At 44.7% G+C, this 47573-nt stretch carries 41 protein-coding genes; 28 read left to right on the plus strand and 13 right to left on the minus strand.

All coding sequences use genetic code 11. From position 1 onward, the window contains the following. The first annotated feature begins 4 nt into the window (after positions 1–4). The 5 genes from betI to AYW76_RS06440 all read left to right on the plus strand — a co-directional run bounded on the left by betI (position 5) and on the right by AYW76_RS06440 (position 5655). On the plus strand, positions 5–589 hold the full coding sequence (betI, locus tag AYW76_RS06420) for a transcriptional regulator BetI (protein ID WP_067217313.1): 585 nt from the start codon (positions 5–7) through the stop codon (positions 587–589). 105 nt (positions 590–694) lie between these two features. Then, positions 695–1624 carry a choline ABC transporter substrate-binding protein gene (locus AYW76_RS06425; RefSeq protein ID WP_067217317.1) on the plus strand — a complete coding sequence of 310 codons (930 nt, stop codon included), beginning with the start codon at positions 695–697 and terminating at the stop codon, positions 1622–1624. An 87-nt stretch (positions 1625–1711) separates the two neighbouring features. Continuing rightward, positions 1712–2557: a choline ABC transporter permease subunit gene (gene choW, locus AYW76_RS06430; protein ID WP_067030967.1), complete on the plus strand. Its 846-nt coding sequence runs from the start codon at positions 1712–1714 to the stop codon at positions 2555–2557. A 3-nt stretch (positions 2558–2560) separates the two neighbouring features. Next, positions 2561–3742 carry a choline ABC transporter ATP-binding protein gene (choV, locus tag AYW76_RS06435; RefSeq protein WP_067030964.1) on the plus strand — a complete coding sequence of 394 codons (1182 nt, stop codon included), beginning with the start codon at positions 2561–2563 and terminating at the stop codon, positions 3740–3742. Positions 3743–4632: 890 nt separating this feature from the next. Further along, positions 4633–5655, plus strand: coding sequence for an ABC transporter substrate-binding protein (locus tag AYW76_RS06440; RefSeq protein WP_231872562.1), 1023 nt, complete (start codon positions 4633–4635; stop codon positions 5653–5655). Between the two features lie 79 nt (positions 5656–5734). Here AYW76_RS06440 and AYW76_RS06445 read toward each other — a convergent pair whose 3' ends face one another. Further along, positions 5735–6337, minus strand: a complete 603-nt coding sequence (locus AYW76_RS06445; RefSeq protein WP_067217321.1) for a LysE/ArgO family amino acid transporter — start codon at positions 6335–6337, stop codon at positions 5735–5737. A gap of 95 nt (positions 6338–6432) precedes the next feature. Here AYW76_RS06445 and AYW76_RS06450 point away from each other — a divergent pair, with 95 nt between their 5' ends. Together AYW76_RS06450 and galU are read left to right on the plus strand one after the other, a co-directional pair. After that, the gene (locus AYW76_RS06450; RefSeq protein ID WP_067217324.1) at positions 6433–7317 is read left to right on the plus strand and encodes an ArgP/LysG family DNA-binding transcriptional regulator; all 885 of its coding nucleotides are present in this window, start codon (positions 6433–6435) and stop codon (positions 7315–7317) included. A 60-nt stretch (positions 7318–7377) separates the two neighbouring features. Then, positions 7378–8208, plus strand: coding sequence for a UTP--glucose-1-phosphate uridylyltransferase GalU (gene galU, locus AYW76_RS06455; protein ID WP_067217326.1), 831 nt, complete (start codon positions 7378–7380; stop codon positions 8206–8208). Between the two features lie 70 nt (positions 8209–8278). Here galU and AYW76_RS06460 read toward each other — a convergent pair whose 3' ends face one another. Next, on the minus strand, positions 8279–9070 hold the full coding sequence (locus AYW76_RS06460) for an inositol monophosphatase family protein (protein ID WP_067030952.1): 792 nt from the start codon (positions 9068–9070) through the stop codon (positions 8279–8281). A gap of 250 nt (positions 9071–9320) precedes the next feature. Here AYW76_RS06460 and AYW76_RS06465 point away from each other — a divergent pair, with 250 nt between their 5' ends. After that, positions 9321–10049, plus strand: a complete 729-nt coding sequence (locus AYW76_RS06465) for an RNA methyltransferase (protein ID WP_067030950.1) — start codon at positions 9321–9323, stop codon at positions 10047–10049. Positions 10050–10147: 98 nt separating this feature from the next. Here AYW76_RS06465 and gndA read toward each other — a convergent pair whose 3' ends face one another. Continuing rightward, on the minus strand, positions 10148–11674 hold the full coding sequence (gndA, locus tag AYW76_RS06470) for an NADP-dependent phosphogluconate dehydrogenase (protein ID WP_067217329.1): 1527 nt from the start codon (positions 11672–11674) through the stop codon (positions 10148–10150). Between the two features lie 495 nt (positions 11675–12169). On the opposite strand from gndA, the gene AYW76_RS06475 reads away from it, so the two are divergent. The 4 genes from AYW76_RS06475 to AYW76_RS06490 all read left to right on the plus strand — a co-directional run bounded on the left by AYW76_RS06475 (position 12170) and on the right by AYW76_RS06490 (position 15941). After that, positions 12170–13723, plus strand: coding sequence for a phosphoenolpyruvate carboxykinase (locus AYW76_RS06475; RefSeq protein ID WP_067217333.1), 1554 nt, complete (start codon positions 12170–12172; stop codon positions 13721–13723). Positions 13724–13835: 112 nt separating this feature from the next. Beyond that, the gene (locus tag AYW76_RS06480) at positions 13836–14606 is read left to right on the plus strand and encodes a TatD family hydrolase (RefSeq protein ID WP_067217336.1); all 771 of its coding nucleotides are present in this window, start codon (positions 13836–13838) and stop codon (positions 14604–14606) included. Between the two features lie 4 nt (positions 14607–14610). Beyond that, positions 14611–15501 (plus strand): sugar nucleotide-binding protein, encoded by an 891-nt coding sequence (locus AYW76_RS06485; RefSeq protein ID WP_231872563.1) that lies wholly within the window; start codon positions 14611–14613, stop codon positions 15499–15501. Positions 15502–15536: 35 nt separating this feature from the next. Further along, positions 15537–15941 (plus strand): hypothetical protein, encoded by a 405-nt coding sequence (locus tag AYW76_RS06490; RefSeq protein ID WP_082866136.1) that lies wholly within the window; start codon positions 15537–15539, stop codon positions 15939–15941. A 29-nt stretch (positions 15942–15970) separates the two neighbouring features. Here the strand turns inward: AYW76_RS06490 and AYW76_RS06495 are convergent, their stop codons facing one another. Further along, positions 15971–16819, minus strand: coding sequence for a hypothetical protein (locus AYW76_RS06495; RefSeq protein WP_067217342.1), 849 nt, complete (start codon positions 16817–16819; stop codon positions 15971–15973). 12 nt (positions 16820–16831) lie between these two features. Beyond that, positions 16832–17374: a YceI family protein gene (locus tag AYW76_RS06500; protein ID WP_067030932.1), complete on the minus strand. Its 543-nt coding sequence runs from the start codon at positions 17372–17374 to the stop codon at positions 16832–16834. Between the two features lie 146 nt (positions 17375–17520). On the opposite strand from AYW76_RS06500, the gene AYW76_RS06505 reads away from it, so the two are divergent. Continuing rightward, on the plus strand, positions 17521–18411 hold the full coding sequence (locus AYW76_RS06505) for a LysR family transcriptional regulator (protein WP_067217346.1): 891 nt from the start codon (positions 17521–17523) through the stop codon (positions 18409–18411). Between the two features lie 20 nt (positions 18412–18431). On the opposite strand, the gene AYW76_RS06510 is transcribed toward AYW76_RS06505, so the two are convergent. From AYW76_RS06510 to AYW76_RS06520, 3 genes are all read right to left on the minus strand, one after another. Continuing rightward, positions 18432–20348, minus strand: a complete 1917-nt coding sequence (locus AYW76_RS06510; RefSeq protein WP_067217349.1) for a beta-ketoacyl synthase — start codon at positions 20346–20348, stop codon at positions 18432–18434. A gap of 152 nt (positions 20349–20500) precedes the next feature. After that, positions 20501–21406, minus strand: a complete 906-nt coding sequence (locus AYW76_RS06515) for a glucosaminidase domain-containing protein (protein WP_067217353.1) — start codon at positions 21404–21406, stop codon at positions 20501–20503. 172 nt (positions 21407–21578) lie between these two features. After that, positions 21579–22559 (minus strand): glutathione S-transferase family protein, encoded by a 981-nt coding sequence (locus AYW76_RS06520; protein WP_067217356.1) that lies wholly within the window; start codon positions 22557–22559, stop codon positions 21579–21581. A gap of 103 nt (positions 22560–22662) precedes the next feature. Here AYW76_RS06520 and AYW76_RS06525 point away from each other — a divergent pair, with 103 nt between their 5' ends. The 5 genes from AYW76_RS06525 to AYW76_RS06545 all read left to right on the plus strand — a co-directional run bounded on the left by AYW76_RS06525 (position 22663) and on the right by AYW76_RS06545 (position 29424). Further along, the gene (locus AYW76_RS06525) at positions 22663–23796 is read left to right on the plus strand and encodes a GGDEF domain-containing protein (RefSeq protein WP_067030917.1); all 1134 of its coding nucleotides are present in this window, start codon (positions 22663–22665) and stop codon (positions 23794–23796) included. Positions 23797–24081: 285 nt separating this feature from the next. Then, positions 24082–24735 carry a TetR/AcrR family transcriptional regulator gene (locus AYW76_RS06530; protein ID WP_067217359.1) on the plus strand — a complete coding sequence of 218 codons (654 nt, stop codon included), beginning with the start codon at positions 24082–24084 and terminating at the stop codon, positions 24733–24735. Next, on the plus strand, positions 24732–25352 hold the full coding sequence (locus AYW76_RS06535; protein WP_067217362.1) for a LysE family translocator: 621 nt from the start codon (positions 24732–24734) through the stop codon (positions 25350–25352). The genes AYW76_RS06530 and AYW76_RS06535 overlap by 4 nt, the downstream gene beginning before the upstream one ends. A 138-nt stretch (positions 25353–25490) precedes the next feature. Continuing rightward, complete coding sequence (gene lon / locus AYW76_RS06540; protein WP_067030908.1) at positions 25491–27923, plus strand: endopeptidase La; 2433 nt, start codon at positions 25491–25493, stop codon at positions 27921–27923. A gap of 118 nt (positions 27924–28041) precedes the next feature. Next, the gene (locus tag AYW76_RS06545) at positions 28042–29424 is read left to right on the plus strand and encodes an MATE family efflux transporter (RefSeq protein ID WP_067030905.1); all 1383 of its coding nucleotides are present in this window, start codon (positions 28042–28044) and stop codon (positions 29422–29424) included. 4 nt (positions 29425–29428) lie between these two features. Here AYW76_RS06545 and AYW76_RS06550 read toward each other — a convergent pair whose 3' ends face one another. After that, positions 29429–30187, minus strand: coding sequence for a TlyA family RNA methyltransferase (locus AYW76_RS06550; protein WP_067217365.1), 759 nt, complete (start codon positions 30185–30187; stop codon positions 29429–29431). 106 nt (positions 30188–30293) lie between these two features. On the opposite strand from AYW76_RS06550, the gene AYW76_RS06555 reads away from it, so the two are divergent. The 4 genes from AYW76_RS06555 (at position 30294) to AYW76_RS06570 (ending at position 34681) form a co-directional block, all read left to right on the plus strand. After that, the gene (locus tag AYW76_RS06555) at positions 30294–31139 is read left to right on the plus strand and encodes a sulfurtransferase (protein WP_067217369.1); all 846 of its coding nucleotides are present in this window, start codon (positions 30294–30296) and stop codon (positions 31137–31139) included. Positions 31140–31206: 67 nt separating this feature from the next. Continuing rightward, entirely contained in the window at positions 31207–32376 is a 1170-nt protein-coding gene (locus tag AYW76_RS06560; protein ID WP_067217372.1) for a nucleotide sugar dehydrogenase, read from the plus strand. 194 nt (positions 32377–32570) lie between these two features. Beyond that, positions 32571–33587 carry a glycosyltransferase family 9 protein gene (locus AYW76_RS06565; RefSeq protein ID WP_197467773.1) on the plus strand — a complete coding sequence of 339 codons (1017 nt, stop codon included), beginning with the start codon at positions 32571–32573 and terminating at the stop codon, positions 33585–33587. A 5-nt stretch (positions 33588–33592) separates the two neighbouring features. Beyond that, a complete protein-coding gene (locus tag AYW76_RS06570; RefSeq protein ID WP_156489040.1) occupies positions 33593–34681 on the plus strand; it encodes a glycosyltransferase family 4 protein in 1089 nt (362 codons plus the stop codon). On the opposite strand, the gene AYW76_RS06575 is transcribed toward AYW76_RS06570, so the two are convergent. The 4 genes from AYW76_RS06575 to AYW76_RS06590 are packed head-to-tail and all read right to left on the minus strand — an operon-like array spanning position 34678 to position 38608. After that, the gene (locus tag AYW76_RS06575) at positions 34678–35475 is read right to left on the minus strand and encodes a glycosyltransferase family 2 protein (RefSeq protein WP_067217379.1); all 798 of its coding nucleotides are present in this window, start codon (positions 35473–35475) and stop codon (positions 34678–34680) included. The genes AYW76_RS06570 and AYW76_RS06575 overlap by 4 nt on opposite strands. An 11-nt stretch (positions 35476–35486) precedes the next feature. Beyond that, positions 35487–36497: a lipopolysaccharide heptosyltransferase II gene (waaF, locus tag AYW76_RS06580; protein WP_067217383.1), complete on the minus strand. Its 1011-nt coding sequence runs from the start codon at positions 36495–36497 to the stop codon at positions 35487–35489. Continuing rightward, entirely contained in the window at positions 36490–37437 is a 948-nt protein-coding gene (rfaD, locus tag AYW76_RS06585) for an ADP-glyceromanno-heptose 6-epimerase (RefSeq protein ID WP_067217387.1), read from the minus strand. The genes waaF and rfaD overlap by 8 nt, the downstream gene beginning before the upstream one ends. 19 nt (positions 37438–37456) lie before the next feature. Beyond that, positions 37457–38608 carry an AGE family epimerase/isomerase gene (locus tag AYW76_RS06590; RefSeq protein WP_231872564.1) on the minus strand — a complete coding sequence of 384 codons (1152 nt, stop codon included), beginning with the start codon at positions 38606–38608 and terminating at the stop codon, positions 37457–37459. Positions 38609–38672: 64 nt separating this feature from the next. Here AYW76_RS06590 and hldE point away from each other — a divergent pair, with 64 nt between their 5' ends. The 6 genes from hldE to AYW76_RS19345 form a co-directional block, all read left to right on the plus strand. Beyond that, complete coding sequence (gene hldE, locus AYW76_RS06595) at positions 38673–40100, plus strand: bifunctional D-glycero-beta-D-manno-heptose-7-phosphate kinase/D-glycero-beta-D-manno-heptose 1-phosphate adenylyltransferase HldE (RefSeq protein ID WP_067217456.1); 1428 nt, start codon at positions 38673–38675, stop codon at positions 40098–40100. Then, the gene (msbA, locus tag AYW76_RS06600) at positions 40100–41866 is read left to right on the plus strand and encodes a lipid A export permease/ATP-binding protein MsbA (protein WP_067217390.1); all 1767 of its coding nucleotides are present in this window, start codon (positions 40100–40102) and stop codon (positions 41864–41866) included. Before hldE ends, msbA begins: the two co-directional genes overlap by 1 nt. 4 nt (positions 41867–41870) lie before the next feature. After that, entirely contained in the window at positions 41871–43100 is a 1230-nt protein-coding gene (locus AYW76_RS06605; RefSeq protein ID WP_067217394.1) for a 3-deoxy-D-manno-octulosonic acid transferase, read from the plus strand. A 474-nt stretch (positions 43101–43574) separates the two neighbouring features. Further along, a complete protein-coding gene (locus AYW76_RS06610) occupies positions 43575–44075 on the plus strand; it encodes a hypothetical protein (protein ID WP_067217397.1) in 501 nt (166 codons plus the stop codon). 14 nt (positions 44076–44089) lie between these two features. Then, complete coding sequence (locus AYW76_RS06615; protein ID WP_067217400.1) at positions 44090–44443, plus strand: hypothetical protein; 354 nt, start codon at positions 44090–44092, stop codon at positions 44441–44443. A 107-nt stretch (positions 44444–44550) separates the two neighbouring features. Continuing rightward, the coding region (locus tag AYW76_RS19345) for a calcium-binding protein (RefSeq protein WP_269448095.1) at positions 44551–47573 on the plus strand (3023 nt) is incomplete at its 3' end.

The raw sequence follows: 47573 nt of genomic DNA on the forward strand, positions 1-47573 counted from the left end.
CCAAATGCCAAAAGTTGGAATGCCAGAAATCAGAAAACCGCAACTTATTGAAGCAACCATATCAGCTATTGATGAACACGGTTTTCCTGGCGCGACGGTGAGCGTAATCAGCAAAAAGGCAGGTGTTTCACCCGCCATCATCAATCACTACTTCGGTGGTAAAGATGGTTTGCTCGAAGAAACGATGCGTAGCCTGATTAAAGAGTTTTTTGAAGTGTTACACAGCGAGTTATATCTAACTCGTGATGGTGATATTTTCGAAAAGGCGATGGCGATTGTAAGAGCCAGTATTAGCCAATCTCAGACACGACCACAAGTGGTTAAAACGTGGATGGGGTTTTGGGCATCGGCTATGCATAAGCCAGCGCTGTATAGATTACAAAATGTATATTCACGTCGCTTACTGAGCTGTTTGGTGGTTGTGTTTCGTGAACGCTTTGAGAAAGAGCGTGCACGAGAGATTGCCTTCACGGTCGCTGCGATGATTGATGGTATGTGGTTACGCGGCTCCCTAGCCGGTGGCATAGACAGTCAGCATGCAGCAAACATGATTAATGAATACATTTCATTCGTGTTGAAACAACCGTAACGAGCAAGCCCCCAAGGATGGGGAACTTGGTAGGGTGTGAATCGATTTTTTATATTTAGAGAGGCCTTTGTTGCGCTCTAACAATGTATCCATAGGAGATAGATTATGTTGAATTTGAAACACACTACACTTGCTGTATGCATCGCGGGTGCATCCACATTTGCTGCTGCAGATTGTTCTACCGTTCGTTTCTCTGATGTAGGTTGGACAGATATCACCGCCACGACTGCGATCACGTCGACGGTATTAGAAGGTTTAGGTTACTCAACTAAAACACAGCTTCTATCTGTTCCGGTTACGTACACATCTCTTGCCAATGATGATATCGACATCTTCCTAGGCAACTGGATGCCAACGATGGAAGCGGATATCGCACCGTACCTCAAAGCGGGTACGGTTGAAGACTTAGGGCCAAACTTAACCGGTGCGAAATACACGCTAGCAGTGAGCCAAGCCGCTTATGATGGTGGCGTTAAAAGCTTTGCTGATATCGCGAAACACGCACGTGAGTTCAGCGGCCGTATTTACGGTATTGAGCCAGGCAACGATGGTAACCGCCTAATCCAAGATATGATTGACCAAAATGCTTTCGGCATGGGCGACTTCCAGCTTGTCGAGTCAAGCGAGGCTGGCATGCTGTCTCAGGTGAGTCGTAATGCTCGCCGTGATAAATGGATTGTCTTCCTAGGTTGGGAACCACACCCAATGAACGCTAACTTCGACATGGCGTATCTAGAAGGTGGTGATGACTTCTTCGGTCCTAACTATGGTGGCGCTAACGTACATACCAACGTACGTAAAGGCTACCTTCAAGAATGTCCAAATGTAGGCAAGCTACTAACCAATCTAAATTTCTCCCTACAAATGGAGAATGAGGTGATGGGTGCGATTCTCGATGATGGTGATAAGCCAGAAATCGCTGCTCAGAAATGGCTAAAAGCCAATCCAGCGGTCTTGGATACCTGGTTAGACGGTGTGCAAACAACGTCTGGTGACAATGGCGTCGCAGCTGTAAAAAGCTCTCTGGGTCTATAACGAAGCAACCTTCGTTTTTAAATGATCAAGTAAGCGCCGTGTTAAGCGGCGCTTACTGCAAGATGAAAGTTGTTTGGAGACCCTCATATGAATTGGCTAACAGAGCACAAAATTCCACTCGGCGATACCATGGAGACCTTTGTAAATTGGTTGATTGATGTTGCTTCGTTCTTTTTCGATTTTATTTCCGTTACTTTAGAAACCCTGATTTTTAGCATGGTGGATGGCCTAGAATGGATGAATCCATTCGCCGTCGTGGCCTGTGTGTTAGCCCTAGTTTGGTGGTTACATCGTAGTCTTGGGATCATGATATTCGTTGCCGCGTCGTTCATGTTGATTATGAATCTAGGCTACTGGCAAGAAACCTTACAAACGCTAGTGTTGGTAATCACAGCCACGACTATTAGTGTCTTGGTCGGTGTACCGATTGGTATTGCTGCCGCACACCGTCCAATGTTGTACACCGTATTGCGTCCGGTTTTGGATTTGATGCAGACGATCCCGACGTTTGTTTATCTGATTCCAACCTTGATTCTATTTGGACTAGGTTATGTGCCGGGTCTGATTTCCACCATTATATTTGCCATCGCCGCGCCAATTCGTCTGACCTATCTTGGTATCAGCAAAGTACCTAACGAGCTACGCGAAGCCGGTCTAGCTTTTGGTTGTACGAAAGCAAAACTGTTGTACAAAGTAGAATTACCAGCGGCGATGCCGAGCATCATGGCCGGGGTCACTCAATGTATCATGCTGTCTTTATCTATGGTGGTCATCGCAGCATTAGTAGGCGCTGACGGTCTTGGTAAACCGGTTATACGTGCATTGAATACGGTAAACATTTCGCAAGGCTTTGAAGCGGGTGTGGCCATTGTATTGGTTGCCATCATGCTTGATCGTATCTGTAAAACACCATCTTCAAAAGCGGAGGGCTAAGTTATGCCAATGGTTCAAATTGAAAATTTAGACATCGTTTTTGGTAACCAGAAACTTGAATCATTACGACTGCTTGATAAAGGAATGAGCCGCTCTGAAATTTTAGCGCGAACGGGCGATGTCGTCGGGGTTCAAGATGCGACGATTTCAGTAGAAGAAGGTGAAATTTGTGTCCTGATGGGGCTGTCTGGGTCGGGCAAATCGACACTGCTGCGTGCTGTAAACGGCTTGAATAAAGTGGCGCGTGGTCGCTGCTTGGTGAAAGACGGTGAACGTATGGTTGATATGGCGAAATGTGATGAAAACACACTGCGTCATATGCGTACCAATCGAGTTTCAATGGTATTCCAAAGCTTCGCTTTAATGCCTTGGATGACCGTGCTTGAAAACGTGGCATTTGGTTTAGAAATGCAGGGCATGGGCAAGAAAGAGCGTGAAGAGCGTGCTAACAAACAGCTGAAGATGGTAGGTCTGTACGACTGGCGCGATAAGAAGCCAGATGAACTGTCCGGTGGTATGCGTCAGCGAGTTGGCTTGGCTCGAGCGTTCGTTATGGATTCTGACATCCTGCTAATGGATGAGCCATTCTCGGCACTGGACCCATTGATTCGCTCGCAATTGCAAGATGAATTGATTGAGCTACAAAAGCGCTTAAAGAAAACCATCATCTTCGTGAGTCATGATCTGGATGAAGCATTAAAAATCGGTTCTAAAATTGCCATCATGGAATCAGCTCGAATCATTCAAGAAGATGTGCCAGAACAGATTGTTCTGAACCCCGCTACGGAATACGTAGAAAAGTTTGTAGCACACACGAACCCGCTTAATGTCTTGCGTGGTACAGCATTGATGACGCCGCTGGATCAAGTGGCGCAGTTAGATGACTTGTATCGAGTGAGTGAGCATCTATCCCTTAATATCCAAGCAGGCGTCCTAAAAGAAGCCTTGTCTCATGGTCAGAATATTGCGCTGAGTAAATGGGATGACAGCATGGACATAGAGAATATGCCTGAAAATACAATCGTTGTTGCACCTGTCGATATTTCCATGCGCGATGCCGTTGAAATTCGCTACCAAACCAAGCAACCGATCGTTTTGCAAGATAATGGTCAGTGTGTCGGAGTGTTGGGTGATCATCAGTTCTATCATGCTCTATTAGGTAAGCACTTTAGTCGCGCTTCCTAATTATTGTATTCGTGAAATCAAAACGGTTTTGGTGAAATCAGGATAAAGAGTATCTAGTCGAATAAAGCAAACGTGACGCTTTATTCGACTGAATTCTGTAGGGGAAGGGGTATTTCTTTGTCTTGATGGATCCACTTATTCTTAACGAGCCCCAACGTTATTAAGCATCACACAAGTTGAAACAAACTGAAGCCCTTAGCACACATGTGCTAAGGGCTTTTTCTTGGAATCCAAGGTCGCATAGTATTTCGTATCTGAAGGGCTAAAGAAGTGCGCTATTATCGATCAATATTGATCGTTAAGGATGCCTCTATGTCTCACGGAATCAACAAAGCCAATCTCACCGAAACTGACATTATTACCAAGCTGATTTGACCCACATTGAAAACCGTGGGATAGGGCGGTTGTTGTAGCAGCGGCTGCATGATTTGTTGGTAATTTGGAATCATTTTGCTTGTCCTTAAACACTCAATGTTGCCTTTTAAATCTTAAGCTGAGCTAACTTGCACTGCTCATTATACAAGTAATAATCGTTTGTCGTACTGGAATGGTGGCTTGAGTTCTAGGACGTCTACACTATCAAAGTCCAAGCCTAGAATCCGAATCATGTTTAGCCGTTAGTTGGGGATTTTTTAGCAGACAGTTTTCGATAAATAGGAGTGTCATTTTTGTACTCATTGTTGCCTTTAGTGTAAATAAAATGGTTTTAATGTGTTTGGTTTAATATAATTCTTTTAGTAAGAGGTGAGTTAGATTTTTGTTCGAAACTTAAGAAATGAAGGCATTTTTTGAGGGGCTTTTAAGGTTAGTGACCACCGTTTGGCTGATTTTATTGCGCTTAACTAAGCGAGTCCGAAAAGTTGTTGTGAAAGTGCAGAAGGTATCCAAACGTGAGACAGGTTTTCTATATTGTAAGTGTGAGCATTAGTTTTATTTTTGCGATGGTTGGTAATGCGTCTGCTGAGGATCAGAAAACGGTTTATATGGCTGTGTGGCGAGGATGTGAGGAAGCATGTCTGGGCTTTAAAGACTATATGGAAAACAGGGGGACGCCGGTCAATATCATTGTGCGTGATGCCAACCGTGATAAGTCTAAATTGCCGGAATTTCTTGCAGAAGCTAAACGAATAGAGCCTGACTTGGTTGTTACGTGGGGAACTAGCGTCAGCAAAGCCATGATTGGAACTTATAAAGAGTATGGTAGCGCTACTAAATTGGGGAATATTCCCGTGCTGTTTATGCTCGTTGCTGATCCATTAGGTGCCGATATTATTGCGTCTAAAGAAGAAAGTGGACGACCTACGGTGACAGGGGTCCGCAACCGCATTAGTGAAAAGGTGCAGATCAATGCCATGCGAGAGTATTTTCCAGTTTATAGAGTAGGAGTACTGTATTCATCTGCCGAGCTTAACTCAGTATTGAACACAGAAAAACTGCGTGAACTGTCCTTAGAAATGGGGTTTTCTTTAGTTGAAGAAACCTATGAATTAGATGCTCAAGGTAAACCTATTCCGAATCAGTTCGATCGTAAAATGGCTGCTTTGGCCGCACAAGATATTGACGTTGTGTACGTTGGTTCCAGCTCTTACAACCTAGCGAATCAAGATGCCTTTACGGAAGCGGCTATACGTTATGGTTTGCCCGTGGCCAGTGCTTACAACTCGATGGTGACGAACTCTTCAGCGTTGATTTCCGTTTCCAATAAGTACTATAGAGTGGGGTTGTTAGCGGCCAATCAGGCCAATAAAATTCTGTTGGATAATGCGCAGCCAGGCAGTCTGCCTATTGCTGACCTGAGTGGTTACTCAATGGCTATTAATGTGTCTGTAGCCCGTAGAATGCAGCTTTACCCGCCGATCCAGCTATTACGCTTTGCCGATTATGTGAATGTTAAGATTAAGGGTATAAACTAATACAGTTTGGCAAAGAGTGTGGTCTTTAAGTAGCATTGATACACACTAATCAGTGCTTTAATGTAGTGAAAACAAATCTTTAGATTGTCGCAATTTGAAACGCGATGACAATCATAATGAGGGCGTTGAGGCGGTTGAACCAACGCCAAAACCTGATATTGCCTACCCAGCGAGTCATGCTACGACCGATCAATGTAAGCCCGAAGAACCAGACGATGGAAGCGCAGATCCCCCCGGCGATGAAATTCCACTGAAAATTTTGCCATGCGAGTGACAAGCTCCCCATTAGCACCATGGTGTCTAGATAAAAATGTGGATTAAGCCATGTTACAGCAAGCCCCATGAGTAAAACTGTTTTCAGCGGCGCTAGTTGTCTGGATTGCGATAATATAATGCTCTCGTCATGCCGGCTTGCTTGCCATTTGGTGTATGCGTACCACAGCAGAAAAGCCACTCCCGCCCATTTTGAAGCTGTCAGTATCCATGGTTGGCTTTGTACCAAATAACCAAACCCAAACGCTCCTAAACTCATGGACAGAGCATCGCTAATAATAAAGATGCTAGCCATCAGCCAGCCATAGTGTCGTTTAATAGCTTGTTCAAATAGGAACGCATTTTGGGCTCCTACCGCAATAATCAAACTTCCACCTGTAAGTAAACCAGTTGTAAAGCTAATGAACATTGTATGTCTTCACTGTTAATCAAATTGAATTAAAGTGTATGATGAATAATATGTTTAGTTGAGTTAATTAAACTTTATCTGGATTAATTATTTTAATGTTGGATTATCAAGCAGCATACTGCTTCTATCAAGTCGCTAAATTGCAGAGTTTTGAAGCGGCGGCACAGGCTTTATCCTTGACTCAATCCGCGGTATCGCAAAAGGTTAAGCGATTGGAGCACTCTTTTGGTGCGCCATTGTTGATTCGTGAGCGACCTATACGGTTGACGAGTCTTGGTGAGCATTTGGTAACACACATTCAAAAGGTACTGTTACTTGAGGATGGGTTATTAGAGTTGTTTCATGGATCGGGCAGTGAAGAGCCTCTGTCTATCGCGGTAAATAATGATGTGCTAGCCACTTGGTTTGTTGACGTGTTGAGCCAGTTCTCTGATGTCGATTCTACGATTCTGCAGGTGAAATCTCAGGATCAATCTAAGACGCGAGAGCTATTGCAGCGTGGAGACGTCATGGCCTGTGTTTGTGACGTCGGCGCCCCTGTGAGCGGTGGACGGTCAGTGTCTTTGGGAAATATGACGTATGAACTAGTGGCGACGCCAGAGTTTGTGAACAAGCACTTCCCTAACGGAATAAACGAAACGGCCGTGACTAAGTTGCCATCGTTGATTTATGATGAGCACGACATCGCGCTTTGGCGTCGTTATCAGCAGGAATGCTTGTGGATTGAAGCGGATACGAGAAAGAGTCATTGGTACCCTTCGTCCCACGGTTTTGTTGCGTTAGTGAAGTCTGGCACAGTCTGTGCTTTGATACCTAGTGTACAAATTAAAGAGGAGCTTTCGAGTGGCCAGCTTATTTCTCTTTTTCCTAACCAACGACTAGAAGTGCCGTTATTTTGGCATTGGTATGAGTTAGGTAATCCTGTGTTAGAGCGTTTAACAAAGGTTGTTCAAAGTGTCACTCGAACAGTATTACTTTAATGAGGTTAGCCAAGTGGTTAGATTTCGGCTGCCTACCTGTTTGTTATATAAGGACTAATTATGATTCGTAAATGTTTGTTTCCAGTTGCAGGCTATGGCACACGCTTCTTACCAGCAACTAAATCGATGCCAAAGGAGATGCTACCGATCGTCAATAAGCCACTTGTGCAGTATGGCGTAGAAGAAGCGGTAGAAGCTGGATTGGAAAACATTACGTTTGTCACAGGCCGTGGTAAGCGTGCGATTGCCGATCATTTTGACATCAGCTATGAGGTTGAGCATCAAATTGCAGGGACGGCAAAAGAGGAATACTTAACGGGGATTAGGCATTTAATCGACACAGTAAACTTTTCTTTTATTCGTCAGCATGAGATGAAAGGCTTGGGTCATGCGATCCTTACCGGAGAGTCGTTAGTTGGTGACGAGGCTTTTGGTGTCGTGTTGGCGGATGACTTATGTTTTGGCGGCGAATACGACGGCGTCATGGCGCAAATGGTTAAGCTGCATAAGCAGTTCCGTTGCTCAATCGTTGCCATTCAAGAAGTGCCAGAAGACGAGGTACACAAGTATGGTGTGATCGCTGGTGAATCGATGAGCGAAGGCTTATTTCGCGTGACAGATATGGTGGAAAAGCCAAGCAAAGAAGAAGCGCCATCGAATTTAGCGATTATTGGTCGCTATATTTTAACACCGGATATCTTTGATAAGATCCGAGAAACACCACCGGGTGCAAACGGAGAAGTGCAAATAACGGATGCGATTTTACGCCAAGCTCAAGAAGGCTGTGTTTTAGCGTATAAATTCAAAGGCCGTCGTTTTGACTGTGGTAGTGTCGATGGTTTCGTGGAAGCGACTAATTACTGCTACGAAAATATCTATAAAGCGAAATAAACTGCATTTATTTTACCTATAAAAAAGCCAGCTCATTGAGCTGGCTTTTTAGTGACCACAAGGCGGTTGGTTACGAGCCTAGCTGCTTGTTCAGTGTTGGCAGTAGGTATTTGAATAGGCGTGGGTTAGCACACAATACGTGACCAGATTCATAGCTTGGAGAACCGTCAAAACCTGCGAATAGGCAGCCTGCTTCTTTAGCGATAAACAGTGGTGCTTGTACTTCCCAGTCACGTAGATCAAGTCCCCAAGCGGCGTCTAAGCGACCTGCCGCTACGTTTGCTAGCATTAATGCAGGGCAGTCTTGCATAACAACACGCGCGCCTTTGCCAGCCATTTCTTCAAGTACTTTGAATTGGCCAGCAGCAAAAGCAATAGTGGTTTCTGTGCTAGGGAATTGAGTGCCAAGCGTTGTGTTTTCAAGGGAACGTGAAACGCCTGTACGCATACGAGAATTGTTTAGGTAAGCACCACGGCCTTTACTCGCGTAGAACTCGTCACGCGTAGAAGGATTGATTAGCAGTGCATGCTCAACTTTACCCGCAACTAGGTAACTAACTGTCATTGCAAAGCCTGAAAGGCTACGTGTGAACAAGTGCTGACCTTGAATTGCATCAATGACCCACTCACCTTCTTTACCTTCTTGCACTGTGCCTTGAAGGCGTGTGCTGATCGTGTCTTCAGGGTAAGCTTTTGCTAAATGATGGATGATGGTTTTTTCAGCGCCAGTACAGACATTGCTGTACACTTCTGTCGCGTTTGAGCCTTGTTCTTTATCGAACAATAGCTTTTCTTGCGCGTGGATGATGAAGTCTGCGGCAGCGCGAGCCGCTTTAAGAGCGACATTAATTCGTGGTTGCATGGGATACCAATGATTGAATCAATAGGGCAGCAACTGTCTTTTGGACAGTTCGTTGCGGTTAAAGTTTTAAAGAGCGTGAACGATGCTAAATACTGTTCGTGCAGCGTTTCTGTGGGCGCGAATTCTAGCCCAATTGCCCGCACTAATCTAGTTAAATAATGGTTAAATTCTGTTCAAATGCTGGGTTGTGGTGAATTCTCTGATACCATTAAAGTCTTATTGCTCCACTGACCATTGGTATAACTTAGATATGCAGCAAAACATTAAAATTGTTCTCGTGAACACTTCTCACCCCGGTAATATTGGTGGCGCGGCGCGCGCAATGAAAAATATGGGACTCAGCGAATTAGTCTTAGTGGAACCTAAGTTGTTTCCCCATGATGAAGCGTTTAGCCGAGCGTCGGGCGCGTCTGATATTTTAGATAACGCCAAGGTTGTTGCCACTTTAGAAGAAGCGTTAGCGGACAGTCAGTTAGTCATTGGTACGAGCGCTCGTGAACGTCATATTCCGGTAACGTTGGTAGATCCTCGTCAAGCGGCGGAGTTGGTCTACGGCGATACGTTAAAAACAGCGTTTGTTTTTGGTCGAGAAGACCGCGGCTTGACGAATGAAGAGCTGCAGCGTTGTCACTACCATGTCCATATCCCTTCGGTAGAAGAATTTAGCTCTCTTAATTTAGGTGCCGCGGTTCAGGTGATAGCCTATGAACTTCGTATGAAAGCACTAAGCTTACAAGGTGGACCGATCGTTGAAAGCAAGTGGGATGTGCCAGCAGCGACTTCAGAGCAGTTAGACCATATGCTAACGCATTTAGAAAAAGTGCTGGGGGATATCGAGTTTTTAGACCCCAAAGCCCCGCGACAAGTTATGACACGATTCCGACGCTTATATCAACGATCGCAGCTTGATCAGCAAGAAGTGGGCATGCTGCGCGGCATGCTAACCGCAGTTGAAAAGCAGGGCGCTAAAAGCGAGTAATCGGTTATAGCATAATTTTTTAAGATTGGATTAGAGTGACTAAAAAGCCCGTTTAGTTTTCACTAAGCGGGCTTTTTGTTTATAGGTTGTGTATTTGCTTACTTAACTTTGGTCTCTGGGCGGCCTTCTTGCTGCCAATGAGTATGGAATTTCTCACCAGGGGCGGCGTCAATGCGCTCGTAAGTGTGAGCACCAAAGTAGTCGCGTTGTGCTTGCAGTAAGTTGGCTGGTAGCACTTCTGAGCGGTAACCATCAAAGTACGCTAACGCAGAGTAGAACGAAGGCGTCGGAATGCCGGATTGAGCAGCCAGTACAACGGCATCACGTAATCCTTTTTGCTTTTCTGCCATCGCATCTGCGAAATAGTCATCTAGCAATAAGTTTTCTAGGTCGTGGTTCTTATCAAACGCGTCGGCAATCTTTTGTAGGAAAGATGCACGGATGATACAGCCGCCACGCCAGATCTTGGCGATACCGGTGAAGTTGAGTGTCCATTCGTATTCTGTTTGTGCTGCACGCATGATTTGGAAACCCTGCGCATAAGCACAGATTTTCGCGCAGTACAGAGCATTTTCAATCGCATCTTCAACAGCTTCAGCGTCAATCTCAGACGTTTCGACATCGGCAATTAAGAAGCCCGCTGCTTTTTCACGTTCAGCAGTTAGTGTGCTTAACGCTCGCGCATACACTGATTCGCTAATAATGCCGGCAGGAACGCCCATTTGCGTAGCGCTAATCGATGTCCAGCGACCTGTACCTTTTTGACCGGCACTGTCTAGGATCATATCGACAAGCGGTGCGCCTGTTTTGTCATCATACTGTTGCAAAATATCGGCAGAAATTTCGACAAGGTAGCTATTAAGAATGCCTTGGTTCCATTTCTCAAACAGTTTACCGATTTCAGCAGGCTCATAGCCTAAAAGTGAGCGTAGCAAATGGTACGCTTCACAAATAAGCTGCATATCGGCATATTCGATACCGTTGTGAACCATTTTTACGAAGTGGCCAGCACCATTTGGGCCGAGATAAGCGGTACATGGCTCGCCTTCTTTGACTGGCTGACCTGGTGTGCGTGATTCAATTGGCTTACCGTTCTCGTCAACTTTAGCTGCAACGGCTTCCCACATTGGTTGTAGGTATTTCCATGAGTCCGCATCGCCACCTGGCATTAGAGAAGGGCCAAATCGAGCGCCTACTTCCCCACCGGATACCGCTGTGCCAAAGAATTTGAATTGGTCTTTATAGTCGCTTTCTCGACGAATGGTGTCAGTCCATTGGCTGTTGCCACAATCGACAACGATGTCTTCAGGGTTAAGACCTGCTTCAATTAAACTTTGACAAACGGCGTCAACAGGATCACCTGCAGGGACTAAAACCACGATCACGCGTGGGCTGACTAGCATGTCGAGCATTTGCTTAATGTTGTCACAACCAATGATTCTCGCTTCATCGACGGAGCTCGGACGTTCTTTAGCTTCAGTGTCTAAAACGTCTTTCACTTTATCTGTGTCGAGATCAAAACCCGCAACGCGATAACCGTGGTCGGCCAGATTTAGGGCTAAGTTTTTGCCCATGACTCCTAGGCCAACGAATCCGATGTTGCAGCTCTGATTCACGTTTTGCATAGCTTTAGGTCTACCTTTGTTTCGAACGGGGAAGGTTAGAAAGAATCCTACCATGAACTGGGGCTATCAAGCCGATTTACGGGCAGGTTAAAAGTTGAATTATTGTGGAAGTTAATAATTCTGGCGGGCATTTTAGTCGAGAATACGTGCAATTTCGAGCAATAATGACGAAATAGTGGTTAGTACAAAAAAGCGGCAAGAGCTACTGGGTTATAGTTTCCGGCTATAGTGTCTCGTAATAAAAGAACATTAGTGTATTTTTATTTCATAAATATAGGATTGTTACAGTTTAAAAAATACTCGAAATTCAGATTTTTCTTGATTTAAACCTTATTAATCAGTGCCTTGGTAAGGTTGGAGTGCTCGTCAGTGTGAAATAAAATAACACTTTGTTATATCAATATTTTTTTTTAGATTCATTTGTTACTATAGATTTACCCCAAATAATAATTTTAAAACATAATGTAACCGTTTTGTTCAGAGGACTATAGCAACATGAACAACAGAACTGACGACCAAATAATTCTGCGTAATTTGAATACCGCACAGCTTGTTGAAAATGCGCTTGCGGATGGTGAAGGTGTTCTGGCAGATACCGGTGCTCTAGTAGTAGAGACCGGTGCGCGTACCGGTCGTTCTCCGATGGATCGTTTCATCGTAGAGGAAGACACGACTAAAGGCACTATTCACTGGGGGCCGGTTAACCGCCCATTTCCTGAAGATAAATTTGCGCCATTGTGGAACCGCGTTGAGGCGTATTTAGACGCTAAAAAATCATACCTATCTGATGTTCATGTTGGAGCGGGGGATGATTATTACATCCCTGTTCAAATGCGCACTGAAACCGCTTGGCAGCATCTATTTGGTCGTAACCTGTTTATTAATCCTGAATCTTACAATCCATCCAATAAGGGTGAATGGCAAGTTTTGAACGTGCCAACGTTCGAGTGTCAGCCAGAGCGCGATGGCACGAATTCCGATGGTTGTGTCATTCTTAACTTCAAAGAGCGTAAAGTTCTAATTGCTGGTATGCGTTACGCCGGTGAAATGAAGAAAGCGATGTTCTCTGTACAGAATTATCTGTTGCCAGCACACGACGTACTGCCAATGCATTGTGCGGCGAACGTTGGCTCTGATGGTGATGTCACATTGTTCTTCGGTTTGTCTGGTACAGGTAAAACGACATTGTCTGCTGATGAATCACGTTTCCTTATTGGTGATGATGAGCATGGCTGGGGCGAAGGTACGGTTTTCAATATTGAAGGCGGTTGTTACGCGAAAACAATCGATCTTTCTGAGAAGAACGAACCCGTTATCTGGAAAGCGATTAAGTTTGGAACGATTCTAGAAAACGTTGTGATGAATGAGTCTCGTGAGGCAGATTATACGGATACCTCACTTACTCAAAATGGCCGTGCTGGTTACCCGCTGACAAGTGTTGATAAACGCTCTGAGCATAATCGTGCAGGCGAGCCGAATTCTGTGATCTTCCTAACGTGTGATTTAACGGGTGTACTACCTCCAGTGTCAGTATTGAGCAAGCAAGCGGCGGCGTACCACTTTTTAAGTGGTTATACAGCGTTAGTAGGTTCAACAGAAATGGGCGCGGGCAGTGGTATCAAGTCAACGTTCTCAACGTGTTTTGGTGCGCCATTCTTCCCTCGTTCCGCAGATGTTTACGCGGACCTTTTGATGAAGCGTATTGAGCAATTCGGCAGTAAAGTTTACTTGGTAAATACTGGTTGGACTGGCGGTGCACACGGTAAAGGCGGTAAGCGTTTCAGTATTCCTACGACTCGTGCTGTGATTGCAGCTATCCAGTCAGGTGCTTTAGCCGATGTGGAAACAGTGCATCTGGATCAGTTGAACGTCGACATTCCAACCCATGTTGAAGGTGTTGATTCTGTATTGCTGAACCCTCGTGATACTTGGGAAGATAAAGCCGCTTATGATGAGCATGCCAAAGGCCTTATCTCTCAGTTTATAGAAAACTTTAAGAAGTTTGAAACGGTATCAGAAGAGATCATTAACGCAGGTCCAAAACTGTAAAATCTCATCTTACTTTAGCTTTACGAAAAGGCCGCGCAATTTGCGCGGCTTTTTTACAATCCTACTGCTCTTCCTGCTAGAGACTTGTGACCGGTTCATGTAATCTTTGTGCATGTTGATCGATACACATTGCCACCTTGATTTTTCTGTTTTTAAGGATTTGTCTGCGCTGTTAGTGGCCAGTCGATCCGTCGGCGTCGCTCATTTTATAGTACCGAGCACTACGGCTGAGTCATGGCCTGGTGTTGTAGCGTTACATAAACAGCATTCTGAAATTAGCGTGGCATTGGGTTTACACCCTTATTTTTTAGACAGTTTTAAACATCATCATTTAGAGCAGCTTGAAGCGGCTTTATTGACCAATGATGTGGTGGCTGTGGGTGAAATTGGTTTAGATAAATGGCCTAGAATGCCGGATTATGAGTTACAGCAAGAAGTGTTGTTAGCTCAGCTTAAGATAGCCCAGAAGCATCATCTCCCTGTTATTTTGCATGCTCGAAAAAGCGAAGATGATCTATTAAAAGTGATACGCCAGGCTCGATTTAGTCGAGGAGGCATTGTACATGCTTTTAACGGTAGCTTAGAGCAAGCCAAGCGATTTAAAAAGCTGGGTTTTGTACTGGGGATTGGTGGGACAGTAACCTATCCAAGAGCTAAGAAAGCTCAGAGGGTTCTGCAAGCGTTAGCAGATGAAGATTTCGTGTTGGAGACCGACTCTCCAGATATGCCTGTTAGTGGCTATCAAGGGCAAGTGAATACACCGCTGCGGGTCGTGGATATCGCGCGAGTCGTTGCTGATCTGCGTCAGCAAAGTGTGGCTGATGTTGCTCGCTATACCAGTGCAAACCTACAACGAGTTTTGCCAAATTGGCATAAGGTATAACAAATTGACAACTCCAGAGAATATTAATGCGCCCATGCGTGTGGTGTTGCTTGGTAGCGATACAGAGCTAGGCCGAGCGATTCGTGAATACTATGATAATGATTTCGACTTTGACTGGTTAGAGGTACCTTGTCATGAGGTGATCAGTCGATTGTCTTCTTCTAGTGTATTGGATGACAAGTTCTGTGACGCCATCATTGACGCCTATTCATTACGCAGTGCATCACAGAACGATTACGATGAATATTTAGAGCGGCTGGATGTGTTGCTTGGTAATGAGTCTTGCCCTTTGTTTTACATGTTAAGTGGCGTTCAGGTGTTCTTGGGAGAGAAAGAGGCATCTTATTTAGAAACGGATGAGCCTGATGCGCGCAGTCGTTTTGCAAAGAGATTGATGGCCGCTGAGCAAAAAGTGTTAACGTCAGAGCGTCATATCATTATACGGACGGGGTGGCTCTTTAGCGGCGCTCAAGATGACTTTATTGCAAATACGATCAATTTAGTACGCTCCGGTGCCCCTATCGAGTTCCATGACACTGCGATTGGTTGTCCAACACCTGTGTCGGATGTCGCGCGAGTGCTGCTGTCAGTCGTCAAGCAGCGTCATTATGGAGCTCTGAATACAGGTGTGTATCACTATTGCTGTTCTGAAGAAATCAGCTGGATGGGCTTAGTTGAAGCAGTTCTGACAACCGCGAGCCAGTTTGATGATACCGCCCATTCAGCACTTGAAAATATGGGGGACACGGCAAGTGCTTTAGAGATGGCGACGGATATTAAGCGTCAATCATTGTCGTGTCGTAAAATTTTTGGTCATTACGGTATAAAGCAGCGCTCTTGGCGTCCAGTGCTAAGAGCATTAATCAAAGAACTTCACCGTTTTCCATCGGCTTGATGGAGTAGGTTTAGAAAGATCGGGGCGCGTATATAGTGAACTTCAAGGCAATTTTGTTAGTGTACGTTCTGCAGTTGTTGGTGGGCGCAATATGGTATTCAGCTGCACCAGCAAATATTACGCAGCAGATCGAGGGCAGTGCGCTGGGAGGCATATCTACAGAAACCGTGATCGGTTTTTGTGTTGTACTGTTCTTTTATACTTGTTTTAGCGCGTGGTTATTGGCTAAAACAAATCTACGTTCCAGCTTTGAGAGATTGGTTTTAACGATCAGTAGCTGGTTATTTATCGTGTTACCTAACGTCTTTTTTGTCGGGATGTTTGTCGACTTCACTCATATGAGTGTGGGTTATCTGATGTCATTTGGTTTTATTAGTTGCTTGATCGCAGCCTTTATTTTGCCGTTTTGGCGTTCAAACCGTTCTATTTTTAAAGGCTAAAAGAAAAGAGATAGAGTGAGAAAAGTAGCCTAATATAGGCTACTTTCAGGCCAAATTGACCAAAGTGACAGGCCAGCAATAGCGACGCTGATCACAGTTTGCGGAATAATAGATAGGACAGTCGACCATACTGAGCCGTCTTCTTTTATTAGTAAGTTACTGAGTATGTTGGTTAATAAAGCAAAATAGGCAATCAACATCGTCCACAGTGGCAAGTCAGCTAAGATATGAGCTTGAGCTAATAAGCCTGACAAAATGAACGAGCCAAGCAGTAATCCCGGTAAGCTAGACTGCTTAACGATAAACTTCTGAATCAGTACAAAGCCCACTACACTGGCCGCAAAGCCTCCTAACAGCTGACCAATCAATAGGCTGCCACCAATCGAAACAACTGGTGCCGTTGTGCCTGCAATGATAGCAAGAGACGTCATGGCGGCATGAGAATTTTTTACATCAGACGTGTGCTTTTGCAGTCCGAATACAAACAGCACAAGCAGCGCGCTGATAGCGGCCCAAGCGAAGCTTAATAGCTGACCTTGATGCTTTAATACGGGGTTTAACAAACAGTAAAAACTGACAAACAAGGCAACAAAAGTGATGCTGTTTCGGGCTTTGAAGCCGATCTTCGCTTGGCGAAAGTAGCTAATCAATAAGCCTAATAATACGCTGATTGTCAGGAAGTCCAATGCTTTACTCGGTGGGAGATTTAAACCTGAATGAATCAGGCTTAATGCAACGAGAAAGCCAGCAGCTAAGCCTAAAAGGCTAAGGTGTCTACTGAATTTGCCAAGTAACGTAATGACTGCGGCCACCAGAAATGGGTATACCGCAGTATTGAGCAGCATGAGTAGGTTTGAGTTACTCGCTTCCTCGTACATAGTAACTCCTAATTACTGACGAATGCCTTCGATGAAGATGTCTAATTCTGTTTCATCTGTTACACCTGGGATGAAATACGATACGCCAAATTCACTGCGTTTTAGGGTTGTGCTTGCTTCGAAGCCTGCACGGTAGCCACCCCATGGGTCATCACCTTCGCCAATTTTTTCAACTTCAAATGTTACTGGTTTAGTGACACCGTGAAGTGTTAGATCGCCTTTAAGTTCTTCACCATCAAATGACGTACTTTTAAAGGTGATGGTTGGGAACTGCTTAACGTCCAAAAAGTCAGGGCTACGTAGGTGTTTGTCACGTGCTGCATGGTTTGTATCAACACTGGCTGCTTGAATGGTGAATTCTGAGCTGCCTGATTTGCCGTTATCCGCTAGTGTGAATGTACCTTCGAACTCATTAAAACGGCCAACGGTGGTGCTCACACCTAAATGGCCAACTTCAAATGTTACGAAAGAATGGGCTGGGTCGACTTGATAGTCTGCCGCCAATGCACTAGTTGAAACAAGTACGGCTGCTGACGTAAGTAGTAAAGCTTTCATTGATGCCTCCAAAAAAAGGGTCTGCGATTAATAATGGCTCTTAGTATAATCATGTTCTAGGAATACATAATTACATGTAAAAACAATTCACTGTTTCATAAAACGGAATAATTCATCTGGAATTTTTTGTCATAGGAGGAAGTTAAATGGATAAGCTACAAGCGATGAAAGTCTATTGCCGCGTGTATGAGGCGGAAAGTTTTAAACTGGCGAGTGAGTCACTAGACATTTCACGCCCAATGGTGACTCGCTACATTAATGCTCTTGAAGAAGATTTGGGGGCAAAACTACTGCATCGTAATACTCGAAACATCAGTGTTACTCATGCTGGTAAGCTCTATTATCAGCACTGCGTCACCATATTAGAAGCGATCGAAGAGGCAGAAGGGGAGTTGGGGGATTTATCCCATAAGCCAAAAGGGCACCTTAGAATCAGTGTTCCGATGGATTTTGGGTTAACGCATATGGTGCCGATACTCAGTGAATTTTCGGCTTTGTATCCAGAGATAACGCTCGAGGTAGACTTCAATGATAAGCGTGTTGATCTAACGGAGTCGGGGATTGATTTAGCTGTGCGAGGAGGAGACTTAGGAGGAGATCATTTCATTGCACGTCCTTTGTGTACGTTACGTGGTTATGTGTGTGCATCGCCAGAGTATATTGAGCGGAATGGCGCGCCAGAGCATCCAGCGGATTTAAAGACGCATAATTGTTTACAGTACACAAATGCGCCAAATTCAGGGCGCTGGTATTTTAAGAACCATCATGAAGAGTTTGATTTGCCTATCAGGGGGTCGATAATGGCAAATAATGGTGGTGCATTAACGCGTTTAGCTGTGGCCGGTACCGGGATAATTATTCAACCGGGCTTCTTAGTGGATAAATACATTGAAAGTGGGCAGCTTGTCCCGTTGTTAACGCAGTACGAAACCTACTCGGGGCAGTTTTATGCGGTCTTTGCGGGGCGTAAACTGTTGCCCAAAAAAGTGCGTTTGTTGATTGATTTTCTAGTCGAAAAACTGCAACCCCCTACGTAAGGGATTGCAGTAAAATCACGCTAAACGAGGTCGTCAAACTCGTTTGGAATGTTTAAATCTACAGGCATATGGTAGCCCGGTAGATTGATTTCTTTATCAGTGATATCCAGTTCTTCGCCGCCTAAAACATTGAAACCAAAGCGATAAATAGGCTCAACTTCACCACGGATCATGGCGTCATTATAAGCATTGGCGGCCTCTTTGATATCAGCATTTTTCTCTAGGTAAGCAGCAATTTGCTCGCTAGAGTAGCGCTTCGACAGCATTTCCATCACTTTATGGGGGGCAAGTAAGACGGCTGTGGCGTTATTTCCGCCGAATCCCTTAGAGTTCAATAGCGCAGCATCAAAGTGCTCTTTCCCATACTCTTCATGTTTCAACTGGAATTTTAAGCCGCCAGTATAAACATCGTCAGCGACGGCATTTGATGTCATGATGCCAGGTAAAATACCGTGCTGCCATACACCTAACGAAAGGTGAAGTTGGTCGCCGCCAGCTGTGCCTTGAGAATGGCCTAAATAGGCTTTCATTGCGGTTACAGGCATGGCTGTTGCACCAAAACTTGTGGCGGCTTTGCTTAGAACATGTGATTCAGTCACTCGGTTTTGAGGTGTGCTGGTACCATGCGCTTGAATGAAAGTACGATCCGTAAGACCTTCCGAGCCAATGATGTTTTTTAGATACGCCATGGCTTTGCTCATGGTGAGATAATTACCGACTCCCGGCGCAGAAATGGATTTTTTATAGCCGTCGGCATAGGCGTATACCGCAGGAATCGCACCATGTATGGTTGCGCCAATTTCTAGAGCGAGCTCGTCATCCATCAGCAGTGTCCATTGGCTGGATTCGCCGATGGTAAAGCCACAGTTTTGAGCGAATGGACGGCAACTGCGTGTATGGTCTGGTTCTTTCTGGTTTTCTAGTTGGTCCAAAGCAAGTAGAGCGGTGTCTTCTGCTAAGGCGCCCATGGTACGGAAACCTTCGATGATTTCTGGAGTGATTGGCGCATCACTGCCGCCCACCATAGCAATACGTACTTTCCCGACTTTGATTTGCTCAATGGCACGTTCTAAGTTGAAGAAGTACGTTGCACAGGCACCGATCGATGTGCCGACATTACCAACGGAGCCTAAAATATAGGCATTAACAAAGTCCGCCGGCATTTGTGCGTAACCTAATGGCAAGTGCTTGGACGTAGTACGCTTACCCATAAGCGCGGATTTCAGCATACCACCAAAGCCTAAGTCATCCATTTGGCCGATCGAGTTTGCGGCATAAACAGCAATTTGATCCGGTGCGACTAAGTTGCGAACTTTATCCCAGTCTAAACCGCTGCTCAAAATAGCATCGGAAGCGCCGTAAACCGTCATCTGTAAACCACGAGGGTGATTTCGGCTCTGGTAAAGCTTGGACGGATCAAACCCTGTGGGTAATTGCCCAGCCGCTTTTACTGATAGAGACTTAGAATCCTTGATAAAGGTTTCTAAGGTGCCGTCAACCGTGATTTCACTGTGTGTTTTAGAAAGCTCTTTAACTTGCCAGTTCGCCGGTATGTTGTCGGGTAGGGAGCGAGTTTTGACACTAAAACTAAGCTTTTCTCCTTCAACAACGGCTGAGAGGGCAGAGCTTTTATGAACAGTGACGTTGTCTACGTCGAATAGGCTGGGGTGAATGCGACGAATAAGCGTGCGCGCCAGAATTTCTTCACCAAATGTGTCGATGAGAGTTTCTGCATCAAGGGCTTCACCATCATGCGTTAGCCAAGCCCCATTTTGATATTCAGCAATGTTAGTGATGGTTGCGAGGTCTAGTAAAACCTCCTGCTGAATGGTTTGGGGGAGTAGATCAAAAATGATTCGGCAATACGCCTGATGGAAGGATGTACGTCCAGCCGAATTGATTCCGCCAAAGCCAACAATAACAGGTAAACGGGCCAAAGGAATGTCCTCGATTTATAATTTTGGATATTAACGAGTGCTATTGTAAAGGATGGGGGTGTTTGACCGCCACCCTAGCGCAGGTGAAATTTCTTGTAAAACACTGTGCTTAAAGCAGAAAAAGAGTGTAAATCACTCTTTTCATCATTTATTTACTCGTTGTTATAGGTCGCAGAGTCGGTGTGAACGTTAAACCGCCATAGCTCGTTGTAGTCAATAAGACTTTCAATTTCGTCAATATAATCTTGGCCACGCTGAGAGTATTTCTCTAACCCATGAACCAGTGCTAGACCGGTAATAGTATTGCCGTTCTTGCGAAGTTGAGCACGGATGCTGCGTAATTCTTTATAAGCAGAATTACTGTTTAGATTGTCGATGTAAGCAAAGACAGATTCTCGTGCATCGCTAAATTTACGCACTTCATGATCTTTGTCTTCACCTCGAGCATTAGGGACTAAACCACAGCCGCGGGTAAAGCACCATTGGCCAAAATAGTTATTACCTTGTACAGCAAAACGAGAGGTTCCCCATGCCGATTCATTGGCGGCTTGAGCAAGAACTAACGAAGCAGGAATGACATCGACATAGCGCAGCATAATCGCAATGTCTTGATGTGTATAAACACCTACTTTGCTAAGCTTATGTATTTTGCGTAGGGCCGCTAGCCAAGTTTTATCTTCACGAGTAGGCGGTTCTTCGTTCTCAAGAATGGCTTGAATACGAGCTCGATCTTGCAATAGCAATGTATTCTTCTCTTCAACGAAAGGTAATAAGTAGTCGAAGAATGCCGCTTTACGCTCTTGAATATCGCTCATGGCAGCAAAATTTGGTTTGTTACTATCAAGCGGGTGGCTTTGGAAATATTCTTCCTCTTCTTTGGTGACGGTGGCATCACGAGCACTCTTGCTCGGCTCTGCGGCTTCCTTTTCTTTTTTCGTTTGGACTTGTTTCGTGATCTCAGCCTTTGAATCAGACTGCTGTGTTTCTTGCGGTTCAATTTTGAACCACAGAATTAAGATCACGATACTCGAGATAACCCAAAGTAACTTACGTTCCATATCCAACCATCATTTTCTAGAGCGTTAATATAAAAAACGAGCAACAGTTTTCGCTGCTGCTCGTCTCTAGCGTTCAATATATGAGCAAGACATTATCTGAAAAAAACAAATAATTTAATAGTCAGTAGTTTGAATATTGTCAAAAAGTACTCAAGTTTCCCTAAATTTGTCCTTAAAGTTCAGACCGAAACAATAGCATTGGACCTGCGGGTACAACGCGAGTTGGGTTGATCGTGTCGTGACTGTAGTAGTAGTGTTGCTTAATATGCTCAAAATTAACGGTTTTCGATACTTCTTGAGTTTTATACAAACGTTCAAGGTAATCATTGAGGTTTGGGAAGTCGATGATACGTTTAAAATTACATTTGAAGTGCCCGTGATAGACGGGGTCAAAGCGAATTAATGTTGTAAAAAGGCGCCAATCCGCTTCGGTAACCGTATTTCCTGTGAGGTAACGATTGTTTTTAAGTCGACTTTCTAAAAACTCTAATGATTCAAATAATGGGTAAACGGCCTCTTCGTAAGCGGTTTGCGTGGTGGCGAAGCCTGATTTGTAGACGCCGTTATTGACCGTATCGTAGATACGAGCATTCAACTGATCGATGTCATTTCTAAGAGCTTCAGGGTAAAAGTCTTGTTCATCTCCAGTGAGATGGTTAAATGCTGTATTAAACATACGGATGATGTCAGCGGACTCGTTTGAGACAATTGTGTGGTTTTTCTTATCCCATAAAATCGGGACTGTGACGCGCCCCGAGTATTCGTTGTTAGCGTGGGTGTATAGTTGATAAGCATACTGGAACTCATGCAAAGGATCCCCCGCAGGAACTAGCGAGTCTTGGAAGCGAGCTTCACTTTTGAGCTCCCAACCATTTTCTAGCATGTGCGGGTGGACACAGCTGACACTGATATGAGACTCAAGCTGTTTCAGGTGACGAAAAATCAGAGTACGATGTGCCCAAGGACACGCAAGTGACACATATAAATGATAGCGGCCTGATTCAGCTGGAAAATGGCTGTCATCGTTTACATCAAATGCTTCTGGAGCAACGATCCAGTTGCGAAATTGTGATTGTGAACGTACGAATTTACCTTGTGTTGCCTCGGTGTCGTACCATTGGTCATGCCATTTTCCGTCAATTAATAAACCCATAAAATTCTCTCATTGGTAGTTTTGTTTAATTATTAATGAAAATGTCCCACTTTCGGGGCAAGATATTGATTTAGTTTGATCGATAGGTTCGATAGGTTCGATAATGCCGCAAAGAACAGGTTCTCTGTTAATTCCTCTTTTCATTTTGTTGGCGGGTCTTTTTGCCAGTGTTTACACAACACAATTCCCTGCTTTGGCATTGGATCTGTTGCCATGGCTTCCTTATGTGCTTTCCGTTGTTATGGTGTTTATGGCGTGGCATTTTAATCGCGGCAAAGTATTGTTGGCTGGCGGATTGCTTCTATTGCCAACGTTTTATCCATACGTCTCGAATCATGATTTACCAAATAGCTTTACAACGATTGCAGCCATAGGGTTAGGGCTTTTATTGTTACTTCGCGAACGTGGTTTTTTCAATCGTTATGGCTTTAATCGTATTTTGTTTTTAGGGATGCTGGTGGCTTGGAGTATGAGCTACGAGAAGGGCGTCATTAATTTTAATTTCTTAGCGGTTCTTGTTCCCGTTGTAAACATTACTTTGTCTTCTTTGCTTTGCTGGTTGATGATCGGATTCACGGTAATGACCAGTCTTATTTTTTGGTGGCGTCATGCGGATGGCTTTTCTACGGCGGTCTTGATCAGCTTGGTGTCACTGCTGTTGATTGAATGCATGTCGTTTACAGCCCATCAAGATGCCGCAGTACGCAGCGCGCAAATTTTAGTTTGGGTGTGGTTTGTGGTGTCGGAGAGTCATCGCATGGCTTATCGTGATGAATTAACACAACTACCGAGTCGTAGAGCATTGAATGAGGCAATGCTCGCTTTGCCAAGGCATTATGCGTTGGCCATGTTGGACGTTGATCATTTTAAAAAATTTAACGATTCCTATGGGCATGATAAAGGCGACGATGTGTTAAAGCAGGTTGCCAGAGTGATGCAACGATACTCTGGCTCAGCGTCGGTATATCGCTACGGTGGTGAAGAGTTTACATTGCTTTTTAAAGGTCGCGGAATAGAGCATGCTGAAGTGGTGCTTGAGCAAATTCGCGAAGAAATCCATCTACAGCGTCTGGATGTTTCTACTGAAACGAAACACAAAGAGGTATCTGTATCGGTCAGTATGGGATTGGCATTTGTGAATACGGGTGAAGCGCCAAATGACGTATTGAAGCGAGCAGATCAAGCGTTGTATCAAGCTAAACGTAAAGGCCGTAATAAAGTAATTCTCGCTAGCTAATAAAACTGAACGATTGGTTAGGTTTTTTATTGCAGGGGCAAATGGTTTTGTGTATTCTGACCAAATATTCAAGTTTTGTTGTGTCTTGCGCAACAAGATCGGCTTGTCGAGGCTTACTCTGCAAACTGAGCCAACGTGGTACAACAGCACAAAGGGTGTCGCCTAGCACCTGACTGTTGTGAGGGGAACGGGGAGCTTTGCTCCCCTTTTTTAATGTTAACTCCCAACGTTTGCCCCTATAATTCGCCTATCCCCTAAATCTTTTAGAATGCTATTGAGGCGACTATGTCTGATTCCCCCAAACGCCCAAAAAATCAGCTGAAAAGCCATATTCGTGCGCAAAACCAAGAATTAATTCTCTGTACTGCCGAACGAGTTTTCGCTCGACAAGGGTTGGCAAAAACGACAACCCAGATGATTGCTGATGAAGCGGGTTTGCCGAAAGCGAATATTCACTATTATTATCGATCTAAAAAAGATCTATTAGAGGCGGTTTTAGAACGTATTTTGCAGCTATGGCTAGACTCAGTAAGCCAGTTTAATGTTGAGTTAGGGCCATGTCATAATTTGACTCGCTACATCAGCGAGAAATTAGAGCAATCACGGTTGAATCCTAATGCGTCAAAAGTATTTGCAATGGCCCTGATTGGCGAAGAGCCGTTCGTGCTTGATTACTTACGTCGTTATTTCGTAGAAGAGCTGCAAAAAGAAAAGTCGACCATTAATACATGGGTTGAACAAGGTTTGATGAAGCCTGTTTCTGTTGAGCATCTGTTTATTAATATTTGGGCCATGACGCAAACGTATGCAGACTTCGATGCGCAGGTAAAAATCTTATTGCAGAAAGAAACACTTGAAGAGGAAGACTTTATGCAAGCAAAGCAGTTTGTCACTCGAATGGTGTTGTTAAGTTGCGGTATTGAGGAGGCAAGAACATGAGTCTTGAAAGTGCACTGACATTTTTTATTGCGATTTTCATTTTTAGCATCACTCCAGGCCCAGGAGTATTTGCCATTCTAGCGAAGAGTTTGACTCACGGGGTTGTCAAAACGTTACCGTTATCTGCAGGTATGGCCTGTGGCGATATTCTTTATTTAGTGTTGGCTTGTTTTGGTTTGGCGGCAATCGCGCAGCAGTGGGAAGTTGTATTTACTGCGATTCGTTATATTGGTGCGGCTTATTTGCTATTTTTGGGATGGAAAATGTGGACGGCACCAATTGAGATAGGGGCTTCGGAGACGCAAGAAAGCTCTCGTAAACAAGGGTGGGGCGCTGCGCTGCAAGGTTTCTTGATCTCATCCTCTAACCCTAAAGTGGTGCTGTTCTACATTGCCTTTTTACCGACCTTTATGGATGTTACGCTGCTTAATAGCCAAGATATTTTGCTGGCTTCAGGTTTGGCATTTGTAGCACTCATGTTAGGTTTGACGATGATTTCATTTGGTGCCTCGCAAGCGCGTCGTTTGATGAAATCTGCTCACGCTGTAAAACGTTTGAACCGTGGCGCAGGTGGCCTAATGGCAGGGGCGGGTGCATTTTTAGCATTACGAGGCTAGTCCAAAAACGCTTGCAAAGATAAAGGATGAATTGCGTAGCTGACATTCTTGGATTGTAATTTTTCTAAACGTCACTACATAAGTTTTATTGTTCCTAGAATGACTCGAAAGAGTCAATTCCTATAGAGATAGAAACTTATGAGTGACGACGAAAAGTATTTTGACCCATCAGAAAGTAATCTTGTTGAAAACGATGAAGTGTCCATCAGTGATCCTCGCGCACTCGCGTTACCAGATGATGTCCTTCCTGAAATTTTATATATCTTACCGGTATCGAGCCGCCCCTTTTTTCCGGCTCAAGTACAACCTGTCATGGTCGACGCTGAACCTTGGGAAGAAACCCTTGAGTACATCGCAGATCAACCACAAGCTGTCGTTGGCTTAATTTATGCGGAGCGTCAAGCTGAAGGCGCGCCTAAAGTGGAAACCTTTTCCGAGATAGGCTGTGTTGCCAAGACGCATCGTGCTGAAAAAACGAACGACAAGATTACCTTCTTAGCGCAAGGTTTAAAGCGTATTGAAGTGGTGGAGTGGCTTAGTACTGAAGCACCTTATCGCGCTAGAGTGCGTTACATCAGTGATTCTAAAGTGCGTGATGATCAATCTAAGGCTTATTCGATTGCCATTCTAGATGCGATCAAAGAATTGATTCGTTTAAATCCTCTTTTCAGTGAAGATCTACGCCAGTATCTAGGTCGTTTCTCATTTAACGAGCCTGGGCTACTGGCTGACTTTGCCGCGTCTATTACTTCCGCTGAGCCGCAAGAGTTGTACGATGTATTGGCAACGTTACCGATCTTGCCGCGTTTAAATACCTCACTAACGTTACTTCGAAAAGAACTCGAAATTGCGCGCCTGCAAAATGAAATCAGTGCTGAAGTGAATGACAAAATCAGCAAGCATCAACGTGAGTTTTTCTTAAAAGAACAGCTTAAAGTGATTCAGAAAGAGCTTGGTATTTCCAAGGATGATCGTACGTCAGACGTGGAGATGTTTGAAGAGCGCTTGGCTGATAAAACGGTTCCTGATGCGGCGAAGAAGAAAATCGACGAAGAATTGCATAAGTTGAGCATTTTGGAGTCGGGCTCCCCAGAATACGGTGTTACCCGAAACTACCTTGATTGGGCAACCTCTATTCCTTGGGGCGTACATTCAGAGGATAACTTAGACATAAACAAAGCGCGTGAGGTACTTGAAGAGCATCATGCCGGATTAGGCGATGTAAAAGACCGCATTATTGAGTTTTTAGCCTTGGGCGCTCATCGCCAAGAAATGGGCGGCTCAATTATGTTGCTCGTAGGTCCGCCGGGTGTTGGTAAAACCTCGATTGGTAAATCCATTGCGGAGTCACTCAATCGTGAATTCTACCGTTTTAGTTTGGGTGGTATGCGCGACGAGTCTGAAATTAAAGGCCATCGCCGAACGTATATCGGTGCATTACCTGGTAAGTTTGTTCAAGCGCTGAAAGACGTTCAAGTCGAAAACCCTGTCATCATGCTGGATGAGATTGACAAAATCGGTTCGTCTTTCCATGGTGACCCTGCGTCAGCGTTGCTGGAGGCACTTGATCCTGAACAAAATGTCGAGTTCTTAGATCACTATCTTGATATGCGCGTGGATTTGTCAAAAACATTGTTTGTGTGTACGGCAAACCAGCTGGATACCATTCCAGCGCCCCTGTTGGACCGAATGGACGTGATTCGTTTGTCTGGCTACATTGGTGAAGAGAAACTGGCGATCGCCAAACAGCACCTGTGGCCGAAGCTCTTGAAGCGAAATAAGCTGCTTAAGAAACAACTCAACATCACGGATGCGGCATTGAAATACATCATTGAATCCTATGCTCGTGAAGCGGGCGTACGTGGGTTAGATAAGCTCTTGCAAAAGATTCTACGTAAAAGTGTGGTTCAGCTGATGACAGGTGAAAAAGACAGTATCAGTGTAGGTGTTAAAGATGTTGAAACGTTCCTCGGAATGCCGTATTTCCGTAATGAGAAAACATTACGCGGTGTTGGTGTGGTGACGGGATTGGCATGGACGTCTATGGGAGGCGCGACGCTCCCTGTTGAAGCCAATAAAGTGCACGACTTAAGCCGAGGCCTAAAACTGACGGGTAAGCTTGGCGATGTGATGAAAGAGTCGGCTGAAATTGCTTACTCTTATGTATTGTCCCACACCAAGAGCTATCAGAAGAATGCAGAATTCTTTGATAAATGTATGGTGCATTTACATGTACCGGAAGGGGCGACGCCTAAAGATGGGCCTAGTGCGGGGATTACCATGGCAACGGCATTGATGTCTCTTGCCAAAGGAGAGCCTATCCAGAGACCGCTTGCTATGACAGGTGAGTTAACACTTACTGGCCAAGTTCTTCCTGTCGGAGGCATTCGCGAGAAACTTATTGCGGCAAAACGCAGCAAAATCACCGAAGTGATTCTACCGGAAGCCAACCGTCGTGATTTCGAAGAGTTACCCGATTCGGTGAAAGAGAATATGACGGTGCATTTCGCTGAGCGCTTTGCCGACGTTGAAAAAATTGTCTTCGCTAAGTCTGACCGTGGTATTCACTAAAAACTCCACATTCCAACGTTCTATCACCTTGTAAAAGGTGCGACAATAGCAAGGCCGAGCGAGACTTCGTTCGGCCTTTTTCTATCTGCGCGTCGCGCTTATTTGTTCGAGGGTATTCATGCCGAAACAGGCAAAACTGACTCAAGGCTCTACCTTGAAACATGTCTCCATCATGTCGTTTACGGGCGCGCTAGGTTTGATGGCGATGTTTTTAGTGGACTTAGTCGACATGCTGTTTCTGTCGATGCTTGATGAACGTGAAGCCGTGGCAGCGGTAGGTTTTGCCAGTACCATCATGTTCTTTACTGTCTCTATTAGCATTGCGGTTTCGATTGCTGCGACCGCACTGGTTGCTAGAGCGATTGGTGAAGGTGATTATGAACTAGCGAAGCGTCGCGCGACTAATGTGCTGGGAATAGGGGTTATTTTTTCCAGTATGGTTGTATGGTTTCTGTGGCCTAAAATTCCAGACTTACTGATGTTTCTTGGGGCTAATCTTCGTACGCTCGATTTGGCCACCAGTTACCTTCAAATACTCTTATTAGGTATGCCTGCCGTCATGGTTGGCATGATTGCTTCAGGCATTATGCGAGCGTTAGGCGATGCGCGCCGAGCAATGTACGCCACATTGGTGTGTAGTGTCATAAATGCGGTCTTAGATCCCATTTTGATTTTTGTCTTTGGGCTTGGGGTAGATGGGGCCGCGATAGCCTCTTTATTGGCGCGTTTTTCCATGGTGGCTGTGAGTTATTATGGAGTCGTGACGGTGCACCGGATGCTTGGGCAGTTTGATTTAGTCGAGAGTGTCAAAGACCTTAAACCCATTGCCAAGATTGCGGTGCCTGCGATGCTGACCAACATGTCGTCACCGTTAGCGAATGCCATTGTAATGGGCTATGCTGCTCAGTTTGGGGATCATGCGGTTGCCGGCATTGCCATTGTCGGTCGGATTATTCCTGTGGTCTTCGGTGGTTTGTTTGCTTTGTCGGGTGCTGTTGGGCCTATCTTGGCGCAAAACTATGGCGCCGGCCACTTTCAACGCATGCACAATGCAATGACCAGTGCGGTAGTTTACGCATTAGGGTACTGCATCTTACTGTGTTCGACGTTGTACATGTCGCAACACTTTTTGATTACGATTTTTAATGCCACGGATGACACCGCTCATTTAATTCGCTTTTTTGCTACCTATGGCTCATTTAGCTTCTTTTTCCAAAGTTTACTGTTTATTGCGATTGCCGTGTTTAACAACTTAGGTCGGCCGCTTAGCAGCACGCTATTAAATTTCGGTCGAGCAACGATTGGCACTTGGCCTTTGATTGTGTTCTTCGGTTGGATTATGGGAGCGGAAGGGATTATCTTAGGGCAGGCAATAGGCTCGGTTATTTTTGGCTGTGTCGGCTTCGTTATGGCTCGCCGTTATCTTAATAAACTGGAGCAGAAAGACGCACTTCGTAAACCAGAAGTAACGTCTACTCCATTGTATTCAAGTACCCCATAATTCCTTAGTGGCGTTGAGCGAATAGCACAAACTCTTGATTGCCATCACCGCCTTTAATGACACTTTTCTCATAGCCGAGGGTGTCAAAACCAAGTTGTTCGATTAGGACTTTCATGTCTTTTTCAAGTCGCTGTACTAGGTGCCGGTCTTTGACAATGCCGCCTTTGCCTATCGCGTCTTTGCCTAACTCAAACTGCGGTTTGACCAGTGTGATTAAATAGCCCCCTGAGCGAATCAGTGCAGGCAGTTGTGGCAAAATTTTTGTCTGCGAAATGAACGACACGTCCATGACGGCGGCGTCAAACCCCGATTCAGGAAAATGCTCTCCCAAATCTTTTTGCGTTAGGTTTCGGGCATTGAGGCCCTCCAAACAAATCACATCTGTTCGATTGCGCAGGCGAGCATCTAACTGGTCATGACCAACTTCAACGCCGACTACTTTACTGGCACCGTGCTGCAGAGCACAGTCTGTAAAGCCTCCCGTAGATTGCCCAACATCCAATACAGTGAACCCATCCAAGCTTAATTTTGAGCTAGACAGTGCACCTGCAAGCTTGAGCGCGCCACGCGATACGTAGCGGTCTTCTTCATCGAGCTCAAGCTTTATATCGATGTCTTCAGTAACTTTCAAGCTAGGCTTGGCAACGGTTTGCCATTGACCTTTATCGTGTATCAAGACTTTTCCTTGGCTGATAAAAGTTTGTGCCTGAGAACGTGATTTACAAAGCTGTTTTTCGGTGAGTAGTTGGTCAATTCGTTTCATTGTCATATTTTCTAAAGTCCATGCGCGAGCATCATAGCAAACGCACGCTAATCGCAGTAGGCTATTGTTTTTAGTTCCTTTAAAAAGCCGATTTAAGAGGTGTTCTATGGCTCTGCCAACGATGATTTCAGCCACACAACTACAGGCCATGATAGATCAGCCTGATTTAGTCATTCTGGATAGCCGCTTTTACCTGACCGATCATGATAAGGGACGTGAGTTGTACGAAGTCGGGCATATTCCCAGTGCGCTATTTGTCGACTTGCATCACCAACTCGCGGGGCCGGAAACAGCATTAAGCGGACGACACCCATTACCAAGTCCTGAGACGTTTAGTACTACGTTGTCTCAGCTGGGAATTGGACCAAACACCCAAGTGATTGTCTACGATGATATGGGCGGAGCGATCGCATCTCGTGCTTGGTGGATGTTGGTGCAACAGGGCATTGAAGTGCGTGTTCTTGATGGTGGTTTGCCAGCATGGCAAGCGGCTGGTTTCATGATCGAGGCAGGAGTTAATGAAGCAACTAAAAGTGATCAGCGTGTAGAGGTTAGCTACCCATGGTTGGTATCAGAGGACGATGTCGCAGCTAATTTCGAAGCAGATCGTTTTCAATTATTGGATGCTCGTGCCGAGGATCGTTTTCAAGGCGAAAATGAAACGATGGACCCAGTAGCGGGCCATATACCGGGTGCCATGAACCGCCCGTTTAGCCGTAATCTGAATGAAAAAGGCGAAATGAAAACTCCGAGCTTGTTACTGGAGGAATGGACTCGACTGCTTGAGCATGTTGAGCAACCGATCGTTTATTATTGCGGCTCAGGTGTCACCGCTTGCCACAACGTCTTAGCCATGAACTATGCCGGACTGGAAGCTAAGCATGTTTATGTTGGTTCGTGGAGTCAATGGGCTAAGCGCATGCTCAAACAACTAAATGCCTTAAACGCTTAGACCGTCACAGGGTTGTTATCTTTCTCCCGCACACTACGCAAAAGAGTTCACTGGTTGAGGACATTAAATGAAAATTGCAGTAGTGGGGACGGGGTACGTAGGTATCTCAAATGCTTTATTGTTGGCGAAGCATAATGAAGTGGTTGCATTGGATGTTATTCGTGAAAAAGTTGAATTATTAAATCAAGGCATCTCACCCATTCAAGATAATGAAGTGGAGCGCTATTTAGCGAACGAAACGCTAAACTTTAGAGCGACGTTAGATCCTATAGAGGCTTATGAAGGCGCTGAGTTCGTTATCATTGCAACGCCGACGGACTATGATCCGGAAACAAACTACTTTAACACTGATCACGTCGAGTCAGTGATTAAAGACGTTGTCCGTTTTAACCCTAATGCCACTATGGTGATTAAGTCGACAACGCCGGTAGGCTTCACGCGCGAAGCTCGAGAGAGATTTAAGACGTCAAATTTAATCTTTTCTCCCGAGTTTTTACGCGAGGGAAAAGCATTGTACGATAACTTACACCCATCACGTATTATTGTGGGGGAGCGTTCTGAGCGTGCTGAATTCTTTGCAAATTTACTGGCTCAAGGTGCAGAGAAGCAAGACATTGATATTCTTCTGACTGGCTCGACGGAAGCGGAAGCGATTAAGCTTTTTGCGAATACGTATCTGGCTATGCGCGTAGCGTATTTTAATGAACTGGATTCTTATGCTTCTATGTACGGCTTGGATACGCGTCAGATTATTGAAGGTGTGTGTTTAGACCCTCGTATCGGCAGTCATTACAATAATCCATCCTTTGGATATGGCGGCTACTGTTTACCTAAGGACACTAAACAATTATTAGCTAACTACGATCAAGTGCCGAATAACTTAATTCGAGCCATTGTCGATGCCAACGTCACACGTAAAGACTTCATTGCAAATGAAGTGATCAAGCGCCAGCCAAAGGTGGTCGGAATCTATCGTCTGGTCATGAAGTCTGGCTCCGATAATTTTCGTGCGTCAGCTATTCAGGGAGTAATGAAGCGAATTAAGGCAAAAGGCATTGAGGTGATTGTTTATGAGCCGGTGATGCAAGAGAGTAGCTTTTTTAATTCTCGTATCGTGAATGACTTGGCTCGTTTTAAACATGAAGCCGATGTGATCATTGCCAATCGAGTCACTGATAACCTTGATGATGTATTAGATAAAGTCTTTACTCGTGACTTATTTGGTGTAGACGCCTAGACATTGTGGGTAAATTTTCCCAATTCAGCATGTGTGAGATGAGTTTAAATTAGCTAAATTACTCTACTTGCGACAGAAATAGCTTTAGAATTACAGGCTATTTCTGATCGTTCGCCCAATCAATTTCGCACTTTTAATATGAGCGAGTCTTGGCGACGGCAAGGTCTTCAATGTTAGCGGTTGTGGTTTTTTTGATGAAAATATTAGTGGTTCGGAATGATAAAATTGGGGACTTTGTACTTGCATTGCCCGCCTTCAAAGCAATCAAGGAAGCGTTTCCTCAGGCCACTGTTACCGCGCTTGTTCCTTCCTACACAAAAGAAATAGCTGAGGCATGTGAATGGATTGATGACGTACTTATTGATCCGAAAGACAATGAAGCCAAAAGTGACTTTGCTCAAACCATCAGTACGTTACATTTTGACGCAGCACTTTGTCTTTTTTCCAATGCTTATAACGCGACCTTGCTACGTAAAGCTCGCATCCCTGTTCGTGTTGCACCTGCGACCAAATGGGTACAATTCTTATATACTCATACGTTACGTCAGCGTCGTTCAAAGTCTGAAAAAGCGGAATTCCAATATAACCTCGATCTTGCTTATTATTTTATTGACGTCCTGAAAGGTTCATCTAGGGTGATTGAACCTCATCGTTTACTTGAATTCTCTCAAGTTGAGCTTGAGCAACAAAAAGCTAAATTGATGCAAATAGGCATCCAGTTTGATCGAAAAACTTGCTTTGTTCACCCAGTTACTGGCGGGTCATCGAACACGTTATCTCAAACCGAATGGCAGTCACTTATTTGTTTTTTAGACGGTATAGACCGTTTTCATTTTGTAGTCACAGCAGGACCTGGTGAGGGAGAGGTGTCCAAGGCATTAGTCGATAGTCTCATCGGCAAAGTGGCCTCAATTACTCTTTATGACAAAAACGACGGTGTAAAAGATTTTATGCGGTCGATAGCGGTAGCAGATTTATTCATTGCAGGCTCCACAGGGCCACTGCATATCGCCGGTGCCTTAGACGTACCGACCATTGGTTTTTACCCCAAAAAACGTTCCTCTACGCCACTGAGATGGCAGACCTTGAATAGTGCTGGGCGTTGGTTGCCCTTTATGCCTAATGAGGAGCAAGACGACCTGTCTCAGTTGATTGTGAAAGATCGATTCTCGGATATTCAAAACTGGTATACACAGCAAATAGGGAAATAGTAGACGTGAATGTTCTTCATATGTGTTTGTCCTATGGTTTTGGTGGGCTTGAGATGTATCCATTGCGTGTGGGTAAGCAAATGAAGCAGGTAGGCCACAAGGTTTATGGTATTGCGTTAGCTCAATCTTCCATTGATGAAGCAATGTCAGGGGAGTTTGATGACTGTTTGGCAATTTCCAGCCGAGGGCATGGATATCGCAATCTTTTTTCATTGGCTAAATGGATCAAGCAACACAATATTCAATATGTGCACTGTCATAAATCTTCAGACCTATTTTTAGCTGTATTACTAAAGAAACTGTGTGGTTTCAAGTTGATTTATACAGACCACATGGGTGTTAAGAAGCCTAAAAAAGACATTTTTCATCGTTTTATTTACCGTAATGTTGATCAGCTGTTGTCGATCAGTAACTTTACATTAGCGTTTAATAAAAAGGCCTTGCCGATTGCTGATGCTCGGATTCAAGCGCTTTGGCTTGGCACATCGATACCAGAACATATCCAAGCGGGTGTCGATTTAAAGTCACAACTAAAGCTTTGTGATGATGTATCTGTTGTAGGCATTGTCGGCCGTTTATCGCCAGGGAAAGGGCATTTAGAGCTCATCAAAGCGATGGCAAAGCTGGAAGAGGAACGCTTTCATTTAGTTATTATTGGTGGTTTAAACGCTAAACAGGGTGGCGACGATGGGTATATTGACAAGCTGAAGCAGTACGTTAGTGAACATAAGCTAGACAAACGCATCACTTTTTACGGCTTTACTCCAGAGCCTGAAACGTTACTACCCTCTATTGATGTGGTGGTTATTCCTTCGCATTTGGAAGCGTTTGGCTTAACGGTGATCGAATCGATGGCCCAAGGGAAAGCTATTATTGGTTCAAATGCAGGCGCTATCCCAGAAATCTTAGAAAACACGGGGATATTGGTCGATCCATTTGATTCAGACGCCTTAGCAAAGGCCGTAACAGAGCTCTGTGAAAACACTTCAAAAAGGCAGTCACTTGCCCTATCTGCAAGAGATAGGGCAAAACAACACTTCGATCAAGACGTACATGTTAGCAAGTTGCTTAAGATCTATCAGGCACTTGATTAAACGTGATCCTTAGGTTTATTGGGCTGTGAACGCACCCAAAGATCAGCATATTTAACAAAAGTAGAGTGAGCAGACAGAATGGCAAGCAAAAAGCCTTGTTTGCCATCTAGGAAACCGCGTTTGAGTAAATACATTTTCACGAAGCAAGCAAAAGCATGCAGACTGGCAGAGCTTAACGAGGTCGTTTTTCCTCGCTTTTGTTTTTGGTCTGCGGACAGCTTTGCGTATGAGGCGGACTTCACTAGGTAATGATGCAAATTTTCATAGGTGTAATGTGTCATATCCCCTTTAAGATTTTTAGTTACGACGCCGTCTTTAAGCAAGACTTTTTCGTGAACTAAGTTATCCGAGTAGTTGCCTTCTGCTACGCGATAGAGTCGTGTGACACGATCAGGGTACCAGCCTGAATGAGTGATGAAACGTCCAAAGACCCAGCTTTTACGATTCACGTTATACGCTGTGTTGCTGGTTCCTTGTTCAAGGGCTGTCAAAATGCTTTGTTTTAACTCTGGCGTGACGATTTCATCCGCATCAATCCAAAAGACATAATCAGTGGTAATGTATTCTTGTGCAGCTTGGCGTTGCTTGCCAAAGCCTTCCCAGTTGTCTTTTACATAAAAATGGCGTGTATAGCTCAGTGCAATATCTTGTGTTTTGTCACTACTGCCTGAATCTAAAATGACGATTTCATCTGCCCAATCGGCTAAGCTGTTTAAGCAACTGGCTAGATTTTTCTCTTCATTTTTAACGATGAGCGCTGCTGTAACCGTTGCTCGCTTTGAATTACTGGTCATAAATACGCGTCCTAGCAGGCTTGTTCAATGGACTGGATAATTTGCTTAGGCTCCAGCTGCTTCAAGCAATTGGTATGACCAAGTGGGCAAGTGCGTTTAAAACAGGGTGCGCAGTCCAAATGTAAGTTGTGAATTACCTTGTTGTCTGTGAGCGGCGGTGTAAAGAGCTCACTGGTGGAGCCATAAATACCATGTACTCGAGTGCCAACCGCTGCTGCAACGTGCATCAGTCCAGAATCATTACTGACCGCTTCTTTGGCGGCGGCCAATAAATCAATGGCGTCAACGAGCTTGGTTTTGCCGCAAAGATTATGAGCGTGTTGTCCAAGACCTTTAATGATGGCTTGCGCATCTTCAATATCTTTCGGACCTCCAAGCACCCATATTTGATGGCCTGACTTTATCAACGTTTCTGCAAGATCATGGAAGTGAGCAATAGGCCATTGTTTCGCTGGACCGTATTCAGCCCCTGCCATCATGGCAATGGCGGGTCGTTGGGTGTCTAATCCTAGCGTTTTATAGAGTGCTGCTTGGTTTTTTGTATTGATGGATAACACGGGGTTTGGCAATGACTCTGGTGGGTAGGCATTTTTCTTAGCGACCCCAAGGGAAGTGAAGCGCTTCACTGTCTGGTTAAGTACTTTCTTATTTAACTTGCGACGTTCAGTCAGCAGGACAAAGCGCTGCTCGCCATGATAGCCAACCCGCTTTGGGATCTTTGCAAAGAAGGGAACTAATGCAGACTTCCATGAGCGGGGCAGCACGATGGCTTCATCATACTGCTCGTTACGAAGTGATTTCCCCAATTTTCTACGAGTGCTAATACCCCATTCGCCATGCCCTGTTTTTAGGGTGATCGCTTGGCGCACCTCTTCCATACGCTCTAGAATAGGGCTTGACCAAGCGGGGCCGATGACATCAATGATGGCGTCCACATCTTGCTCTTTAATTTTTTTAAAGAGGCTCTGCGCCATGACCATGTCGCCGACCCAAGAAGGGCCTACAATGAGATATTTAGCCACGTTGGTCTAGCCACATCATGTAATCTTTCACGCCTTGAGCAAGACCGCGGAACGAACCATTGTATCCAGCCTCGCGCAGCTTAGTGATGTCAGCTTGCGTGAAGCTTTGGTAAGCGCCTTTTAAGTGTTCAGGAAACGGAATAAATTCAATTTCCCCTTTGCCATAATGTCCAATAACAGTCTCAGCAATGGTTTTGAAAGGTTCTGCATTGCCCGTGCCGAGGTTGAAAATGCCTGATTTTTCAGGGTTATCCAAGAACCAAAGTTTCGTGTTTACCAAGTCTTCTACATAGATAAAGTCACGGCTTTGGCCGCCGGCTTCATAGCCATCGTAGGCACCAAACAGTTTAGGATTTTCGTCAGCCAGTACTTGATTTCTTAGGTGGAAGGCAACGCTTGCCATGCTGCCTTTATGGTTTTCACGCGGACCATAGACATTAAAATAGCGGAAGCCAACAATTTGGGATGTGGCTTTTGGAGAGATCTCACGTACATATTGATCGAACTGGAATTTAGAGAATGCGTACATGTTTAATGGCTGTTCATGTTCTCGCGATTCTTGGAATACAGGGCCTGGGCCATATACTGAAGCCGATGACGCATAAGAAAATGGCACTTTATGATCCAGGCACCATTTCAAAACCGCTTTTGAATATTGGTAATTGACGTCCATTACATACTTACCATTCCATTCAGTGGTCGCAGAGCATGCGCCTTCATGGAAGACCGCCGTCGCTTGGATGTTCAGGGCATCTTTTTTGATTAGATCTAGGAAGTCGTACATGTCCATGTAGTCTGCAATGTCTAAATCGGACAAATTAAGGCACTTCTTGCCATCCGTTAGATCATCAACCAGCAAAATGTCACGAATGCCACGGTCGTTTAACGCTTTAATTATATTGCTGCCGATGAAGCCGGCGCCGCCAGTTACAATGTACATAGTCCGTATCCTGTCATGCTTATGAATCCTGCCATTTTAGCACTTCTGCTAGGCCAAGAAATATGTGATAACCCGTTGTACCCGGGAGAGGAAAGCCTTTGCTGCGATTTTGAGCATCTAGATATTCAATCCAGCGACCATTATCAAGGAAGTATTGTTCTTGAATAAACGCTAAGGCTGTCTCTATACGTGCAAAGCGCTCATCTGATGACATAGGTATTACACAGCAAGCTTTAAGATATTCGGTAATTGGCCAGATGCGTTTTTCGGCATCGACTGTTTCACCAGTATTGCCATCAAAACTGTTAATGATGCCGCCATTACTTGGTTGGCCAAATTGAATGGCTGATTGCCACAGCCGATTTGCTAAATCTAAATCCAGTTGGCGATTGGTGATGTTATGCGTTTGGTGCAGTAGCCATGCCCATTCGAAATGGTGTCCTGGTTCTACCAAGTGCCCCGTTTCATCATCTAGTGTTAGATCGGCCTTAAAAAATTCTCGCAAGGTGTGTGTGTTTGGCTCGACAAAATGCTGATGTGCCAGTTCACAGATCTGTTCTATATGTGTGATGTACTTTGCTTGCTTGGTTGCATGATACGCCGCAACAAAGCCTTCCAGTAAATGCATATGTGGATTCTGACGGCGAGTAATATGCGTTTCAATAGGATACGCTTCGTAAAACCCGCCATTGGGGTGTCGCATATTTTGTTCTAAAAACTGCTCGGTTAGCTCGATGTATTGCAGTGCCGTTTGGTCGCCTGTTAGCTGGTAGTAATGGCTGAAAGCTAGCATTACAAAAGCGAGCGCATAGGCATCACTTTTTTGGTCGAGGATATTTAACTCGTCATCACGAGAGAAAATCCACCGACTATCAATAAAGTATTGCTCGACAGTAAACGTAAATAAGGATCGGATTTGTGCTTCAAAACCGTTAAGGTAGCCCAGTTCTGATGCGTGACTGAGTGTGTAAAGTTGACGACATTGGGTCAATAGCCGAATGCGCCCAACTGGATTATGTTCCCAGTTAAGCGCTAGACTTTCGTAACTGTAACCCTGAGGAGTAAAACCGTAGTTTACCCAGTTTGGGATCAGACCTTGAAAGACGTGGTCTGCACAGCTTTGTATGCGTTTGTGCAAGGTTTTAGGCATTTCCATGTTGATCAATTTCACATGAGTCCAAATTGAAAGGCGGTTATGATAAGATGTTTGCCCTCAAAAATCGATGAAAAGCGCCATGATATCCTCACATTTAAACTTTAAGAATAAACATATCCTTGTCGTTGGTGACGTTATGCTAGATCGCTATTGGCATGGTGGCACTTCACGTATTTCTCCTGAAGCTCCGGTACAGGTTGTCAAAGTTTCAAGCGTTGAAGACCGTCCTGGTGGTGCTGCAAACGTTGCATTAGGTCTCGCGAAGCTAGGCGTTCGCGTTTCTCTAGTCGGTGTAGTGGGACAGGATGAGAATGCGACGGCTTTAGAGAATGCTCTGACTCAGTCTGGTGTTGAGTGTCATTTTGTCACAACAGACAGTTTACCGACGATCACCAAACTGCGTGTTATCAGTCGCCATCAACAATTGATTCGCTTAGATTTTGAAGAACGTGAAGACACGTTAAGCCAAAACCAAGCGGTAGCCGATAAAGTCGCTGCTTTATTGCCTGATGCAAACGCAGTTATTTACTCTGATTATGCCAAAGGCTGTTTAGCCGACGTGAGCACCTTGATTGGTCTGTCGAACGAAGCGAGCGTTCCGAGTTTTGTTGATCCGAAAGGTGACGACTTCTCTATTTACCAAGGGGCCACGTTAGTTAAGCCTAATATGGTTGAGTTTGAAGCAATCGTTGGCAAATGTGCCGATCTTAAAGAGATCGAGCAAAAGGGACTTGAGCTCCGTGAACGCTTCGGTTGGCAATCTCTGTTAGTGACACGCGGTGAAGATGGCTTAGTCTTGCTTGAAGAGGGCAAAAACTCATTTTCCCTAGCAACCGCTGCGAAAGAAGTCTTTGATGTCACCGGCGCAGGTGACACGGTCGTTGCGGTGTTAACCGCTATTTATACGACGAGCAAACGCTTTTCCGACGCGGTCGATTACGCAAACCAAGCAGCAGGTTATGTGGTTGGAAAGCTGGGTACCGCCTCAATAGATGCCGATACGCTAGAAGCGATCATGTTTGCGCGGTCTCATTCGACCAATTTTGGTGTGCTGTCACCTGAATCTCTGCAAGAGCAAATTAAACTGGCTCAGTTAAATGGTGAGAAAATCGTATTTACCAATGGTTGCTTCGATATATTGCATCCGGGCCATGTGGCCTATATGAAGCAAGCTAAAGCATTAGGCGACCGTTTAGTCGTAGCCGTAAATACAGATGCCTCGGTCAAACGTCTTAAAGGGGAGAAGCGTCCTGTGAACGATTTAACACATCGTATGGCCGTGCTCGAAGGCGTTGGCTCGATCGATTGGGTCACATGGTTTGATGAAGATACACCATTAGAAATTATTCAGACGTTAACACCTGATGTGTTGGTAAAAGGTGGTGATTACACGATTGAATCCATCGTGGGTGCCGAACATGTGTTAGAACATGGCGGAGAAGTGAAAGTACTTTCTTTTGTTGACGGATATTCTACGACTTCGATTATTGAAAAGGCGAATAATTAATGACGTCACCTGATCAGCAAACTCCAGAGCCTCAGTCTGGCGTTAAGATCTATTTGCGTCTATTGGGGTACGTTAAATCTCAATGGCCCATTTTTTTAGTCAGTGTCATGGGCTACATGCTCTATGGCGCGATGGAACCTGCTCTGGCTGCACAGTTAAAATACATTGTTGATGTAGTCTCTTCAGGCTCAATAGAGGAAAACCGGTTTATAATACCTGCTTCTATTTTGGCGATATTCCTGTTGCGTGGTATCGGTACCTTTTTTGGTAGTTACTTCATGGCGAAAATTGCCAACAAAGTCGTCTATGACTTACGTACCACCATGTTTGATAAACTGGTTTTGCTACCGACGAGCTACTACAGCGAAATGCCCTCAGGGCGCTTACTGTCTAAATTGACCTATGACACCGAACAGGTGATTGGCGCGGTGACTTCAGCCGTTAAAACACTGCTACGCGAAGGCTTAACCGTCGTTGGTTTATTGAGTTATATGCTTTACACCAACTGGCGTCTATCGCTACTGTTTATATTGATTATTCCCATCATAGGCTTTGTGGTTTCTTATGCATCAAAGCGTTTTCGTAAGCTTAGTAAACACATTCAGAATGCCATGGGTGGCGTATCAGATGTCGCTTCTGAGTCAATTAAGGGGCATGAAGTCGTTAAAATTTTTGGCGGTTTTGAGTATGAGCGGGATCGTTTTCGCCAAGCGGCTGGTGATAACAAGCGTTCTCAGCTCAAAATGGAGCTTACGAAAGCGCTGAATATTCCGGTTGTACAATTTCTGGTAGCGATTTCGTTAGCCTTATTGATATGGCTAGCGTTAGATCCAAGTCTTAGTCAGAACATGTCAGCTGGTGATTTTGTTGCTTTTATTGGCGCTGCCGGCATGCTCAGCAAACCGGCGCGCCAGCTAACCGATGTAAACAGTATTTTGCAAAAGGGTATTGCAGCAGCGCAAAGCATTTTCGAGTTCATTGATATGACCGAAGAGGTGGACGCAGGTAAGCAAGAACTATCCAACGCAAAAGGGTCGGTTGAGTGGCGCAACTTAAGTTTCAAATACCCAAGCAGTGACCGTTTGACGTTGGAAAATATCAATTTACTGTTGCCAGCCGGAAAAACATTGGCCTTGGTAGGGCGATCGGGTGGTGGTAAGTCAACGTTAGCGAACTTAGTGCCGCGTTTGTACGATGTGGAAGGCGGAGAGTTGTTATTAGACGGGCAAGATAGCCGTGAATACTCCCTTAAAAGTTTACGTAGCCAAATTGCTTTAGTGAATCAAAATGTCGTGTTATTTAATGGTTCTATCCGTGACAACATAGCTTACGGTTATCTGCGTGATGCGCCAGAAGAGGATGTCATTAACGCTGCAAAAGCTGCCAATGCGTGGGAATTTATTCAGGGCTTTGAGCACGGTTTAGACACCATGGTCGGTGAAAATGGTGTGTTGATGTCGGGTGGGCAACGTCAACGCATTGCCATCGCGCGAGCCATATTGAAAAACGCCCCGATCCTGATTTTAGACGAAGCGACCTCGGCATTGGATTCGGAGTCTGAACGGGCCATCCAGCAAGCCTTAGACAGTCTAATGAGAAATCGAACAACCATTGCCATTGCTCACCGTTTATCCACCATCGAAAACGCCGATATTATTGCTGTAGTCGATCATGGGCAGATCATCGAGGTCGGTTCCCATAAAGCATTGATTGAGCAAGGTGGGGCGTACGCCAAATTGCATCAAAATCAGTTCAACGAAGAATAAGCGTATGTGGCTTTATCGTCTCTTGCTGCTGGTTGCTACGCCTTTTATTGCGCGACGTATCTGGCGTTTCCATAAGCGCTATGACAATTACCGAGTCGCGGAAACGCTCGGTAAATGGGCGCCAGTGACTGCCGATCTTTGGTTGCATTGTGCGTCGGTCGGTGAGGTCTTGGCCGCCAAAACCTTAATTACGCAATGGCTAACCCAGCACCCCAATAAAACGTTATTGGTAACAACTGTAACGCCTACCGGTGAAGCGCAAGTGCAAAAGTGGTTTTCTGGACGCGTCCAGCATCGCTACTTACCTTTAGATCATACAGTATGCGTACAGCGCGCGCTGAAGCAACTGTCCTGTCCGCAATTGGCAATCATAGAAACGGAACTTTGGCCAAATCTATTAAACGCAGCAAAAGCCAAGGGTATGACGATTCAAATTATCAATGCTCGCCTCAGTGAGCGCTCCGCTAAGCGTTACGAGAAGTTTGGCTCAGTTTCGCGTCCCTTGATGGCATTGCCTGATCGATTCTTGGCGCATGCGGCGGCTGATGCGGAGCGGTTTAAATCATTGGGGGCGAAAGATGTCGCCGTAGTGGGCAATATCAAATTCGATATTACCGCTCCTGAAGACAGTGAAGTACCGATTTGGCGCCAAGCCATTGCCCCGAAGAATGAATTTGTTTGGATTGCTGCCAGTACCCACGAAGGTGAAGATCAACAATTTTTAGCGGCGCATAAAACCCTTTTACAGCAAGTGCCCAAAGCTAAGTTGATCCTTGTGCCGCGTCATCCTGAACGCTTTGAAGCAGTTTATAAACTCAGCCAACAAGAAGGCTTTCAGACCGTTCGACGTTCAGATGATCAACTGGATACTTGGTCTATGGCGGATGTTCTGATCGGTGATAGCATAGGCGAAATGATGCGCTACTTCGCTATCTCTGAGGTGGCCTTTGTCGCGGGCAGTATGATTGAGCGAGGAGGGCACAACCCGATTGAACCGGCGATCTTGTCCAAACCAGTGATCGTTGGTGCGCATACCTTTAACTTTGCCGACATTACTGAATCACTGATACACGATGGTGGCGCAGTGAGAGTTCGATCAGAGGGCGAATTGGTGGATCAACTGCTTTTACTGCAAGACGTCCAACAGCGACAAGCCATGGGGCAAAAAGCCCTAAGCAATGCTAAAGCCAATCAAGGCGCATTAGAACGAGTTTGCCGCTTTTTAGACACGTAACTAGAGTCGCTTCTTGGAGTAAAAATAATTTCGTTCGAATTAGCGGCTTTCTAAAAAAACTGCATTTTTTATGCTAACTTCGCCAGAGGATGTCTGCACTTAATTAAGGAATATGTAAATGGATTTTCTTAGAACCACTGCCTTGGCTGTACTTTACAGCTTTCTTACCTTTCTATTCCCCTTTCTCTTCCCCTTAGTACTGTTTTCTACTGCGGTGCAGACACACATATCTGGCCCTATTAAACCATAGGGTTGATCATGGGGATCTAGAAACCATTACCTTTTTCTAATGTAGGTGCATCCTATGGAACGCTTAAAAATCACGGCAATTTCCTTGTCAATTACTATCTTGGTCTTTATGTAGGGGGGGCGTTGGTATTGTCCGATCTGATCTAATATGCATATTAATAGAGAAGCAATGCTACGATGGTCTAAGTGTGAAAATGTTGGTTTTTTGTGAGGGGGTGGGTATATATGAAAATAATTCTTATATGTTTTTCGTGTTTTCTAGTAGTAGGACTAATGGTTGCCACTGTTAGTTTGAGTATTTTTGATAAGGTAGGTGCCCCTTATGTTAAGCGTGTCTTCTTAGGTGGTATCGGTGAGGTTGTAAATGATGAATTTGACGTTAAAACGAAATGCAATTACCAGATAAATTTCCATATGGTGCATAAGAATAAAGTATATAACGAGTATGAAGATATTCTTATTCACCGCCAGCTTCCTGTAAGTATCGAATTACAGATGGATGAATATGACGAAGGTGCCTTTGAAAATATATTCAGGAAAGTGATAAGCCCTAAGGTAGAAGGTTTGGGTCTAAATATTACATCGTTAAATTATGGCAATGTATTTTTGGATAAAGGCCATTATCGGATTAAGGCTGAGATTTTGGATGGTAACCCTTCCTCTCTGCATAATATTGACTTTATTTTGAGAGTTGAAGTTAAACCAAAAACATCTTGTGAAAACTAATCGAGTTAGGAAGTATGATCGAAAATGCGTGGGATGATCAGCAACAAAAGCGCCTTAAGTTTGTTCGTGAGGTTTTGTCTGAAAGACCAGAGACTGTTAGGCAAGATCATATTGGTGAAATTCTGGAGGGAATAATTACAGTTGATATGACCCCTTGGGAAACAAAATTGGCAGGAGGTGCCTTTACCTACAAGGCAGGGCAAGCGTCATACCGGCAGCGCGTTGAGTCAACTGCTAATTCTGATCAAAAAACGTTCATGACGCTTGCCCTGACCTACAAGGTTATTCCTGATCCGATTGTATGGGCAAAAGACGTTGATCTGTTGAGAGTTATTTGGACGCAAAGCGAGCGCCCGGATAACAGCTAAATACTCATGAAGTTTACAAACAACACTCAGTTTTCACGTAAGAAACCAGTATATTTTTTAGTTGATTTTAAAATTGGAAAGGTTGCAGTTATTAAGGAGATAAACTGATGCCAAAAATAATAGTGCGTATTGCAGAAGGTGGCGCTGTCACAACGGGAACGCCGTCAACAGCTGGTCATATGTGGATAAGTACGCCAGATGGCAGCTACGGATTTGCTCCTATAGAGCATGGTCGTATATATGGAGATGGAAATGTTGTTAACAACGATGATTCTTATTATCAAGAAATATATTACGAACGGGATTTCGAACTAAACCAAGAGCAATACGATAACTTAAAAGATTTTCTAGATGATCCAGCAAGTAACGGCTTCGATATGACATACAATGCGGCTTCTAACAGTTGCGTTGATTTTACATGGGAGGCGCTGGAGCATGCTGGTTTTGATACTGGTGATAATGAAGGTGACTTTTATCCAAAAAATAATAAAGATGAAATAGAGGCTTTGTCATCCACACCGGATAATCCAACAACACCGGATAATCCAACAACACCGGATAATCCAACAACACCGGATAATCCAACAACACCGGATAATCCAACAACACCGGATAATCCAACAACACCGGATAATCCAACAACACCGGATAATCCAACAACACCGGATGAGCCAACGACACCGGGCGAGCCAACGACACCGGGCGAGCCAACGACACCAGATAATCCAACAACACCGGACGAGCCAACAACACCTGACGAGCCAACAACACCGGATGAGCCAACAACACCGGATGAGCCAACAACACCGGATGAGCCAACAACACCGGACGAGCCAACAACACCGGACGAGCCAACAACACCGGACGAGCCAACTACACCAGACGAGCCAACTACACCAGACGAGCCAACTACACCGGATGATTCTAGTACTGAGCCACAACGCGTAAGCACCGATGCTAGTGGAGTGGAGCTATGGTATGACCCTGTAAAAGATGAATATGCATTATGGCACCCTGAAGATAACAATGGTGGAGAGCACCCGTGGGATGATCCTAATGGTTTCGATTTCGATTTGTCTGGTCCTGAAGGAAATGGCGATGGGGAGAATCCATCCGTAGAACCTGATCCACAGCCAGAACCTGACCCTCTACCTCCAGTCTCACCACCACCAATGCCTCCAGTTCCGCCAAAGGACCCATTGGCATTGGACTTAAGTGGTAATGGAATGGTTGATACCTTATCCAAAGAAGAGGGTGTTTTTTTTGATCTTGATAATAGTGGTTTTGCAGAACAGGCCAGTTGGGTATCAGCGGATGATGGCTTTTTAGTTTTAGATCGTAATCTGAATAGTAAGATAGACGGTGGCTCTGAATTATTTGGTACAGAAACACTGCTAGCCAATGGTGCATATGCTGAAAATGGTTATGAGGCGCTTGCTGAATATGATGAGGATCGTGATGAAAAAATTACCTCTGAAGACTCCATTTTCTCGGAGCTTAGAGTTTGGCAAGACGTTGATAGTGATGGTGTTACGGATGCTGATGAGCTAAAAACACTTACAGATCTAGATATTGTCTCTATTAATTTAACTTATGAGACTAATCAATTTACAGATGAAAATGGTGTTTTACATGGAGAGCAAGGAAACTTTTCTTTTAGTAGTGGAGATGCTGGATTAACGAATACTTTATGGTTTGATTCAGATTATCGGAACTCTATTCCTGTGCAAGTTCACAATGGTGAAGGAATTGCTGTTTCAGCGGAAATTGCAGCTCTACCAGATGCTGTTGGTTTTGGTAATGCTTATAGTCTACATCAAGCAATGGCATTAGATGGCAGTGAAGAACTAAAAACACTTGTTCAATCGTTTGTAAATGCGCCCTCTGCTGATGTTCGAAAATCCTTAGTAACTTCTATATTGACAGTATGGGCAGGACAGACTTCAACTGCAGTGGATAGCAGGGGAAGTTATATTAATGGTCAGCAACTGGGTGTTTTAGAAACGTTCTGGGGGCAGCCTGCATTACAGGCAACACCTAATCAGAGATATGCTCAAGAATTGAATAATGTGTATCAAGGATTAGAAAAATCTGTTTATACACAGCTAATGTCTGCGAGTCATGCTAGAGACCTATTTGGTTTGTTGTCGGGTTTGTTGTCGTTTGAACAAGAAAATGGAAATTGGAAAGGAGATTTTACTGAGGTTAGTGAGCATTTCGTGATTCGGTTTGCTAATAATGAACCCTCTTCTGCCTCCTCACTTGATGACTTTATGGATGTAGTCAAAGGAATAAGTCCTTATTCAAACGTGATGTACCAAAATTTCATAGACACTCTTGAGCAAAAAGCTCTTTTATTGCCATTAGACACTCAGGCGAACATGCTTGAAGTCGTACGAAAGGGAGATAATGAAATTATCGGAACTAGCAGTACGGATTCGATCAATGGCTACGCAGGTGACGACCGACTTGAAGGCCGAGGCGGAGACGACGTACTGGATGGCGGGTCAGGTAAAGATACTTTGTATGGCGGATCCGGGAACGATACGCTTAGAGGTGGTGCTGATAATGGTGACTACTTGAGAGGCGAATCGGGTAATGATGTGTACCTGTTTAATGTGGGAGATGGTCATACCACAATCAGTAATTATTACCGTAAAACAACGGATTACGACGTTTTGCGTTTCTTAGAGGATGTGCAACCTGAAGACGTAACCATTACGCACAGCAGTTATCATTTACTTTTAACCCTTCAAAATACCAAAGAAGTCATCAAAGTCACTGACTTCTTCGATAAAGCTGCTTACGAACTGGATGCAGTCGAGTTTGAAGATGGGACGGTTTGGGATGCTGTTGAGTTGAAACGACAAGCTTTTTCGGGAACGGAGGCGTCGGAGAAAATAGTTGGACTTGATTCTGCGGACACCATTCCAGGTCTTGGAGGAAATGATCGTCTTGAAGGTCGAGGTGGAAGCGACGTACTGGATGGCGGGTTAGGCAAAGATACTTTGTATGGTGGATCCGGAAATGACACATTAAGTGGTGGTATGGGTGATGGGGACTACTTAAAAGGTGAGTCTGGCAATGACGTGTATCTATTTAGCGCTGGGGATGGGAACACCACAATCAA

This window comes from Marinomonas gallaica (assembly GCF_001639745.1).
GTDB classification, from domain to species: Bacteria; Pseudomonadota; Gammaproteobacteria; order Pseudomonadales; family Marinomonadaceae; genus Marinomonas; species Marinomonas gallaica.

Coding starts and splice junctions, on each gene's coding strand:
- AYW76_RS06560 (WP_067217372.1), top strand. CDS start 31,207: ATGAAAATTGCAGTAGTGGGGACGGGGTACGTAGGTATCTCAAATGCT.
- AYW76_RS06425 (WP_067217317.1), top strand. CDS start 695: ATGTTGAATTTGAAACACACTACACTTGCTGTATGCATCGCGGGTGCA.
- AYW76_RS06575 (WP_067217379.1), bottom strand. CDS start 35,475: ATGACCAGTAATTCAAAGCGAGCAACGGTTACAGCAGCGCTCATCGTT.
- hldE (WP_067217456.1), top strand. CDS start 38,673: ATGATATCCTCACATTTAAACTTTAAGAATAAACATATCCTTGTCGTT.
- AYW76_RS06530 (WP_067217359.1), top strand. CDS start 24,082: ATGTCTGATTCCCCCAAACGCCCAAAAAATCAGCTGAAAAGCCATATT.
- AYW76_RS06520 (WP_067217356.1), bottom strand. CDS start 22,559: ATGGGTTTATTAATTGACGGAAAATGGCATGACCAATGGTACGACACC.
- galU (WP_067217326.1), top strand. CDS start 7,378: ATGATTCGTAAATGTTTGTTTCCAGTTGCAGGCTATGGCACACGCTTC.
- AYW76_RS06460 (WP_067030952.1), bottom strand. CDS start 9,070: ATGCAACCACGAATTAATGTCGCTCTTAAAGCGGCTCGCGCTGCCGCA.
- choW (WP_067030967.1), top strand. CDS start 1,712: ATGAATTGGCTAACAGAGCACAAAATTCCACTCGGCGATACCATGGAG.
- AYW76_RS06525 (WP_067030917.1), top strand. CDS start 22,663: ATGCCGCAAAGAACAGGTTCTCTGTTAATTCCTCTTTTCATTTTGTTG.
- AYW76_RS06615 (WP_067217400.1), top strand. CDS start 44,090: ATGATCGAAAATGCGTGGGATGATCAGCAACAAAAGCGCCTTAAGTTT.
- AYW76_RS06610 (WP_067217397.1), top strand. CDS start 43,575: ATGAAAATAATTCTTATATGTTTTTCGTGTTTTCTAGTAGTAGGACTA.
- AYW76_RS06550 (WP_067217365.1), bottom strand. CDS start 30,187: ATGAAACGAATTGACCAACTACTCACCGAAAAACAGCTTTGTAAATCA.
- AYW76_RS06605 (WP_067217394.1), top strand. CDS start 41,871: ATGTGGCTTTATCGTCTCTTGCTGCTGGTTGCTACGCCTTTTATTGCG.
- choV (WP_067030964.1), top strand. CDS start 2,561: ATGCCAATGGTTCAAATTGAAAATTTAGACATCGTTTTTGGTAACCAG.
- AYW76_RS06445 (WP_067217321.1), bottom strand. CDS start 6,337: ATGTTCATTAGCTTTACAACTGGTTTACTTACAGGTGGAAGTTTGATT.
- betI (WP_067217313.1), top strand. CDS start 5: ATGCCAAAAGTTGGAATGCCAGAAATCAGAAAACCGCAACTTATTGAA.
- gndA (WP_067217329.1), bottom strand. CDS start 11,674: ATGCAAAACGTGAATCAGAGCTGCAACATCGGATTCGTTGGCCTAGGA.
- rfaD (WP_067217387.1), bottom strand. CDS start 37,437: ATGTACATTGTAACTGGCGGCGCCGGCTTCATCGGCAGCAATATAATT.
- AYW76_RS06555 (WP_067217369.1), top strand. CDS start 30,294: ATGGCTCTGCCAACGATGATTTCAGCCACACAACTACAGGCCATGATA.
- AYW76_RS06465 (WP_067030950.1), top strand. CDS start 9,321: ATGCAGCAAAACATTAAAATTGTTCTCGTGAACACTTCTCACCCCGGT.
- AYW76_RS06535 (WP_067217362.1), top strand. CDS start 24,732: ATGAGTCTTGAAAGTGCACTGACATTTTTTATTGCGATTTTCATTTTT.
- AYW76_RS06480 (WP_067217336.1), top strand. CDS start 13,836: ATGTTGATCGATACACATTGCCACCTTGATTTTTCTGTTTTTAAGGAT.
- AYW76_RS06565 (WP_197467773.1), top strand. CDS start 32,571: ATGAAAATATTAGTGGTTCGGAATGATAAAATTGGGGACTTTGTACTT.
- AYW76_RS06475 (WP_067217333.1), top strand. CDS start 12,170: ATGAACAACAGAACTGACGACCAAATAATTCTGCGTAATTTGAATACC.
- AYW76_RS06500 (WP_067030932.1), bottom strand. CDS start 17,374: ATGAAAGCTTTACTACTTACGTCAGCAGCCGTACTTGTTTCAACTAGT.
- AYW76_RS06545 (WP_067030905.1), top strand. CDS start 28,042: ATGCCGAAACAGGCAAAACTGACTCAAGGCTCTACCTTGAAACATGTC.
- AYW76_RS06505 (WP_067217346.1), top strand. CDS start 17,521: ATGGATAAGCTACAAGCGATGAAAGTCTATTGCCGCGTGTATGAGGCG.
- AYW76_RS06515 (WP_067217353.1), bottom strand. CDS start 21,406: ATGGAACGTAAGTTACTTTGGGTTATCTCGAGTATCGTGATCTTAATT.
- lon (WP_067030908.1), top strand. CDS start 25,491: ATGAGTGACGACGAAAAGTATTTTGACCCATCAGAAAGTAATCTTGTT.
- msbA (WP_067217390.1), top strand. CDS start 40,100: ATGACGTCACCTGATCAGCAAACTCCAGAGCCTCAGTCTGGCGTTAAG.
- AYW76_RS06495 (WP_067217342.1), bottom strand. CDS start 16,819: ATGTACGAGGAAGCGAGTAACTCAAACCTACTCATGCTGCTCAATACT.
- AYW76_RS06450 (WP_067217324.1), top strand. CDS start 6,433: ATGTTGGATTATCAAGCAGCATACTGCTTCTATCAAGTCGCTAAATTG.